General features: G+C 63.9%; 51 protein-coding genes and 1 pseudogene (2 of these 52 running past the window's edge). 16 read left to right on the top strand and 36 right to left on the bottom strand.

The features are described from left to right. Both uvrA and ABIB90_RS19960 read left to right on the top strand, forming a co-directional pair. Window positions 1–63, top strand: partial view of an excinuclease ABC subunit UvrA gene (uvrA, locus tag ABIB90_RS19955; RefSeq protein ID WP_354201256.1) — the final stretch only. It extends 2451 nt beyond the left edge of the window; only the last 63 of its 2514 coding nucleotides appear in the window; its start codon lies off the left edge, out of view; it ends in the stop codon at window positions 61–63. A 156-nt stretch (window positions 64–219) separates the two neighbouring features. Then, window positions 220–1530 (top strand): ABC transporter substrate-binding protein, encoded by a 1311-nt coding sequence (locus ABIB90_RS19960; RefSeq protein WP_354201257.1) that lies wholly within the window; start codon window positions 220–222, stop codon window positions 1528–1530. Window positions 1531–1743: 213 nt separating this feature from the next. Here the strand turns inward: ABIB90_RS19960 and ABIB90_RS19965 are convergent, their stop codons facing one another. From ABIB90_RS19965 to ABIB90_RS19975, 3 genes are all read right to left on the bottom strand, one after another. Further along, a complete protein-coding gene (locus ABIB90_RS19965; protein ID WP_354201258.1) occupies window positions 1744–2913 on the bottom strand; it encodes a Gfo/Idh/MocA family protein in 1170 nt (389 codons plus the stop codon). Window positions 2914–2962: 49 nt separating this feature from the next. Continuing rightward, on the bottom strand, window positions 2963–3274 hold the full coding sequence (locus ABIB90_RS19970) for a septal ring lytic transglycosylase RlpA family protein (protein ID WP_007601095.1): 312 nt from the start codon (window positions 3272–3274) through the stop codon (window positions 2963–2965). Between the two features lie 107 nt (window positions 3275–3381). Then, complete coding sequence (locus tag ABIB90_RS19975; protein WP_354201259.1) at window positions 3382–4224, bottom strand: CmcJ/NvfI family oxidoreductase; 843 nt, start codon at window positions 4222–4224, stop codon at window positions 3382–3384. A gap of 440 nt (window positions 4225–4664) precedes the next feature. Here ABIB90_RS19975 and ABIB90_RS19980 point away from each other — a divergent pair, with 440 nt between their 5' ends. Then, entirely contained in the window at window positions 4665–5759 is a 1095-nt protein-coding gene (locus ABIB90_RS19980; protein WP_354170686.1) for a catalase family protein, read from the top strand. Window positions 5760–5764: 5 nt separating this feature from the next. Here the strand turns inward: ABIB90_RS19980 and ABIB90_RS19985 are convergent, their stop codons facing one another. Then, window positions 5765–8839 carry an ATP-binding protein gene (locus ABIB90_RS19985; protein ID WP_354201260.1) on the bottom strand — a complete coding sequence of 1025 codons (3075 nt, stop codon included), beginning with the start codon at window positions 8837–8839 and terminating at the stop codon, window positions 5765–5767. Between the two features lie 202 nt (window positions 8840–9041). Between ABIB90_RS19985 and ABIB90_RS19990 the strand changes: the two genes are divergently transcribed. Together ABIB90_RS19990 and ABIB90_RS19995 are read left to right on the top strand one after the other, a co-directional pair. Next, window positions 9042–9221, top strand: a complete 180-nt coding sequence (locus ABIB90_RS19990; protein ID WP_007601079.1) for a hypothetical protein — start codon at window positions 9042–9044, stop codon at window positions 9219–9221. Then, complete coding sequence (locus ABIB90_RS19995) at window positions 9218–9421, top strand: hypothetical protein (protein WP_354201261.1); 204 nt, start codon at window positions 9218–9220, stop codon at window positions 9419–9421. The genes ABIB90_RS19990 and ABIB90_RS19995 overlap by 4 nt, the downstream gene beginning before the upstream one ends. Window positions 9422–9425: 4 nt before the next feature. On the opposite strand, the gene ABIB90_RS20000 is transcribed toward ABIB90_RS19995, so the two are convergent. After that, the gene (locus ABIB90_RS20000; protein ID WP_354170680.1) at window positions 9426–9872 is read right to left on the bottom strand and encodes a hypothetical protein; all 447 of its coding nucleotides are present in this window, start codon (window positions 9870–9872) and stop codon (window positions 9426–9428) included. Window positions 9873–10217: 345 nt separating this feature from the next. Between ABIB90_RS20000 and glgC the strand changes: the two genes are divergently transcribed. From glgC to ABIB90_RS20015, 3 genes are read left to right on the top strand one after another with little or no spacing between them, the layout of a single operon-like run. Further along, the gene (gene glgC, locus ABIB90_RS20005) at window positions 10218–11480 is read left to right on the top strand and encodes a glucose-1-phosphate adenylyltransferase (RefSeq protein WP_007601076.1); all 1263 of its coding nucleotides are present in this window, start codon (window positions 10218–10220) and stop codon (window positions 11478–11480) included. After that, entirely contained in the window at window positions 11477–12931 is a 1455-nt protein-coding gene (glgA, locus tag ABIB90_RS20010) for a glycogen synthase GlgA (RefSeq protein ID WP_354201262.1), read from the top strand. The genes glgC and glgA overlap by 4 nt, the downstream gene beginning before the upstream one ends. Window positions 12932–12967: 36 nt before the next feature. Beyond that, the gene (locus ABIB90_RS20015) at window positions 12968–13228 is read left to right on the top strand and encodes a SemiSWEET transporter (RefSeq protein WP_007601071.1); all 261 of its coding nucleotides are present in this window, start codon (window positions 12968–12970) and stop codon (window positions 13226–13228) included. A 96-nt stretch (window positions 13229–13324) separates the two neighbouring features. Here the strand turns inward: ABIB90_RS20015 and ABIB90_RS20020 are convergent, their stop codons facing one another. Next, the gene (locus ABIB90_RS20020) at window positions 13325–14119 is read right to left on the bottom strand and encodes a DODA-type extradiol aromatic ring-opening family dioxygenase (protein WP_007601070.1); all 795 of its coding nucleotides are present in this window, start codon (window positions 14117–14119) and stop codon (window positions 13325–13327) included. Between the two features lie 156 nt (window positions 14120–14275). On the opposite strand from ABIB90_RS20020, the gene ABIB90_RS20025 reads away from it, so the two are divergent. Further along, window positions 14276–14455 (top strand): hypothetical protein, encoded by a 180-nt coding sequence (locus ABIB90_RS20025; RefSeq protein WP_007601069.1) that lies wholly within the window; start codon window positions 14276–14278, stop codon window positions 14453–14455. A 17-nt stretch (window positions 14456–14472) separates the two neighbouring features. Here the strand turns inward: ABIB90_RS20025 and ABIB90_RS20030 are convergent, their stop codons facing one another. Both ABIB90_RS20030 and ABIB90_RS20035 read right to left on the bottom strand, forming a co-directional pair. Then, complete coding sequence (locus tag ABIB90_RS20030) at window positions 14473–15933, bottom strand: carboxylesterase/lipase family protein (protein ID WP_007601068.1); 1461 nt, start codon at window positions 15931–15933, stop codon at window positions 14473–14475. An 81-nt stretch (window positions 15934–16014) separates the two neighbouring features. Then, entirely contained in the window at window positions 16015–16191 is a 177-nt protein-coding gene (locus ABIB90_RS20035) for a hypothetical protein (RefSeq protein WP_245286002.1), read from the bottom strand. Between the two features lie 260 nt (window positions 16192–16451). Here ABIB90_RS20035 and ABIB90_RS20040 point away from each other — a divergent pair, with 260 nt between their 5' ends. From ABIB90_RS20040 to ABIB90_RS20050, 3 genes are all read left to right on the top strand, one after another. Next, window positions 16452–19142: a flavin-containing monooxygenase gene (locus ABIB90_RS20040; protein ID WP_354201263.1), complete on the top strand. Its 2691-nt coding sequence runs from the start codon at window positions 16452–16454 to the stop codon at window positions 19140–19142. Window positions 19143–19271: 129 nt separating this feature from the next. Beyond that, window positions 19272–19544, top strand: coding sequence for a hypothetical protein (locus tag ABIB90_RS20045; protein WP_354201264.1), 273 nt, complete (start codon window positions 19272–19274; stop codon window positions 19542–19544). Window positions 19545–19631: 87 nt separating this feature from the next. Next, complete coding sequence (locus tag ABIB90_RS20050) at window positions 19632–19937, top strand: hypothetical protein (protein ID WP_354170671.1); 306 nt, start codon at window positions 19632–19634, stop codon at window positions 19935–19937. A 20-nt stretch (window positions 19938–19957) separates the two neighbouring features. Here the strand turns inward: ABIB90_RS20050 and ABIB90_RS20055 are convergent, their stop codons facing one another. The 9 genes from ABIB90_RS20055 to ABIB90_RS20095 all read right to left on the bottom strand — a co-directional run bounded on the left by ABIB90_RS20055 (window position 19958) and on the right by ABIB90_RS20095 (window position 29456). Continuing rightward, on the bottom strand, window positions 19958–20113 hold the full coding sequence (locus ABIB90_RS20055) for a hypothetical protein (RefSeq protein ID WP_198288273.1): 156 nt from the start codon (window positions 20111–20113) through the stop codon (window positions 19958–19960). A 111-nt stretch (window positions 20114–20224) separates the two neighbouring features. Beyond that, window positions 20225–20740, bottom strand: a complete 516-nt coding sequence (locus ABIB90_RS20060) for a septal ring lytic transglycosylase RlpA family protein (protein ID WP_354170668.1) — start codon at window positions 20738–20740, stop codon at window positions 20225–20227. 94 nt (window positions 20741–20834) lie between these two features. Then, window positions 20835–21059: a hypothetical protein gene (locus ABIB90_RS20065; protein WP_354201265.1), complete on the bottom strand. Its 225-nt coding sequence runs from the start codon at window positions 21057–21059 to the stop codon at window positions 20835–20837. 30 nt (window positions 21060–21089) lie between these two features. After that, window positions 21090–22340 (bottom strand): DUF1501 domain-containing protein, encoded by a 1251-nt coding sequence (locus ABIB90_RS20070; protein ID WP_354201266.1) that lies wholly within the window; start codon window positions 22338–22340, stop codon window positions 21090–21092. Between the two features lie 2 nt (window positions 22341–22342). Then, the gene (locus ABIB90_RS20075) at window positions 22343–23794 is read right to left on the bottom strand and encodes a DUF1800 domain-containing protein (RefSeq protein WP_354170664.1); all 1452 of its coding nucleotides are present in this window, start codon (window positions 23792–23794) and stop codon (window positions 22343–22345) included. Window positions 23795–23961: 167 nt separating this feature from the next. Beyond that, the gene (locus tag ABIB90_RS20080; protein ID WP_354201267.1) at window positions 23962–26481 is read right to left on the bottom strand and encodes a M56 family metallopeptidase; all 2520 of its coding nucleotides are present in this window, start codon (window positions 26479–26481) and stop codon (window positions 23962–23964) included. Then, a complete protein-coding gene (locus ABIB90_RS20085; protein WP_007601043.1) occupies window positions 26478–26870 on the bottom strand; it encodes a BlaI/MecI/CopY family transcriptional regulator in 393 nt (130 codons plus the stop codon). The genes ABIB90_RS20080 and ABIB90_RS20085 overlap by 4 nt, the downstream gene beginning before the upstream one ends. 345 nt (window positions 26871–27215) lie before the next feature. Further along, window positions 27216–28868: an NAD-dependent malic enzyme gene (locus tag ABIB90_RS20090; protein WP_354201268.1), complete on the bottom strand. Its 1653-nt coding sequence runs from the start codon at window positions 28866–28868 to the stop codon at window positions 27216–27218. A gap of 270 nt (window positions 28869–29138) precedes the next feature. After that, a complete protein-coding gene (locus ABIB90_RS20095; RefSeq protein ID WP_354201269.1) occupies window positions 29139–29456 on the bottom strand; it encodes an SdpI family protein in 318 nt (105 codons plus the stop codon). A gap of 377 nt (window positions 29457–29833) precedes the next feature. On the opposite strand from ABIB90_RS20095, the pseudogene ABIB90_RS41645 reads away from it, so the two are divergent. Then, a pseudogene (locus ABIB90_RS41645) lies at window positions 29834–30454 on the top strand (Clp protease N-terminal domain-containing protein). Between the two features lie 132 nt (window positions 30455–30586). Here the strand turns inward: ABIB90_RS41645 and ABIB90_RS20105 are convergent. The 10 genes from ABIB90_RS20105 to ABIB90_RS20150 form a co-directional block, all read right to left on the bottom strand. Next, the gene (locus tag ABIB90_RS20105) at window positions 30587–31585 is read right to left on the bottom strand and encodes a tripartite tricarboxylate transporter substrate-binding protein (protein WP_354201271.1); all 999 of its coding nucleotides are present in this window, start codon (window positions 31583–31585) and stop codon (window positions 30587–30589) included. Window positions 31586–31683: 98 nt separating this feature from the next. Then, complete coding sequence (locus ABIB90_RS20110) at window positions 31684–34014, bottom strand: mechanosensitive ion channel domain-containing protein (protein ID WP_354201272.1); 2331 nt, start codon at window positions 34012–34014, stop codon at window positions 31684–31686. Between the two features lie 1050 nt (window positions 34015–35064). Beyond that, window positions 35065–36024 carry a polyphosphate kinase 2 family protein gene (locus tag ABIB90_RS20115; protein ID WP_354170649.1) on the bottom strand — a complete coding sequence of 320 codons (960 nt, stop codon included), beginning with the start codon at window positions 36022–36024 and terminating at the stop codon, window positions 35065–35067. After that, window positions 35984–37003: a branched-chain amino acid ABC transporter permease gene (locus ABIB90_RS20120; protein ID WP_354170647.1), complete on the bottom strand. Its 1020-nt coding sequence runs from the start codon at window positions 37001–37003 to the stop codon at window positions 35984–35986. Before ABIB90_RS20120 ends, ABIB90_RS20115 begins: the two co-directional genes overlap by 41 nt. Next, the gene (locus ABIB90_RS20125) at window positions 37000–37881 is read right to left on the bottom strand and encodes a branched-chain amino acid ABC transporter permease (RefSeq protein WP_354201273.1); all 882 of its coding nucleotides are present in this window, start codon (window positions 37879–37881) and stop codon (window positions 37000–37002) included. The genes ABIB90_RS20120 and ABIB90_RS20125 overlap by 4 nt, the downstream gene beginning before the upstream one ends. A 13-nt stretch (window positions 37882–37894) precedes the next feature. Further along, window positions 37895–38599 carry an ABC transporter ATP-binding protein gene (locus tag ABIB90_RS20130; RefSeq protein WP_354201274.1) on the bottom strand — a complete coding sequence of 235 codons (705 nt, stop codon included), beginning with the start codon at window positions 38597–38599 and terminating at the stop codon, window positions 37895–37897. Window positions 38600–38602: 3 nt separating this feature from the next. After that, window positions 38603–39370 (bottom strand): ABC transporter ATP-binding protein, encoded by a 768-nt coding sequence (locus ABIB90_RS20135; RefSeq protein WP_354170642.1) that lies wholly within the window; start codon window positions 39368–39370, stop codon window positions 38603–38605. A gap of 31 nt (window positions 39371–39401) precedes the next feature. After that, a complete protein-coding gene (locus ABIB90_RS20140; protein WP_354170640.1) occupies window positions 39402–40724 on the bottom strand; it encodes an ABC transporter substrate-binding protein in 1323 nt (440 codons plus the stop codon). Window positions 40725–40819: 95 nt separating this feature from the next. Further along, complete coding sequence (locus ABIB90_RS20145) at window positions 40820–41524, bottom strand: NUDIX hydrolase (protein WP_354170638.1); 705 nt, start codon at window positions 41522–41524, stop codon at window positions 40820–40822. A gap of 29 nt (window positions 41525–41553) precedes the next feature. Beyond that, complete coding sequence (locus ABIB90_RS20150) at window positions 41554–42579, bottom strand: ABC transporter substrate-binding protein (protein ID WP_354170636.1); 1026 nt, start codon at window positions 42577–42579, stop codon at window positions 41554–41556. Between the two features lie 137 nt (window positions 42580–42716). Here ABIB90_RS20150 and ABIB90_RS20155 point away from each other — a divergent pair, with 137 nt between their 5' ends. Then, entirely contained in the window at window positions 42717–43166 is a 450-nt protein-coding gene (locus tag ABIB90_RS20155) for a cupin domain-containing protein (protein WP_247288096.1), read from the top strand. A gap of 44 nt (window positions 43167–43210) precedes the next feature. Here the strand turns inward: ABIB90_RS20155 and ABIB90_RS20160 are convergent, their stop codons facing one another. Further along, window positions 43211–43996, bottom strand: coding sequence for an ABC transporter permease (locus ABIB90_RS20160; protein ID WP_007601005.1), 786 nt, complete (start codon window positions 43994–43996; stop codon window positions 43211–43213). Further along, window positions 43996–44814: an ABC transporter ATP-binding protein gene (locus tag ABIB90_RS20165; protein ID WP_354201275.1), complete on the bottom strand. Its 819-nt coding sequence runs from the start codon at window positions 44812–44814 to the stop codon at window positions 43996–43998. The genes ABIB90_RS20160 and ABIB90_RS20165 overlap by 1 nt, the downstream gene beginning before the upstream one ends. 142 nt (window positions 44815–44956) lie before the next feature. Between ABIB90_RS20165 and ABIB90_RS20170 the strand changes: the two genes are divergently transcribed. Further along, on the top strand, window positions 44957–45739 hold the full coding sequence (locus ABIB90_RS20170) for an ATP-binding cassette domain-containing protein (protein WP_354201276.1): 783 nt from the start codon (window positions 44957–44959) through the stop codon (window positions 45737–45739). Next, window positions 45736–47295 (top strand): glycine betaine ABC transporter substrate-binding protein, encoded by a 1560-nt coding sequence (locus ABIB90_RS20175; protein ID WP_354201277.1) that lies wholly within the window; start codon window positions 45736–45738, stop codon window positions 47293–47295. The genes ABIB90_RS20170 and ABIB90_RS20175 overlap by 4 nt, the downstream gene beginning before the upstream one ends. 33 nt (window positions 47296–47328) lie before the next feature. Here the strand turns inward: ABIB90_RS20175 and ABIB90_RS20180 are convergent, their stop codons facing one another. From ABIB90_RS20180 to ABIB90_RS20210, 7 genes are all read right to left on the bottom strand, one after another. After that, window positions 47329–49041, bottom strand: a complete 1713-nt coding sequence (locus ABIB90_RS20180; protein ID WP_219683477.1) for a sulfatase-like hydrolase/transferase — start codon at window positions 49039–49041, stop codon at window positions 47329–47331. A 437-nt stretch (window positions 49042–49478) separates the two neighbouring features. Continuing rightward, the gene (locus tag ABIB90_RS20185) at window positions 49479–50330 is read right to left on the bottom strand and encodes an SDR family oxidoreductase (protein WP_007600995.1); all 852 of its coding nucleotides are present in this window, start codon (window positions 50328–50330) and stop codon (window positions 49479–49481) included. Window positions 50331–50388: 58 nt separating this feature from the next. Further along, entirely contained in the window at window positions 50389–51489 is a 1101-nt protein-coding gene (locus ABIB90_RS20190; RefSeq protein ID WP_354170627.1) for a DUF2336 domain-containing protein, read from the bottom strand. Window positions 51490–51540: 51 nt separating this feature from the next. Next, a complete protein-coding gene (locus tag ABIB90_RS20195) occupies window positions 51541–54924 on the bottom strand; it encodes a bifunctional diguanylate cyclase/phosphodiesterase (RefSeq protein ID WP_354170625.1) in 3384 nt (1127 codons plus the stop codon). Window positions 54925–55275: 351 nt separating this feature from the next. Beyond that, complete coding sequence (ilvC, locus tag ABIB90_RS20200; protein ID WP_007600992.1) at window positions 55276–56295, bottom strand: ketol-acid reductoisomerase; 1020 nt, start codon at window positions 56293–56295, stop codon at window positions 55276–55278. 147 nt (window positions 56296–56442) lie between these two features. Then, window positions 56443–57045, bottom strand: coding sequence for a LysE family translocator (locus tag ABIB90_RS20205; protein ID WP_354170623.1), 603 nt, complete (start codon window positions 57043–57045; stop codon window positions 56443–56445). A gap of 7 nt (window positions 57046–57052) precedes the next feature. Continuing rightward, a protein-coding gene (locus ABIB90_RS20210) for an EamA family transporter (protein ID WP_354201278.1) crosses the window boundary here: on the bottom strand, window positions 57053–57671 show its 3' portion. It continues 272 nt past the right edge of the window; the window shows 619 of its 891 coding nt (coding positions 273–891); its start codon lies beyond the right edge, outside the window; the stop codon is at window positions 57053–57055.

Raw genomic sequence — 57671 nt, forward strand, 5'->3', positions numbered from 1 at the left:
CGAGAGGTCGCCAAGGCTGGCGGGAAGACCGCGGGCTATCTCGCCCGTCGCTTGAAACAGTAGCGCGCGATCTCGTCGCCGCCCATTTCGCAATTGCGTTCTGCGTCGCGGAGGCCAGACCCCGACTTTCGCCATGTTGACTTTCTGCCGCCCCGCTCCCCATACTTCGAAAAAAGATAACAAGACCAAATCATAGAACGGTTTTTGAGGGAGGATAGGATGCCGACTTCACGCAGGCAGCTGCTGAAGGGCTCGGCGGCTGCCGCCGCCGCACTCAGCCTCGATTGGACACGCGCCCAGGCGCAAGCCGAGAATTTGCGCATCGGCCTGATCTACGACCTCACCGGTCCGTTCGCCGCCGGCGGCTCGGTCGCCTCGTCGGTCGGGGCGCAGATCGCCATCGACCTCGTCAACGAAAAGGGCGGCATCGGCGGCAAGACCAAGATCGTGCCGGTCGCGGCGGACTCGCAGAGCAAGGCCGACGTGGCGATCAACGAGGCCGAGCGGCTGATCAGCCAGGAAAAGATCGACATCATCAACGGCGTCTATTCCAGCGCGCATGCGGTGCCGATGGCGGCGAAGGTCGAGCAGCAGAAGAAGATCCTCTGGATCACGACCGCGGTCTCGACCGCCGTGTTCAAGGACAAGAATCTGCAATACGTGTTTCGCGCGCAGATCCATTCCGATCAGTACGGCCAGGCCTTCGCGGGGTTCGTCGCCGAGCACGCGCAAGGCAAGCTCGGCATGGACCCGAAGGACGTCAAGGTTGCGCTGATTCACGAGGACGGCCCTTATGGCGTCGGCGTCGCGGCGGCGGACGAGGCCTATGCCAAGCAGGCGGGCATCCAGGTCGTGATGCGCGAGGGCTATTCGGCTTCCGCCCCTGATCTGTCGGTGCTTGTGACCAAGCTCAAGCGCGCCAAGGTCGATGTGATCTCGCATGCCGGCTACAACCCCGACATCACCCTGTTCCTGCGTCAGGCCCGCGAGAGCGGCCTGCGGTTCAAGATGCTGTTCGGCGCCGGCGCCGGCTACAGCCAGCTCGACAAACTGCGCGCGACCTTCGGCCCCGACATCGATAATTTCTGCAACATCGATCCGGTGCCCGCGCAACTGCTCGATCCAGCCAAGCTTGCGCCTGGAATCGGCGATCTGACCAAGACCATGGTCTCGCGCTACCAGGCCAAGACCGGCGCCACCGACGTGCCGCCGCATTGCTCGATGGGTTTCAACCAGACCTGGATCCTGCTCAACAACGTGCTGCCGGTCGCCAAGGAGAAGTACGGCAGCTTCGAGCCCGAGGCCATTCGCAAGGCCGCGCTCGACGTCGACATTCCCGCCGGCGGCACCATCCAGGGCTATGGCGTGAAATTCTTCCCGCCGGGCACGCCGCTCTCCGGCCAGAACGAGCGCTCGACCCCGGTCGTGATGCAAAATGCCGGCGAGCACATCTCGGTGGTGTGGCCAACGAACATCAGGACGCGGGACCCGGTGTTTCCGCTGCCGAAGGGATCGACCTACGGGACGTAGGATTCAAGCCGCGCAGACGGTGCGTCCCTCTCCCCTTGCGGGAGGGGTGGCTCGCCGCGAAGCGGCGAGACGGGTGAGGGGTTGTCTCCGCGAGCGATCCTCTTGCAGCTGCGTTTGCGGATAGAACCCCTCATCCGGCGCTTCGCGCCACCTTCTCCCGCAAGGGGAGAAGGAAAGGAAGCGAGCAGAACGACCATTCAATACGACAACTCCCTACAACATCACCCGCCGTCCCTCCTCCGCCGCCCAATAGCCGGCGTAGTTCACCTTGATCGTCTCATACGCCAGCGCCAGGTCCGACAGCGGCTGGCGTCCCGTCGCGGCGCATTCCATGAAGTCCTGGATCTCCTGGAGATAGCCGCGGGTCCACTCCTCCTCGAGGCAGACATATTGCCAGCCGGTTTTGCGGTCAACCTTCTCGGTGATGTAGACCGAGGCGAGTTTCTGCTCGGAGGTCTGGTAGCTCATCAGATGATTGTTCGGCGTGATGTTGGCGAACAGCGAGCCGCCTGACGTGTAGGTCTCGATCAGATTGCGCACGCCGCCCATGATCATGTCGCCGGAGAACACGGTGGCCTTGGTGCCGTCCGAAAACGTCGCGGTCAGCGTGCCCCAATCTTCGACGTCAACAGGATTGGCCTTGATGTAAGTACGCTCCTCCGGCTTGAGGACGGCCGTGACATTGCCGACATCGCCACTGACGCTGGCGACGCGGATGGTTTCACCGCGCGCCTTGGCCTCGACTTGCTTGAGATACAGCACGGCGGAGAGCGGATGGCAGCCCATTCGGATCAGCGAGCCGCCGCCGGTCATCGCCCATTGCGCGGCATGGACCGCATGCGAGCCGGAATGGCTCTCCTCGCCCTTCATGAACAGGATTTTGTCTTTCGTCGCCTTGATGATCTCCGCGGTCTTGGTCACGGCCGGCGCGTAGATCCAGTCCTCCGCATACATGAAGAGTTTTCCGGTGCGCTCGATCGCGGCACGCGTGGCGTCCATCTCTTCCAGCACACGCTCATACATCAGCGCCTTCGGCACATGCTTGCCGATCGGCTGCCGGTCGCCGTCACGGCCGAAATAGCCGGCGAACGGCTTTTCGCAGATGACATGCTTGCCGGCCTGCATGGCGGCGACGATCATCCCCGCATGAAGATTGGGCGGCGTGCAGATGTCGATGACATCGAGCTCGCCGTCCGCGATCAGCTCGGCGAAGCTGCGATGGACCCGTGGGATCTGGTGGCGGTGTGCAAATTCGACGACGTGGTCGCCGCGCGCAGCGACCGCCGCGACCTCGACATCCACGCCGTAGACGCGCCGGAACGCATACATATGCAGCTCCGACACGAACCCGCAGCCGACGAGTCCCACCCTGATCCTGGCCATAGCGCCCCCTGACCCATGCTTTGGGCAGCACTATAGCGCGCTGGCAGGTCTATTCCACCGAGACCCGCACCACGCCGGCACTCATCATGCCCAGCGCCTTGGCGGCCGGCACCGAGAGATCGACGATCCGGCCGCGGATGAAGGGGCCGCGATCGTTGACGCGGCATTGAATCGAGCGGCTGCCGTACGACACCCTCAGCACGCTTCCGAAGGGGCGCGTCCGGTGCGCGCAGGTCAACTCGCCTTTCCCGGCTTTTCCGTATCCGTAATAGGAGGCAAGCCCGCTTTCGGCCTGGGCAAAGGAAACTGCAGAAAGCGAAAAAGTGGCAAGGCAAGAAAATAGCGTGGTCTGCGCTCGCACGGCACCGCTCCCGGTTGGCCCTGCCCCGCGCAAGCAACGTTTGTTGGTTCCGGTGAGTTCCTGAGCCGCCGCCGGGCCACGCCCGGCGGTGCCATCACACATTGTTACTATTTGTGAAAGACCAGCGTGCGGACTTCGATGCTCTCACGCGGCGCCGCGTCGGCCGGCGTGGTCGGATCGACGAACGCGGTGTGCGGCCCGAAGCGGGTGCGGCCATCGGTTGCGGAGTCGTAGCACTTGAGCAGCAGTGCTTCGTCCGGTGTCATCTCGGGGAAATAGAACCAGCGATGGTTCGGGTTATATTTCACCGAATAAGTCTCGCCGCGGCGGTTAGGATAGATCAGATCGGAGGCGACGAGATCGTCAGGCGCGACCGTCGTGCCGTCAGCCATCGCCAGCGGCGAATCCCGCAAGGGACCGCGGATCGGCCGCCACAGATTGATCACCTGGACGCGGCCCTTTAGCAACTCCTCGGCCTCGTCGGGCAGATGCTCGCGCACACGGTTGGCGCCCGAGACCGCGGTCTGGTCGACGTGGACGCGCGTTGCCGGCTGACGTGGGCCACCGTCGCGAATATCCGCGGCACCCTCGACACGCCTGCGGACGGTATGGTCGAAGATGACGACGCGGTCTGCTTTCAGCGTTGCGCGCAGGAAGGCCTCGACGGCGGGATAGTAGACCGCCCTCACCTCTTCGTCGTTGCTGAAGTCCTTCACTCGGGTTGGATGCCGCACCAGCGCAAAGCCTTCGCGGTCGAGCGAGAAATTTTGTGCGATCAGTCGCGCATCGAAGATTGGGACCTGATGCGGCTCCGGCAACGACGTGCTCTTGGGCTCGCCAGGCGGCGGATCGAAGGCATAGGTGCGCGGCTTGCCGGAAACCGGCGCGAGATAGTTGAGTTCAGCGGTGACGAAGGGAAGCGATTCGATTTTTGTTTCTTGCAGGCCCATGGCCGGTCTCCCGATGTGGTCGTCGTTATGATTTTTGATGGGAGGGAGCGCGGCGCAAGGAAGGTCTTGCAAATAGCAATGCGGGTGTTGTCGTTAGCATGAAACGCAGAACGAACGTTTCGCGGAATCCTGTCGGATTGGAATGCGCTCTGTCCGCTTCACGGCTGCTTGAGAGCTTGTGAGATCTCGTGCCCCGGCCAGGCCTTAAGGAAAAGATCAGGACAACATAAGGAGCCGATAAGGACTTCCGAGACGCCGCTGGCCTAGCATCGAGCGTGTGATCGCGTCGGTAACAGGATGCCTCATGCCACGGCCTGTCCAGGCAATCACAACTCGCTCTCGGGTTGCCGATCCCGACCGGACGGGCTTACAGTGGCATTCACCCTGCGGCCGTCGACGCTTGCAATGGGAAGGCGACCTTCGGGCTGGAGATCAGCGCCATGTCAGCCGATCAGTATCTTCGTTACGATCCGTCCGTCGAACAAATCCGGCCGGAGGAAGCGGCGGCCGTCGAGGAGATCGTTGCCTCGATTTCGCGAACGAGCGATCGCACTTTTCACAAAGACAAGCACGGAACCCGACAGCAGCACGCCAAGGGCGCCGGCTATCTCCGGGGCGAGCTGATCGTCTACGAGGATTTGCCGGATCATCTGCGCCAGGGCCTGTTCAAGCAGGCTGGCCACTTCCCGATCATCGTCCGCCTCTCCACCGCATTCAACAGGAGCGATCGCGTACGCTCGCCGCGGGGGTTTGCCATCAAGGTCTTGGGCGTGACTGGGGCCAAGGCGCTCGGCGACGACGATTCGACGAACCAGGATCTTCTGCTCGTCAATCACCCCAGCTATTTCGCGGATGCGATGGCCTATATGCGCGCACAGCACAACGTCGAGCGCACCCTGTTCCTGCCTGATCTGGCGTACGTACCCATAGGCTTTCTCGCGCGCGTGCTGGTCGCCGCATCGGACAGAACAGGCATTCCGATCCCGATCGTCTTGAAAGCGCTCGGTGATGCCGGCAGCAACATCCTCGGAGAAACCTTTCACACGGAGGGAGCATTGCGGTTTGGCGATTATATCGCAAGGCTTCGCCTGGTGCCGATCTCGGCGTCGGTTCGACAACTCACCGGCCAACCCTGCCACGATGCCGATCATGCCGTGCTGAACAGCGTCGTCGCCTTCTTCAAGGACAATGCGGCCGAGTACGAACTGTTTGCCCAGCTCTGCACCGACCTGGAGCGAACACCGATCGAAGATGCCTCGATCGACTGGCCCGAAGACGTCGCGCCGCCGCAAGCACTCGGCAAGATCACGCTTCCGCGCCAGACCGCCGACAGCCCCGCGCGTCGCGTCTATTCCGACGAGGTGCTTTCGTTCGACCCATGGCGATGTCTCGCCGCGCATCAGCCGCTCGGCTCGATCATGCGGTTGCGCAGGGATGCCTACAGTGCCTCCCGCACGCTGCGGCAGCAGCAAAATCAATTCAAGGTCAAGCAACGGCCCGGCGAACCGCGAGAGATCGCGGACCTGCCGGATTGAGCCGATCACCGTCCCTCATGATGAGGCCCGGTGGTGTCCCGGCCTGCGTCGAAAAAGGACGCCGAGCGCAGCGGATCGCCGGGATCAAGCGTCTCTGCCAGCGATGCGATCACCTGGCTGGAGCGGTCCCGCCATTTGGCAGCCCTTTGCGCTTGTCCGAGGCTCTCATAGACCACCGCGGTCGTGCGATAAACCCGCCAGGCGGCGTGCGGTAGCCTGGCATGGCGGAGAATCGAAGTGGCCGCCGCCAAATGCCCGCCGGCGAGTTGCGTATCCTGCTTCACGATCGCAATTCTCGCCATGGCCTCGTAGCACAGCGCGAGAAACGGCCGGTCGGGTGCCGCGCTCGTCACCTCGTGAAATTGGTTGGCCGAGCTCTGGGCGCGGTCCAGATCGCCAATCGCGATCCAATAGTCGCAGCAAGTCAGCAGATAGTGGGGGATGACCAGCGACTCCATCGGCACCCGGTCGACCTCCATTCGCCGCTCCATCGCATCGAGATGCTGCCGCGCCCGAGCCAGGTCGCCCATCCTGACATAAGCTCGCGCCAGCAGGTTCCTGCCGACGAAGAAGGTGAACGGATTGGCCTCGATCATCGGGCCGAGCGCATCCTCCGCACGCCGTGACGCGCTGCCATATTCCTCCGCCTCGGAATACAGCCATCCGATCGTGAGATGACACAGCGCGACGGCCTGCGGATTTGCATTCCGCTCCGAGATGGCCAACGCGGAGACGACGTTTCGTTGCGCCCGTCCCCATTCACCGAGATAAATCTGGGCAAACGCCTCGACCGATTCATAGAGGACGAACAGATAGACGTCACCGACCAGGCGGGCGAGCTCCTTTCCCCGGGTCGTCGCATCGCAGCAGGCCGGGTAATTCGCGCGCAGGAACTCCAGCACCATCTCCATCGAGCAGCGTCGCAGCCGCATGCTCAGATCCTGCTCTCCGGTGATCAGTGCTGATGCATGCTCGGCAAGGTCCGCATTCTCGCGATCCCAGCCGCGGAGCATCAGCTTCAAATTGGCAACGTTCCCCTGGACCAGCGCGCTGAATGCGGCGTCGTCGATCGCCCTGCTCTTGACAAGGGCCTGTTCCGCAACAGGCAGGCTCTGGCGTCGATCGACGTAAAGACAAAATCTGCTGAGATCGACCAGCGCGTTCACCTCTTCGCGCACGTGCCCGTTCTCCGCCGCGTGCGCGACGACGGCGCTGAGATCCTGCAGGGAATTCAGGAAATCTCCACTGGCCCGCCAGGCCCAGGCGCGCTGAAGCAGCAACTTCAGACGTGTCGCCACCTGAAACTCCGGCGGCAGATGCGGCACCAGTTCCAAGGCGCGGGACAGGTAATTGGCGGCCTCGCGCGTGCTGAACCTTCGCGCCGAGCCCTCGGCCGCCGCGCCCAGATAATGCATCGCTTTCGGGAAATCGCGGCCCAATTCGAAGTGGCGCGCGACAATCGCGGCGATCTCTACAGCCTGCGGCCCGTATCCCTGCTCGAGCCCTGCCCCAAGCAGCGCATGGGTTTTCGTGCGGCGCGCCGGTGCGAGCCGCTGGTAGAGGATCTCCTGGTACAGCGCGTGCTGGAACGCATAGCGACCGGAGACACCTCCGTTCGGCCACTCGGTCATGCCGGCCACGACGATAATGCGATCGGTCCGTGCCAGGTCCTCGCACATCTGCTCGACATCCAGCACGGGACGGTCCAGCGCACCGGCGATATGAAGCGCGGAAAACTCCGCTCCCGCCGCACTGGCGACCTCGAGCAGGCAGCGCTCGTCCACGGTGAGGTGATCGATCTGCTGCTTGATCATTCCTTCCAGATCGCGCGGCATGCTGTCATGCGAGGCCGCGTCTTCGCTGACCAGCCGCCAGCCCAATTCGTGCTCGACCAGCGCGCCTTGCGCCACGAGATGATCGAGCAGAGACGACACGAACAGAGGATGCCCGCCGGTTCGCGCGAAGATGCCTTCGACCAGCTCTCTGGCGAAATCGGCCGAGTTGAAGCGCAGCGAAAGATAGCGTTCGACGTCGATGCCGGTCAGTCGATCGAGCGCGAGCTCGGTGGCGTGTCCATGAATCCGCAAGTCCTGGTGAACGGCACGGATAGGATGTCCGCCGACGGCGACTTCCATCGGCCGGTAGGTGGCCAGCACGAGGATAGAAGCCCTCCGATCCCGGCGCGCAAGCCGGGAGAGCACATCCACGGTGGCAAAGTCGCTCCAATGCAGATCTTCCAGGATGATCACCCATGGTCGCGTGACGGCGAGATGTTCCATGAGATCGGCAAATTCGCGCAGCATGCGCTCCCGGGTTGCGCCAAAGACCTCATGCTGGAATGCGGCCCGGTCTGCTTCTCCGAGGAATCCGGGCATTTGCGCGAGCCAGGTCGGCGCGTGCTCGCGGATCGACGTCAGCAGCGATGCTCCATCGGTTCGACGGCAGCACTCGTTCAGCGCTCCGATCAGCGGAAGAAAGGCCTCATGGGTGCCGAACAACTCGTTGCAGCTACAGTGCAGCACGCCCAGTCCCTGCTGGTTCATCCTGTCGAGCGTCATCTGCAAGAGGGTTGTCTTGCCGATCCCGGCCTCGCCGGTGATGAAGACGACCTGACGCTGTCCGGTACGAGCGAGTTGCAACGCCTTGTCCAGCGTGTCGAGTGCGCCCGTGCGCCCGACCCTCCAGTGCCGCCGTCGATCGGCAGCCTGCTCCGTGACGGACGCCGCCTCCTCTTCGGGCGCCCGCTCGATCGCAGGCAATTCGGCGGTCGCGACCGCCGCAATGAAGCGATAGCCGCGCCGCGTGACCGTCTCGATGTAATTGGGGGACTGCCTGTCGTCGCCGAGCACCGAGCGTAGCGCGTTCACGGCAACGGCGAGGCTCGACTCGCTGACGTGTAGATCGGACCAGACTGCGTCGAGCAACTCTTCCTTGGTGACGAGTTCACCGGGCCGACCGACGAGATAGCAAAGAACCTCGAACGGCTTCGGCGCCAGCGCGATCCGGTCCCCGCCTCGCCACAATAGCGCGTTGGCCCGGTCGAGGCGGAATTCACCAAAGGCAAGCGCGTCTGTACGCACGGCTCCGACCCCCGGATGATCCCTGATCTTAAGGCAAAGCTCAGCCAAATGTAAGGGCACGCTAAAGACCTGCGCCCTGCGCCGGTACTAGCGTCGGCCTGTCCATTTCAGAGACGCCGGTAAGTCGTCGGACGGCCTTTTCATCACGCTGTCATTTCAGTCGACAGGCAGTCGATGCCTGAATTTTGGCAAGGAGTTGGCCATGAGCATTTTAAAACATTTGGCGATCCCGCCTCTCGCTTTGGCCATTCGCCATTACGACGTCAGGGTCATATTGGGCGTCACCGTCCTCAGCCGCATCTTCCTCGTCGCCATCTACCTTGCGTGCGGCGGCCCGGGCCTGTCCGAGTTCGATCTCGCCAACACGATCGCGCTGCCATGAGCTCGGGACCGCTCGAATGGTGCATCGAGATCGCGATCATCGTCGCGATCTGCATCGGGATTGTCGCGGGCGGGCATGGCCGGCTCGTCGTGCCGCATCACCGGGCTCAACGCGCGCAAGCCGATCGGGCCGCTTGCGTCCAGCGGCCCTCAAACGTCTTCAGCATCATCGCGCTGCGGCGAGGCGCTCCGCCCGTTTGATCGATCACCAATATCCGCGGTGATAGGCCCGGTAGTAGCCGTAGCGCGGACCGTAATATGGACGATAGGCGCGATAGCCGTAATAGCGGGGACGCGCGTAGTAGCCGCCATAACCGTAACCTGGTCCATAGCCGCCATAATAGGCAGGAGCATAACCGTAAGCCGGCCCGGGATATCCGTAGCCGCCGTAATACGGACCGCCGCCATAGTAGCCATAGCCATAAGGCGCGCTGCTGGCGATGGCGCTGCCGATGATCGCGCCGGCGGCGAGGCCGCCAATACCCCAGCCGAAACCTCGGCCGCGCCAGTAGACCTGCGTGACATCATCGCCGGCCGCGGCCTTCATGGTCGCGACATTGGTGGGCATCGGGCCCGCTGCCGCCTGCTCGACTTGGCCGGCCATGACCGCGCCGGCCAGCGAGCATGCAATTGCCGTCTTCCAGATCGTCATCGTCTTACTCCCTGTCTGACATTTTGCTTGGACATGGATGCAGCCCATGATCGGCCATCCTGGCGCAAGGTCAAAGCCAGAAATTCGGCCCCGAATTTGCGTGCACCGCACAAGACGCATGCCTCCATTCTGATCAACCGGGTCCCGACGGGCTCGACAACCTCACCGCGTGTGACACCGGCAAGACGGTGCCTGGGGCCCGATCACCACGGCAAAGCATTAAGCTTCCGGCGCATTCGCAACCAACAACCACCTTCCCGATTTACTATTCGTGCCGTTACTATCGGTTCCAAATGAGCGCGGCCGGGAGGCTTCTCGCGAGCGCCAGAGTTGTGGGAGAATGACATGAGTGCCGCGAGACCCGAGCCGCTTGCCCGTCAGGCGCTGGCGTTCGTCCTGGCCGGCGGACGCGGCAGCCGGCTCCTGGAGCTGACCGACCGACGCGCCAAGCCCGCGGTCTATTTCGGCGGAAAATCCCGCATCATCGATTTCGCGCTGTCGAACGCGGTGAACTCGGGCATCCGTCGCATCGCAGTCGCGACCCAGTACAAGGCGCACAGCCTGATCCGGCACCTTCAGATGGGCTGGAACTTCTTCCGTCCCGAGCGCAACGAGAGCTTCGACATCCTCCCGGCGAGCCAGCGTGTCTCCGAAAACATGTGGTACGTCGGCACGGCCGATGCGGTCTACCAGAACATCGACATCATCGAATCCCACGCCTGCCGTTTCATCGTGGTTCTCGCCGGCGACCATATCTATAAAATGGATTACGAGGTGATGCTGCGCCAGCATGTCGACAGCGGCGCCGACGTCACCGTCGGGTGCCTGGAGATGCCGCGCCAGGAATCTTCCGGCTTCGGCATCATGCATATCGACGAGAACGGCTGGATCAAAGAGTTCCTGGAAAAGCCGAAAGATCCGCCGCCGATGCCGGGCAAGCCGGACGTCTCGCTCGCCAGCATGGGCATCTACGTGTTCGACGCGAAATTCCTGTTTGAGGAGCTGAAGCGCGACGCCGAGGATCCGAATTCCAACCACGATTTCGGCAGGGACATCATCCCCTACCTCGTCAAGAACGGCCGCGCCATGGCGCACCAGTACTCGACCTCCTGCGTCCGCTCCGGCAGCGACCCCCGCGCCTATTGGCGCGATGTCGGCACCGTCGACGCCTATTGGGCCGCCAATATCGACCTTACCGACGTAGTGCCCGAGCTCGATTTGTTCGACAGCGCCTGGCCGATCTGGTCCTATTCGGAGATCACACCACCGGCAAAATTCGTCCACGACGAGGAGAGCCGGCGCGGCCAGGCCGTGAGCTCGCTGGTCTCGGGAGGCTGCATCATTTCCGGCGCCTCGCTGCGGCGCTCACTGCTGTTCACCGGCGTGCGCGTCAACTCCTACGCCAACGTCGAGAACGCCGTGATCATGCCCTACGTCAATGTCGGCCGCGGCGCGCGCCTGAAGAACGTCGTGATCGATCGCGGCGTCGAGATCCCGGAAGGGCTCGTCGTCGGCGAAGATCCCGAATTGGACGCAAGACGCTTCCGCACCACCGAGCAGGGCATTTCGCTCATCACCCAGCCGATGCTCGACAGGCTCAATACATGACGCCTGTTCGCGTCCTCGCGGTCGCCTCTGAAGTTTATCCCATCGTCAAGACCGGCGGCCTCGCGGATGTCGCGGGAGCGCTGCCGATTGCGCTCAAGGCGCATGGCGTCGAGATGCGCACGCTGATGCCGGGCTATCCGGACGTGATGCGGGCGCTGGGGGGAGCCGACGAAATCCGGCGCTGGCCGGATTATTTCGGCGGACCCGGACGTCTGCTCGCCGGCTCGCATGACGGCCTCGATCTGTTCGTGCTCGACGTGCCGCATCTCTACGCACGGCCTGGCAACCCCTACGTGACACCCGAAGGCGTCGACTGGGCGGACAATGGCGTGCGGTTCGCCGCGCTGTCGCGCATCGCGGCCGATATCGGCCACGGCCTCGTTCCTGCCTTCGTGCCCGACGTGGTGCATGCCCACGATTGGCAGGCCGGGCTGGCGCCGGCCTATCTGCACTACGACAACCGGCCGCGGCCCGCCACCGTGATGACCATCCACAACATGGCCTATCAGGGCAAGTTCGCGCCCGAGCTGATCGGTTCGATTGGCCTGCCCTGGCGCGCCTATGGCGTCAACGACCTCGAATATTTCGGCGGCATTAGTTTTTTGAAGGCCGGCCTGCAATTCGCCGATCGCATCACCACGGTCTCGCCGACCTATGCGCAGGAGATCCAGACCGACGAGGGCGGCATGGGGTTCGGCGGCCTGCTTCGCGCCCGCGCCAACGTGCTGAGCGGAATCCTCAACGGCATCGATGTATCCGTTTGGAATCCGCAAGAAGATCCGCACATCGCCTACCGCTTCGGCGCGGAGGACCTCACGTTCCGGGCCGCCAACAAGGCGGTGCTTCAGCAACAGTTCAATCTGGATTCCTCGGACGAAGCGCCATTGCTCGGCGTCATCAGCCGCCTGTCCTGGCAGAAGGGGCTCGATCTCCTGCTCGAGGCCATCCCGACCATTTTGCGCGAAGGCATGCAGCTCGCGCTGCTCGGCAGCGGCGACCGCGATCTCCAGGATCGCTATCAGGCCGTTGCGCGCGCGCACCCTGGCCGGATCGGAGTCGTGATCGGCTACGACGAGATCATGGCGCATCTGATCCAGGCCGGCTCGGACGCGCTCATCGTGCCCTCGCGGTTCGAGCCGTGCGGCCTGACCCAACTCTGCGCGTTGCGCTACGGCGCCGTGCCCATCGTTTCGCGCGTCGGCGGCCTCGAGGATACCATCGTCGATATCGGCGAGGCCGATAAATCGGGCCACGATGCCACCGGCTTCAAGTTCGGTCCTGTGACTGCGGATGCTCTCGCCGGCACGCTGCGCAAGGCCAACATCGCCTTCCACGACAAGGTGACCTGGCGCCGCCTGCAACTGAGCGGCCTTGCGACCGACGTGTCCTGGCGCAACCGCGCCGGTGACTATGCCGCGCTCTATCGCGGCCTCATGACCGCGCGCGCCTGAGGCACGACATCGTCGAATCAATGCTATAGAGCCGTCATGGACCCGTTCTTGATCAAGCTGATCGGCTTTGCCGCCGCGACCTGCACCACCGTGGCCTACGCGCCGCAAGCCATCAAAGTGTGGAAGACCCGCTCCACCGGCGATATTTCGCTCGGCATGTTCCTGGTCATGGTGCTGGGGCTGGCGCTCTGGCTCGTCTACGGCCTGCTGTCGGGCGACGCGCCCCTCGTCGCCGCAAACGCCATCACCATCGTGCTCGCCGGCGGCATCCTGTTCATGAAGCTGAAATACGGGTGAGCTCGAAGCTGCGTAGGGCGGATTGGCCGAAGGCGTAATCCGCCGCCTTCATTGCGGCCCGATGGTGGATTACGCTTCGCTAATCCACCCTACGATTCATCCGAACACATACGACGCCATCGCGACATTCGCGACCTCGTCGACGAAGACGCGCTTGCCCGCGTCGCTGCCGGCGGCGCCGGCGGCTACCATCAGCGGCAGCAGATGATCTTCGCGCGGATGGGCCAGGCGCGCGCTCGGTGCATTCTCCCAGTCAACCAGCATCGCGTTGCGGCGCGCCGCGTCCTTGTGGCTGATCGCCTCGTTCAGATACGCCTCGAAATCATACGAGACCGGCTTCGACTCGGCACGGCCGAACCCGCGCATGTTGTGATAGGTCAGCCCGCTGCCGACGATCAGAATGCCTTCGTCCCGCAGCGAAGTGATGGCCTGGCCCACCCTGATGTGCTCGGCCGGATCGTAAGTCGATCTCAGCGACAGCAGCACGATCGGCATGTCGGCGTTCGGATACATCAGCCCGAGCGGCACGAAGGTGCCGTGATCGAAGCCCTGGTTGGGATCCTCCCGGCAATCGACGCCCGCGCGCATGAGCAGCGCCTTCACCTCGGCGGCGAGCTCGGGCCGCCCCGGCGCCGGATATTTGAGGTGGTAGGTGTGCTCGGGAAAACCGTGATAATCGTACACCATCGGCGGATGCGCCGAGGTGGACACGGTGAAGGCGTCAGCCTCCCAATGTCCTGATATGACGAGCACGGCCTTCGGCCTCTCCGGCAAGAGCTGCGGCAGCTGGCCGAACGCCCCGGCGGTTTTCGCATATTGCACCCGCCTGTCTTCCATGAACGGCCAGGGACCGCCGCCATGCGACAGGAAGAAGGTCGGAAATCGCACCATGAGCGAAGGCTCGTTTCATTGGCAACGCGCGTGCGAGCTGCCCGCGCGATCGGCCGCGAGCATAGGCAAACCCGTATGGTTAGCAAGACGTTAACGATTTTTCGCCCAGAATCCGGGGGGTAGCCGAAGGAGTCGGCCAGCAGCCAGGGACGTGAAATGAAGAAGTTTGCGTTGGGGGACGTGGTCAACAGCGACAAGGGCCGCCGCGGCGTCGTTCGCGCCGCCTACAAGTCGAAGGAAGGCCAGCAATTCTATGCCGTCGAGAAAGACGGCGCGATGGATTATCTGGAGGAAGACCGGCTGAGCCCGGCGCCGCGCGTCGAACTCGCGGCTTAAATCCAACTCAACCTGCCCTAACGCCCGAACCGGTCCAGGCGCTCCGACCAGGGGTCGTCTCCGCTCGCGATGCGATCGTTCGTGATCAGCAGCAGGCGATCGCTGCCTGCGGCCGCGTCCCAATGGGGCAGGTCCGCACCGTTGGGATCGCCGCTCTTGGCGAAATTGATCCAGTAGGCACGCATGCGATTTGCGACCTCGCGATCGGCTCGTGACAGGATGCCCGCACCCGGCATGCCTTCCACGCCGAAGATGAACTGCAATTCCCGCCCGTGACCGCCCTCGGGGTTGGCGCGCCGTGCCTCCGGCACATAGGCGAAGCGATAGCGAAAGGTGGGCGCACCGCTGGCGGCGTGCAGGCGCGCCAGCAGTCTCACCGGCTCGGAGAAGATCTTGTCGGTGTAGAACCTTGCCGCGCGGCTGGAAGATCTGGCGAGGTCGGAATAGAGCCTGCGCAGCTCATCGCTGGTGGTGCCTGACGATGCCAGCTCTTCCCGGATATCCAGCTCGTCGTCGAAACCGGTCTCGTCGTCGTTCGAGCCGATGATCAAGGGAATGCGGCTCTCATGTCCGGCCGCGAAGCCCGCGGCGACATCCTCGCTCACCAGACTTCCATCGATCGTCGGCCCAAAGCTGCGCGGTGATTTTTCCAGGAGATGTTTTTCGACGGCAAGCAGGCGTCGCGGCTCGGCTGCGCGCAAGTCGGCCTGTCGCCCCAGCGCCGCCATGAATTGCCGACCCACAATCTCGGCCTCTTGTGCCGAACGCAGGCGCGCACGGCCGGGGATCGATTGCAGAATGGCTCTCTGGAAGAGATCGCGCGATTGCTCAGACAGCATCAGCAGCGCGATCGAGGTCGCGCCTGCGCCACTGCCGAACAAGGTGACGTTGGCGGGATCGCCGCCGAAGGCCGCGATGTTGTCGTGCACCCAATGCAGCGCCGCGATCTGGTCCATCAGGCCGTAATTACCGGAGCCGCCTTCCGACAGCGCGGGATCGCTGAGCCAGCCGAACGCGCCGAGGCGAAAATTCACGGTCACCACGATGACGCCGGCTTGCGCGAGCCTGGCACCATCGAACAGCGGATCATTCGCGGTGCCGCTGACGAAAGCGCCGTCGTGGATGAACATCATCACCGGCAGCGGGCCGTCGACCCCAAACGGACGGAACACGTTCAGCGTCAGGCAATCCTCGCTCGAACCCGGCAGCGAGGGCTGAAGACACGGCGCGCCATAGGCATAGGCGGTGCGCATCTCCGAACTCTCGGGCGCGGCCTGCGGCGGACGCCAGCGCAGCGGCCCGATCGGCGCGGCCGCATAGGCCAGCCCCTTGAACGAGGCTATCTCGCCTTCGACGGCGCCAAGCATCTGTCCTTCGCGCGTCAGCGCAAATGGAAATTGGCCGACCGGCTGGGCCACGGCCGAGCCGGCGCAACAGAGGACGAGAGACGTCGCAAACAGCGCGAACACGGACCGCATCTTCGGAGCATCTCGATGCGCGGAAGGATTTTGGGCAGGTTATGTCCGTGGCCCGCTGCGAGGCAAGCGCCGCGGCTGCGCCTAGCTCCGCTTGGCCGCAAGCTCGGCCAGTGCGTGCCGTGCGATGATGCCGAGTTCACCGAGCGTGGTGTGACCGGACTGCGCTGCCTCGATCAGCCGCTGGGCGATGAACCTGCGGCTGTCGTGATCGCCGCCGTGCGGCAGTTGGCGGCACGTCTCCTCAAGGACGACGTCCATGTTCGCTTTGGTCCGTTCACTCAACTCTGTCATGACGCCCGTCGGCACGCGTGGCAAAAACAAGAGCATACACAGGTGGATCGACCCTGATTAGCCCGGGAAATCACGGCCATTGCGCATCGCGATGCGTGTGCTGCCGCAACATTCACGCGGCCATGATGACGCCGCAAATGGCTACCGAAGATTGCACATGCCGTGATGACAAGCCGAACCTGCAGCGATAGCCTGCCGGCAAAACAAAACAGACGGGAGGAAATGCCATGCCTGATGCAATGGTTGCTGCGCGTGCCTCTGACGCGGGGCGCGGAACCAGCCAGCAGGTCGATGTTGCCGTGGTCGGTGCCGGATTTGCCGGCCTCTATCTTCTCCATCGGCTGCGCAAGGCCGGCCTGACGGCGGTCGGCCTCGAAGAAGCCGGCGACGTCGGCGGCACCTGGTACTGGAACCGATATCCCGGCGCGCGCTGCGATATCCAGACCATCGATTACAGCTACACCTTCGATCCCGATCTCGAGACCGCCTGGACCTGGTCGGAGAAATACGCGACCCAGCCGGAGATCCTGCGCTATCTCGGCTTCGTCGCCGACCGCTATGATCTCAGGCGTGACATCCGCTTCAAGACCAAAGTCACGGAAGCGAAATGGGACGAGGCCACCGAACGCTGGCAGCTCACCACCGACAATGGCGCAGCGGTCTCCTGCCGCCATTACATCATGGCCACCGGCTGCCTCTCGGCGCCGAAGCCGCCGGAGATCGACGGCGTCAAGGACTTCAAGGGCGAGGTCTATTTCACCGGACGCTGGCCGCATGACGGCGTCAATCTCGCGGGAAAACGCGTCGCGGTGATCGGCACGGGATCGTCGGCCATCCAATCGATCCCGCTGATCGCCGAACAGGCCGCACACGTGACCGTGTTCCAGCGCACGCCGAATTTCGCATTACCGGCGCATAACGGCCCTGCGCCTTCCGATCGCATGAGCCTGCTGCAAGGCGATCGCGCGGCCTATCGCGAGCAGGCGCGCCAGTCGATGGCCGGCGTGCCCTATCCGCAGCAGACGGTCGTGAGCTGGCAATTAAGCGATGCCGAGCGTCGTGAGCGGTTCGAACGCGCCTGGGCGGCCGGCGACCTCGTCCACATCCTGACCCAGCTCTGGGCCGACCAGGCGGTCGACATCGACGGCAACAAGATCGTCCAGGACCTGATCCGCGAGAAGATCCGCGCCGCCGTCAAAGACCCCGAGACCGCCGCGGCGCTGATGCCGGACGATCATCCGTTCGGCGCCAAACGCCCCTGCCTCGATACCAATTATTACGCGACCTACAACCGGCCGAACGTCACGCTGGTCAATCTGCGTCAGGAACCGATCAAGGCGATCACCGCAAGCGGCATCACGACGTCGAGGCGCATCGTCGACGTTGACGTGATCGTGTTCGCGACCGGCTTCGACGCCATGACCGGCGCGATCCGCGCCGTGCACCCGATCAGCGGACGCGGCGGCAGATCGCTCACCGATGTCTGGGCGCAGGGGCCGCAGACCTATCTCGGGCTCACCGTCGCAGGCTTCCCGAACTTCTTCATGATCACCGGCCCCGGCAGCCCGTCGGTGCTGTCGAACATGGCAGTGTCGATCGAACAGCATGTCGACTGGGTGGTCGATCGTCTCGCAGCATTGCGCGACGCCGGCTTCACCACGATCGAGCCGACCGCGACGGCGCAGGCCGGCTGGAACAGGCACATGGCCGACTGCTCGATGGTGACGCTGCACCGGCTCGCCAACACCTGGTACACCGGCGCCAACGTGCCCGGCAAGGTGCAGGGCCTGATGCCCTATACCGGCGGCGTCGGTCCCTATCGCGGCATCTGCGACGAGGTCGTCAGCCGCGGCATGCTCGGCTTCAAGCTGACCGGCCCCGATGTCGCCGCGCAATGCAATGACGGCGAGGTGGTGCGCCTGCAGCCAGATGTGCGGCTGGTGCTGAACCTGCTGGCGTCGCTCAACCTGCCGCCGATCGAGTCGATGGGCGCGATCGGTGCCCGCGCCTTCGTCGACGAGTTCAACAAGGGCCGCCCCGCTGGACGGCCGATCGGCGAGATCGTCGACGGCACCCTGCCCGGCGCCGACGGCCCGCTGCCCTACCGGGTGTACCGGCCGGCAACACCGGGGCCGCATCCGGTCGTGGTCTATTTCCACGGCGGCGGCTGGGTGCTCGGCGACGAGCAATCGGACGAGCCGTTCTGCCGCGACATGGTGCGGCGGACCGGCATGATGCTCGTCAGCGTCGGCTATCGTCATGCGCCCGAGCATCGTTTCCCGGCCGCGGCCGAAGACGGCTACGCGGCGACGCGCTGGATCGCGGAGCACGCCGCCGAGCTCGGCGGCAGGCCAGGCCCGGTGCTGGTCGCGGGCTGGAGCGCCGGCGGCAACATCGCCGCCGTCACCTGCCAGCTTGCGCGCGATCGCGGCGGCCCTGAGATCGCCGGCCAGCTCCTGATCTGCCCGGTCACCGACTGCAGCTTCGACCGCCCCTCCTACAACGACAATGCGACCGGCTATTTCCTGACCCGGTCGCTAATGTACTGGTTCTGGGACCTCTATTGCTCGCCGGCCGACCGCACCGATCCGCGCGTCTCGCCGCTCCGCGGCAAGGTCTCAGGGTTGCCGCCGGCCTTCGTCGTCACCTGCGAATTCGACCCCCTGCGTGACGAAGGCATCGCCTATGCCGAGAAAATGGCTGCCGCCGGCGTCCCGGTCGAGCAACTTAGGGCGCGCGGCCATTTCCATTCGTCGTTCACCATGGTGGACGTGGTGATCACCGGGGTCTCCGGCCGGGTGCAGATGGCCGAGGCCTTGCGGCGCTTCGCCGGGCTTCCGCCCGAAGTTGGTCGCGGCGATGAGACCAGCCACAGTCACACCAGCCCAGGGCATAGAATCGCCGCGGCCGCGAGCTGAAAGCGAACATTGGCCGGGAACTATTTCCCCGTCATCGCGTTTGGTGCTGTGGCATTGAGATGCAGTAATGGGTGTAGGCCCCGGTACGCAGGATCGTGTGCCGGGGTTCTTTTTGCGTGAGGCGGGACGATGGGGGACGTAGTTGGGGATTCAAAGGTCGATTTTGGTGCCCTTGCGGTGCTGCATAAATGGCCATCGCTTGCGAACCAGCGACGGTCGGACCGAGCGTCGTACCAGGTGATCGAGGGCACGCTCGACGAATGCATCTCGGCGTTCATGGCGAAGCCGGCGGCGACCCGGCATCTCTATGAGATCCGCACGATCGCGCAGCCGCCGCTGGTCACGGACATCCTCTCGCCTGAGCACATCACCGAGCTGGCGCGCCTGAGAGAATTTCTCTGATCCCCGCAGAAGCACCTCTGAGCGCAGGAACCTTCTTCCGGTTTTTCCCGTTGATGGTGATCGGAAGCGAAGGCGTGAGTGCCTCACATGCTTGAAGCCGGCGTGACAGCCCCGGTCGTGCCCTATGGCGCAGACCAGACCCTGTTCGTGGTGATCGACCGCCTCGACAAGGCGACCGAAATCCGTGTCGAGCGAAGCGATCTCGACGCCACGATTGGCGAACTCGTCGCCGGCTGCTTCAACGACCCCGTCAAGGTTATCTCCTTCAACACGCTCGAGCACTGGATGAAGGACATCTCGACCGACGTCGCCGGCGAGATTCGGGCGCGCTGCGACATCGATGGCGTGACGCTGCCCGACTATCTCAGCGACTTCGTCGAGAGCCATAGCTGAGCGTGCATGGAGGATGAAAATCAGGCGCGCCGGTACTTGCCGGCGATGACCTCGATCTCGCGGCGGCGTTCGCCCGCGAAGGTCAGGAGCTTTTCGATCGTCAATGTATCCGTGATCCGTTTGGCCAGCCGCTCGGCGCGTGCGGCCTGATCTTCGAGATACTGGATCGTGGTCAAACGCCGCCCCCAATTGCTTCGGTGGATTCCCGAATTGCTCGGTATCCATGGTGCGCTGGAGGCGGCTAACAGTCGGTTAAGCACAGCATTTCGGATCGATGTCACTGCAAATTATCGCACCACGTCGAGCCGGACATTGGTGACACCCTTGTCGACCATGCCGAGCGCCTCGGCTGCGGAGGGAGAGATGTCGACCACGCGTCCGCGAACATACGGCCCGCGATCGTTGATCCTGACGGTCACGAACCGGCCGGACGAGACATCGGTGACGCGCAGCTTGGTGCCGAACGGCAGGCTGGGATGGGCCGCGGTCAATTCGTTCTTGTCAAACCGCTCGCCGCTTGCCGTCTCCGTGTCCGAATAGAAACTGGCGACGCCATGCGAGACGCTTTGCTTTGCATCACCGTCGGGGACGCGCGCCCGGCTGATCGGACGCGGATGCAGCGCCGCCACCCTGTGCGGGCGCTCGACAGCGGCTTGGCGGTGGGTGCCGAGATCGGCCTTCTGGCGGCCGACCGGCGATTGCGCACACGCCGCAAGCGACGCCGCGCCGATGATGGCGAGCAGGATCCGGCACAGGGTTGCCGGCGAAATCCGGGCAGTTTCGGCACGTGCAAATCGAGACATGATGCGCCCTCCGAACGGCCCCGAGTTTCGGTGGGCAATGAGGGCAGAACCTTGTCGGAACGAAAGCGCGCCTGAGGCCGCAGCCGTTTCGCGTTTAGCTGTGACGATTCCACCACACTGGCTTGTCCTGAATCGAGACAGACTCGTCGGAGAGGCCCGATACGACGCGCCAGATCATCGGGCGCATCTGCGGCTGAACCTCGCCAGGTTCGGCGTCGCTCCTCGAGAGCCGCGCGAGCTCGCGCCGATAGAGCAGCCTCCAGCCGGTTTTCAGGCTGGCGAGAAAGTCGAGCTCCCGTTGTGTCAGCGTGCACATCATGAACCCGATCCGGTTGCGAGAGCCGCGCCGTCAGCCGACGAGGCCTCCCATCGGCTTGACGTCGGCGCTGCCCGGGAAGACGGCTTCTGCGAGCACCTTCTCCTCGACACGCAGATGATCCCGCAGCAGGCCCTTCAACACCGCGCGCAAATCCGTGGTCGGCCTGAGATCGCGATCCTCGAAGAGTTGCGCCGGCTTCAGGCCCGGCCAGTCCGCGATCACGCGGCCACCGGTGAGCCCGCCGCCGATCAGGAAAGCGACCGTGCCCGTACCGTGGTCCGTACCCTGCGTCCCGTTGATACGCGCGGTTCGCCCGAACTCGGTGACAACGGCCACGACCGTTTCGCGCCACGCATCACCCATGTTGCTCTCGATCGCGGCAAAGGCGCCATCGAGCGCGCCGAGCAGATTGTAGAGCTGGCCCGAGGCCGCGCCCTCGGCGATGTGCGTATCCCAGCCGACAAAGCCCATGGCGCCGACGCGCGGACCGTCGGGCTTGGCGAGATAGCGCGCGGCCGTGCCGGCGGCTTCGGCGAAGTAGGCGCGGACGCGCGCGATGCCGGGCGGCGCCAAGGTCGGATCGTCAGACATCGGATCGCCCGTGCCCGATGCCCCGCCGAGCGAAGCGAGCTTCATGCGGGCCTGGAGCACGGTCGCAAGCTTCGGATCGGTGTGCTGGTAGAGATCGAGCAGGCGGTTCTGCGTGTCCTCGCTCGCCGGCAACAATCGCTGCGGCACCCATGTCATGACAGGCGCCGAACCGCGCACCACCAGCGGCGTCACGGAGCCGATGCCGAGCGCGCGGCTGCCGCGCGGGTCGACACGCCCGCCGGATTCCAGCGCGAGCAGCGCGCGGTTGAGCCATCCCGAGCTGGTCATGCCGGGCTTGACGAGCCCGCTTTCCAGCACGTCCTGGCCGTCGAAATGCGAACGCTCGCGATAGGGCGTCGCGGTGGCATGGACGATGGCAGCCTTGCCGCTCTTGTAGAGCCGATGCAGGTTCGGCATCGCCGGATTGAGCGCGAAGAAGGCATCGAGCGGCAGCGCTGGCGGCTTGCCGTCCAGCACCAGCGCACGATCGCCGCGCAAGGAAATCCAGTCGGGATCGCCGACCGGCGCAACCGCGCCGAGGCCGTCGAGCGCTCCGCGCAGCACGATGACCAGCAGTCGCGGATCGCGCCCTTCGGCGCGCGCGATCCCAGGCATCTGGCTCCACGCGAACAGCGCGCCGGACCCGACCAGAAGCTCGCGCCGCGTGGGCAAATGATTGACGACGCCCATGCTCACCTCCTCTGAAAATCCGCCGACATGAACAAGAGCGCCAACGCCTGCTGCCGGCTCTCGGCACGGCCGACCGCCTGCTTCACCTCGGGCGCGATCTCGGATCCGAAGACGTCCTCGATGATCGCCTGCGGATCGGCCATGCCAGTGATGCGCTCGGCGAAATTGTTGGCGACGTCGAGCCGCCGGCCGACGCCGTCGATCCAGCTGGGCTCGTCATCCGGATAGCCCTTCGGCGCCGACGGACGCCACAGCGCCTCGCCGAGCAGTTCCTGGCCGCCGGTGAAGCGGACGGGATCGACGACCGTGATGCCGGTCGCACGCACCATGCCGACGACCCATTCGCCGGGGCGCTTGAGCTTTGACGGCGGCCCGCGCCAGGCCTCGTCCGAGGACACCATCGCAATCGCGACCTGCTTGAGATCGCCCTCTGTGTCGCGAAAGATTTTTGCCATCTGCTCGACGAGCACCGGCGGCGGATCGTCGGCGACGAAATGGCGCGCGAGCTTGGTCGCGACATGGGTCGCGGTCGCGGGATGCGCGGCGAGATCGCGCAACACGGCGCGGCCCTGCTCGGCATCCTCCTGCTCGTAGCGCTTGCCGAGCACGGTCTGTCCGCCGGGCTCGTGCAGCCGCGGATTGAACGTAAAATCGCCGCCGTGCTGGGGATCGGCGCCCGGCGGCACCAGCGTCCAGCCCGTCAGCACATTGGCGAAGCTGATGACGTCGTCCTGGGTGTAGCCTGCGCGCACGCCGAGCGTATGCAGCTCCATGATCTCGCGCGCGAAGTTTTCGTTGAGGCCGCTGCTACGGTTGATGCCGGCCGTCGAGTTCGCGCCCATCGAACCAAGATTGTCGAGATAGACCAGCATCGCCGGATGGCCCTCGACGGCCAGCAGGAGATCGACGAAGCGGCCGAGCGCATTTGCGCGAACGGCTTCGCGCTCATAGGCGCCGGACATGCTCTGGATCCGGTTGGCCGAGACGCAGAAATGGTTGGACCAGAACCACACCAACCGCTCGGCGAAACCGATGTCGGCGGAAAGCGCAGCTTCCGTGCGCACCTTGGCTTCCTGCAAATAGATCGGACGTCCGGGATCGGGAATGGCGTCGGCTGCCTGCTTGGCCGCCATCTCGGCGGCGTCCTTGTCCGCTACCTGCCCTTGCGTCTGGTCTTCCGACATGGTCGGCGTCGCCGCCACCTGCTGCTTTTTAGCCTGCTGCTGGGCCTGCTTGGCGCGCGCCGTGCGCCGCGCATTGGCATCGGCCACGGTGCGATAGGCCTTTGCGCTGGAGGGGAGGCTAGCGGCAGCGTTCAAGACGAGCGGGCGGTCGAGTTCGGCGATCAGCGCGCCACGCGGGTCGGTCCCGACAGCCGCGATCGATCCCGGACGCGGCCCCATTCCGAAGCGATGAAGCGCCAGCACAGAATTGGCCTTTGCAGAACTGCTCATGGCGAATGCCTAATTCTTTCGAGCCTGCCGACAGTGTCGGCGCGAAGCTACGAACCGTAATGCTACGGATTGTAGCATTAACGACGTGAGTCTGCAAGCGTAGATTGAGCGACCGCCGCCACGAACTCGGGCGCCACCACTCCCGCAGAGCGGCAGCGGCGTTCGTCCTAAAAATTCGGCCCGAGCGCGATTTTCGTGATCGTGCCGTTTCTGACACCGATGCGCCATTCCGCCGAACCATTGGCGAACTGGGCGACATAGATGTCGCTGTCGAGCGCGGTGACGCCGCGGAAGGAGACCGCACGCAGCGCACCTAGCCGCGTCAGAATCGCCTGATCGAACGGAAGCTGCGCGCGTGTGATATCGGCGACTTCCGACGTCATGCGCTCGTAGTCCGGCTGTCCCCGGCCGACGCCCTCGATGTAACGGCGCAGCATCTCCTCGCCATTGGCGATCGGAACGGCGCGCCGCGCTGCGCGACCCGGACGCGCGCCGAGGTTTGAGGCCTCGACATTGTGGAAGCGCGTTTGCCGACCCGGCACCAGGATCTCCATGCACCGTCCCGACTTGTCGGCAATCACCCACGGATTGTTCACGGTGGTGGTGGAGGCCCAGGTCATGTTGGGCCTGACGACGCTCTGCGTCTTGCGATTGCCGTCGGCATCGAGATTGAAAACCTGGATGTCGTCGCGCATCTCGTTATAGACCATGATCCTGATCGGCGAGGTGCCGGCGCGGCCGCGCACGTTCGCCTCCTCCGAGCAAGGCACGATGCCACCGAGTTCGTCGTTGCCGTCGGCTCGGAAGATCACATCGCCGGCCTTGCCGTCGGGCTCGATCAGCAGGCGGAATTCGGCCGTGCCGTTTTCGAATTTCGCGCCATAGATGTCGTAGCCGCCAGGACCGACGCCGCGGAAGAAGATCGATTCCAATCCGCCGAGCGCAACGAACGTCGCGTGCATTTCATTGAGCTGGCGGTGGATCTTGGCCGCGAGCGGCGCGCTCATGCGATCGTAGTTCGGCGTGCCGGCGCGCAGATCCTCGATCCCCCGCAAGATCATCTCCTTGCCGCCGACCGCCGGGACCTGCTCCCTGAAGCGATCGGGGACTTCGGCAAGGCGGCGCGCGAAATCCGCTTGGACCGCCTGTGCCACCGCCGCATCGACGCGGGCTGCGAGGCGGCCGCCGAAAACCGCACTTTGTAGCAACACGCGCGAGACCCTCGACTGCTCGTCGCGCAGGAAGATCACGAGATGGTCGCCGCGGAAGGAGAAGGCATCAGTACCCTCGGCCAGGACTTGCGTCGCCCCCTGCCCGGTTTCCTGCAGCCAGAGACGGTCACCATCGCGGCGGACGGTGAGCACGCGGTTCGGCGCAATCCTATACCAGCCGACATATTGATCGAGCGAGGCAGGTTCGGTCGTCGGCGCCGGCATCTCGGCGACACGCACCGCGCGCACGTCGCGGCCGTTGATCCGCAGCATCAGTTCGGAGGAGCGGCGTTCCGCATCGAGCGGGAACGTGATCTCGCCCGACGAAGCCAGGTAGGACGCGGTGCCGTCGCTGCCGACGGTCAGGCGCAGCCGACGTTGCCCGGTGAGCTGGCCGTAGAGATTATCACCTTCGCGGAAGATGGCGAACACCGAGGCCGGGCCCATGGCGTAGAAATTGACGAAGGGGCGGTAATGCTGGGCCGGCACCTCTCCACTATCGGCGGCGAGCGGCGCAGGCTCCGGGGTGCGATAGGCGATCATGCCGGCGGACACGATCACGGCCGGGACGATCGCGGCCGCGATCCACAGCCGCTTGCGCCAGCCGACCGCGACCGGCATCGCGGCCGTCGCGATGATGCGCTCGACGCGCGCGCGCACGGTCGAGGCCCGCGCCATCGCGAGCTCGACCGGCCGCGGGTTTACCGTGCTTGCGAAATCAAGCAGGATTTCCGCATAGGACAGCCGGTCGTCGATCACCTCGATCGCCTCGGCATCACTGATGATCTCGGCAAGTTCGGCAAGACGCGCGAGCTGCCACCAGGCGAACGGGCTGAACCAGAACACCGCGCGATTGAGGGAAGCGAGCAGGAGGATATAGAAATCGCGGTTGGCGACATGCGCGCCCTCATGCGCGAGCACCGCGAGGCGCTTCTTGGCCTCCCAGCCGGAAAATTGCGGCGGCACCAGAATGGTCGAGCCAAACGTGACGGGACCGCCGACCTCGCGGCTGACGCGCACATCGGCGTCGACCATCTGCGGACCGTTGATTGGCCTTGCCGCGCGCGCGAGGCGCCAGGTCAGACAGAGCCCAATGGCCAGCCGCAGCAGCAACAGGCTGGCGACGCCGACATGGACGACGGTAGCGATCAGCCACCAATTGACGGAGAGGCCGCTCTGCGCCGGCGCAACTATCGCCGCGCCGGGCGCGATCGGCTGCATGGGCTGCGGCATCTCAAACATCGAGATATCAGCCGGCAGGACATCAGCCGGCACCGATACCGGCAATGGCAGCCGGGTGATCGTGACCGTCGGCCAATGCATCACCAAGGGCATCGCCACGGACGCCAGCAGCACGACGACCCACGCCGTCATGTGGACGTGCGGATTGCGCACGCGAAACAGGTTGAGACCGAACCAGACGACGCCTCCCAGCACAAGGGAGCGCAGCGCCGCCTCCGCCAGAGTTGCGATCATTCTTTCTTCACTCCCCTCGCCTTCTTCGCCTTGGCCACCTGGTCGGCCAGCGTGCGCAACTGCTGCTGGTCGAGCATTGCATTGTCGACCATGCCGACAAGGACCTCCTCCATCGAGCCGTTGCAGAACCAGTCGACGATGCGCTGCACCGCCTTGGCCGCAACCCGCGCGCGCGCTTCGGCTGCGTGGTAGACATAGGTGCGTCCGTCCACCGTGTGCCGAGCATAGCCCTTTTCTTCCAGCCGGCGCAGCACCGTGCGGACCGTCGATTCCTTCAGCCGACGCGACAGCTTCTCGCGCACAACCTCGGCCGTGACAGGACCATGGGCCCAAACCAGTTGCATGACCTCGTGCTCGAGGTCGCCCAGGTCGGGCAAACGATCGTCCATGGCGGCTTACCTTGGTTTCGCATTTTCGTGTAACGCTACAGAGCGTCGCATATACGACCGCGCCGCGCAACGGGGCTTCTACCTGAAATGGTATCGCGTGCTGACCTAACCGGGGAAATAACGTCTCGCGAGTCGGATCGACTTTCTATCGGGCTAGCAGACTGCCCTGCCCCTCACCCGGATTGCGCCGGACGATGCTTCGCATCGCCGGGGGCAATCCGACCTCTCCCCGCAGAAGAGCGGGGAGAGGTTATGGAGGCAACCTCTCTCACTCCCTCGCTCCGTCTTACGGGGAGAGGATGGGGTGAGGGGTTGCCTCCGCAAATCCAGATCGAATTGTAAGCGTCAGTACTTCGGCTCGTACATCTGGGACTGAACCAGTCCCTTCACGTCGTTGGGCGCGGGTCCGTCCGCGAGTCCGCGCTGAAAGGCGACATCGGCGACGGCGGCGGCGATACGCACCGAGACCTCGCGGATGCGCGGCAGCGCCGGGTAGAGGCTGCCTTGTGCGAGATCGTCCTTGCCGACGCAATCGGCGAGCGTATGGGCGGCCGCCATGAACATCTCGTCCGTGACGAGGCGCGAGCGGCTGGCGATGACGCCGAGGCCGACGCCCGGGAAGATGTAGGAGTTGTTGCCCTGGCGCGGCACGAAGGTGCGGCCGTTGAGCTTGACCGGGTCATACGGACTGCCGCAGGCAAACAGCGCGCGGCCGCCGGTGTAGCGGTAGGCGTCCTCTGCCGAGCATTCGGCCTTCGAAGTCGGATTGGAGAGCGCGAACACGATCGGCTGTTCGTTGAGTTCGGCCATCGCCTTGAGCACGTCGGGCGTGAAGGCACCCCCGGCGGCGGCAACACCGATGATCGCCGTCGGCTTCAGCGTCCTGATCGCCGTGAGGAAGTCGGCGATCGGCGCCTGGCCGGCATGGGCATAACGGAGCTTGTGGCCGGACAGGCCTTCACGGCCGCCGACGACGAGGCCGCGGGAATCCACCAGCCAGTTGCGGCGGAGCGCTTCCGCTTCGGAGGCGCCCTCCGCCATCATGGCGGACGTCACGAGATCGGCGATGCCGGTCGCGGCCTCGCCCGCGCCGAGGAACAGGATTCTCTGATCCCTCAGTCTGCCGCCGTTGACGCGCAGGGCCGAAAACAGGCCGGCGAGCGCCACTGCAGCCGTGCCCTGGATGTCGTCGTTGAAGACGCAGGCTTCATCGCGGTATTTGTGCAGCAGCTTGAACGCCGAATGGTTGGCGAAATCCTCGAACTGGATCAGCACTCCCGGAAAGGTCTTTCGCGCGGCGACCATGAACTCGTCGACGAAGCTGTCATAGGCCTCGCCCGTGAGCCGCCGCTCGCGCAAGCCGAGATAATACGGGTCTTTCAGCAGCTCTTCGTTGTTGGTGCCGACGTCGAGCACGATCGGCAGGCACGTTTCGGGATGCACGCCGGCGCAGGCGGAATACAGCGAGAGCTTTCCGACCGGAATGCCCATGCCGTTGGCGCCGAGATCGCCGAGGCCGAGGATGCGCTCGCCATCGGTGACGACGATCAGCTTGGCCGGATAGGGCCAGTTCTTCAGGATCTCGGCGATCTGGCCGCGATCGCGCGAGGAGATGAACATACCGCGCGGGCGCTGGAAGATCAGGCCGTATTTCTGGCAGGCGAGCCCGACCGTCGGCGTGTAGATGATCGGCTGGATCTCGTCGATATTGTCGACGACGACACGGAAGAACAGCGCCTCGTTGCGGTCATGCAACGCATTCAGCGCGACATATTTCTCGAGATCGGTCGGCAGCGTGCGCAGATTGACGAGCACGCGCTCGACCTGGGTCTCCATCGTCAGCACGCAAGGCGGAAGCAGGCCGCGCAGGCCGAGCGCATCACGCTCCTGCCCGGTGAAGGCGGTGCCCTTGTTGAGCAGGGGATCGCGCAGCAGCGCCATGCCGTGCACGGAATCGGACGATGTCGAATGGGCGCTGACCCGAGCAGGTCTATTCACGAATTCCCCCAGGGAGTTTCTTATTGAAGGGCAGGCATTGTCGGCCAGCGCTCACTGGAGATCAAGGAGGCAGAAGCCTGCGGCAAGGATCGTGATCCCGCACCGCAGCGAGGATTCGTGAGAGGCAAAGGTTAACGCCGCAATGCTGGCGCTCCTCGGCATGAGGAGGCCGCCTAGGACGTGTACTCACAAACTCCAAGGCAAAGCTAAGGTCCCACCTGGAGCGCGATCGGCGGCGTGTGACCCCTTAGCCGACTTGCGCAATCTCGTTCACCGTGCCGCTCTCGCCTTCATCAACACGAAGAGGTGGGAGCCTGCGGCAATTACCGAGAAAATGACTATGCCCAGCTCGACACCGTGCACACGTTGCGGCGCGTATGTGGAAGCCAGCCAAATAAACAGCCGAACAGCCGCCATGAAGGCGATCATTCCCCACATCACCATCCATTTTGGGGCGTACCACGTCGGCTCGCCGTTACGGCCCCACTGCATTGCAACCCGTTCGCGCTTGATACGAGGTCCAAAGTAAAGGTTGAACGTGAGGACTAGCGCGTTAGCCACGCCAAAAACGTAATCTGCGGGCAACATGGTTTGCGCTTCCCGGAAACATGGCAAACTTTGCGCGAGACGCATTGGCAATCTATGCTTGTCTTCATGGACGCGCTCGCGTCTCCTTTCGGTGTGGTTGCCAGCGGGTTGACCCGTCACCTGAGCCCGGTTGTGGCCCATCGCCGAAGCCAGCCCCGCCTTTCGTAATCGTGGAGATTGACGCCAGTTCGCCTTTAGTCCATTTTTTGCTCTTGGTTGATACGACCTGCTGCTTGCGCCCTCCGGGGATGGTAAACGTATCCAAGGCTTTCAGCCCTTTGCCCGAACGAGTCGGGCCAGTAACGCAAGCTCTGGCACTTCTTTCTCGTTCACGAGCAAAGGATGGAGACATGCGCGACTTCCGCAACGCTAAGGCCATGGCCCAAACGCTACGTGCGGGCCTTGCTGCCAAAGGTATCAAGATCACCGTTAGCCAAAGCCTTGAACTCATGGCTGTGATGTTCGGTCTAGCCGATTGGAATACGCTATCTGCCGCAATCAAGGCGGAGAAAGCTGTTCCTCGGGAGAGGGTCTCTTCGTTGCCGGCCCTGCAAAGCAATTCGTCCCCGCTGATTTCGGGAGAGCTTGCCACGACGCTACGTCGAGCCATCGGCTTCGCCGACCAGCGAAATCATGAATACGCCACGCTGGAACATCTTCTTCTTTCGCTACTAGAAGACGCTGATGCTTCGGCATCCATTAATACCTGCAATGCCGATCCTACTGGGCTAACGGAGAGACTTGTCGATTAAATCGACAGCGACCTGACGAAATTAATTATGGAGATCCGCGCCGAGCCCAAACCGACCGCTGCTTTTCAACGTGTTGTCCAGCGTGCGGAGGTTATGCGGAAAGCGGTGGGTCGCTCCATAGTAACCGGCGCAGACGTCCTTAGGGCAATTCTCTACGAAACGCAGAGCCCGGCTGCGCGCTTTCTCGCTGAACAGGGAATTACCTATCAGGAACTATTCGGAACGGATGGCGCAGGGCGCAGATGAAGCGCGTCGAGGCGGACGTCTAGAATTGGCTCATCTTACTACCTCGGAGGCCATCCGCCCTTCCCCCGATGTTGGCAGCAAACTAGGCATCAGGTGGCCAGTCTTGATGAGCACACGCCCTAGGTGACAGCGTCATTCCGCCTTGATGTCAGCGGCCTTCACGATCGGCCACCATTTCTCGGTCTCGGCCTTCTGGAAGGCTCCGAGTGCTGTGGGCGTTTGCTGATCGGGCGGAGGAATCTCCTGCCCCAATTCGCCAAACCGCTGCTTCACGGCAGGATCGGCAAGCACGGTGACGATGGCCGCGTTGAGCTTCGTAACGATCTCCTTCGGCGTGTTCTTCGGTGCCCAGATGCCGTGCCAGTAGGAGATGTAGAGACCGGGCAGCCCCGCCTCGTCGACCGTCGGGATATCGGGCGCGGAGGCGAGCCGCGTCGGTGACGTCACCGCGAACGCCTTGATCGCACCGTTCTTGTAGTGCGGCAGCGAGTTCGAGGCCTGATCGAACATGATGTCGATCTGCCCGGCCACGAGATCGATCATGGCGGGCCCGGCGCCGCGATAGGGCACGAACTGGAAGTCGGTGCCGGTTCTCTCCTTGAAGAAGACACCGGCGACGTGGGCCCCCGTGCCGGCGCCGGCCGTGCCGGCAGTCACCTTGCCGGGATTGGCCTTCAGCCACGCGATCATCTCCTTCAGAGTGTTGGCCTCGATCGACTTCCGGCCGACGATGAGCTGCGTGCCCATCGCGATCGTCGCGACCGGCTCGAAGTCGGCGATCACGTCATAGGGCAGCTTGAAGATCGCGCCGTTGAGCACATGCGTGCCCCAATGGCCGATCGTGATCGTGGTGCCGTCAGGCGTTGCGCGCGCGACGCGGGCGCCGGCGATGCTGCCGGAGGCGCCCGCCACGTTTTCGACCACGATCGTCGCGTGCAATTCGGCGGCGATGCGTTCGGACAGGATGCGCGCCAGCGTGTCGGTCGGACCGCCCGCCGCGAACGGCACCACGAGGGTGATCGGCCGCGTCGGAAACGGCTGGGCGTTTGCCGGTGTGGCCCACGCCGCACATCCAAACAACGCACAAATGACGATCACATGACCGCGCAGTCCAGCCCACCGCCCCCACATTCCATCCACCCTTTTTCACCGCCCGCATGTCGTCAGCGAACTGGGGCGAAGTGAACGCTGCCGGTTCAACCAAGGCAAGCGGTAAGTTTACCGAGCGACTATCCTGCCGCTCGACGCGGCGCCAGATGAGCGGCGCTGTCAGCCGGCGGCGCGATGTGCATCAGGATGGTCTGGGTGGCGGATGCGACCTCGATGCCGTTGTGCTGGAAACGCTGCTTCATGCGGCGGTTGAATTCGCGCTGCACCGGCCAGCGGCCAGCCTCGGTGCAGCGGATCTGGCCCACGATCGACACCATGGCGCCGTCGACCTTGTCGATGCCCCAGAGCTCGAGATCGCCGCGGATCAGGCTGCGGAATTCCACCTCGCGGCGCATCTCGTCGACGATGTCCTTGAGAATCTGGCCGGCGCGGTCGGTATCCTCCTTGTAGGCGACGTTGACGCTGACGGACGCATTGCCGGCGCCGCGGCTGGCGTTGGTGATGGTCGTGACCGCGCTGAACGGCACGATGTGCACGGCACCGTCGCCGGCCCGGAGCCTGATCGTGCGGATCGAGACGTTCTCCACCACGCCCGATAGCCCGGACACGCTGACGTTGTCGCCGACCTGGACGGTGTTCTCCAGCAGCAGGAACAGCCCGGTGATGAGGTCCTGCACCAGCTTCTGCGAACCGAAGCCGATGGCGATGCCGACGATGCCGGCACCCGCCAGCAGCGGTGCGACGTTGACGCCGATCTCGCTGAGCGCCGTGAGGCCGACGACGGTGGCGATCACGCACAGCAAGGCCGTCCGCAGCATCGGCTGAAAGGTCCGCAGCCGCGCTGCGCGCGCATAGTGCCCGTCCCGCGACAGCGAATTGATCTGGCGGTCCAGCAGCGCGTTGCTGGCTTCCCAGATCGCAGCTGCAATGAATACGGCAAGTCCGATCGTCACCACCGCCGAGATCAGCCGGCTGCCGATCTGGCCGCCATAGAACCAGACGATGGCGTCGACGCCCCAGACTTCGAGCACGGCCACCAGGCCGATGAAGGCGATGACGCCGGATACGATCTTGCGCAGCAGTGGCAGATAGCGGTTGGCGCGGATCTCGAGGCCTGGAAAGCGCTGGAGGATTTCCGGCTTGATGCGGAAGCCGCGGTCGATCAGGCCCAGCGTCAGCATGATGGCAACGCGCGTGATCAGCGCCACCGCGATGGTGCCGACGAAATATTGCAGCAGCAACGAATAGCCGTTGCGAATGTTCAGCGCCCACACGGCCCACAACGCCAGGTCGAGCGCGATGGCGAGATAATGCCAGCCGCCCGCAATGCGGTTGCGCAGTCCCGCCGCGATCCCCTGCCGGTCGGCCGGCGCGCGGATGGCTTCGGCGACCTGGCGGCGGCATTGCAGGATGATCACGACGATGAAGAGATGCACGACCAGCATCACCATGCGCAGGAGCGCGGCATAGCCGCCGCGATGCAGGCCGAGCAGCAGCGCCACATTCGCAAAGGCGATGCCGGAGACGCCGACACCGACGATACGGCGCGCCCAGATCTCGATATAGGCGGCGGTTTCGGCCTTGACCGGAAACAAGCCGAACGGTCCCGCCAGCACACGGACCACACAGATGAGCCCGCGCGAGAACGCATAGGCATTGACGACGGCGAGGATCACGAGGCGGACGGTGGTGGGCTCGCCGATCTCGGTGCCGAGCAGCGCCGTGGCGACACCGACAAAGACCAACACGGGTAGCAGCTCGAGCAGGAAGCGTCCCAGCACGAGCGGCAGCCGCAGCATGATTTGCCAGGCCCGCGCCAGGCTGTGGCGGCGCATGTGCAGTTCGGGCGCGGGGGTGACATCGGCCACCGATGACGGGGGATCGGCAATGGGCAATACCTGCACCGGCAGACGCGCCGTTTGCGGCATGCGCCCTTCCAGGAAGGCGACGGGGCGCCGGATCAGACGGAAGATCACCCATTCGGCGCAGAAGGCGCAGCCGAACACCAGCGCGAGCTTCCAACCAATCTCGATCAGGAGATTGTAGGCCGCGGGATCGTTCGCGGTCCGCACGATCCAGTAATAGAACGCCGGGAAGTGCGTGAGCGTCCTGGCCATATCGGCGACGTCTCGCGAAATTTCGCCGATCTCCTCAGACACGGTGAGCATGAGCTGCGCACCGAGGCCGTCGGCCGCGAGCGGGATCGGCGATTTTGGTTCGGGCGCGGGCTGCTGTGCACCAGACGCATTGGCGATCACGCGCAGCGTGTCGATCATCTGCGCGCGCTTCTTGTCATCCTGCAGCGTTTCCAGCGCGCGCTTGGCCTCATCGGGCGATAACGCGGCAGCGCTGTTTGCCGCAGGCGCAGGCGGCGCGGCGCGGACGCTGGAGAGAGACGAGATCGCGATCAAGAGCGCGGCGAGAAGCGCGAAGGCAAGCTTATGCGACACGAGGGATTCCCTGGGAAAAATGAATGCGACGGCGACGTCGGGACCGTCACCGCCGAAGCACATGCATCATGTCGGATCGACGCTATTCGCCCGGGCGCTGTGTCGGAAGTTGGCCAATGAGGCGACATTCTCTTGGCATTTGCCGCGGTGCAGGAAGCGGGAACCGCGGTCTCAAGGCCGGGCGTGCAGCGATTGGAATGCGGGCACGCGGCTGGAAGCTCGGCTGCGGCCATCCTTCGAGACGCCCGCCTGCGGCGGGCCCTCAGGATGAGGGGATGCGTATGCGGCAGCATTTCAACGCAAATGGATGCAGCTGAGCCTCATCCTGAGGAGGCCGCGAAGCGGTCGTCTCGAAGGACGAGGCGCTCGCTCAGGCGCCGCTGAGACGTCATGTGCGATCGCCCTGATATGCGATCGCCCTGCGTCATTCCGGGAGTCGCCCCGGAATGACGCGATGAGGAGGAGGAGAGAAGCAGGATGTCAAAAGCGCGGCGGCCTCGTCACGGCCATCCGACATGATCGCTGTGATGCAATCGATGTGATGCAGAATACAGCGCCGGGCAGGTAGGGGCCATGCCACACTGATGCAGCCCACTAGACCTTGGCCCGGCGTGCCGTTCGCGTTTCTGCCGCTATGCGATAGTCCGAACGAGCTCCATCGCACTTAACGCGGCTGGTTCTGCGGAGGTGGTGTCATAGACCTCCCCTTGCTCTTGATGTGGACGTTGCGCGTCGCTTGTTTGCGACCATTGGGATGGTCCTCCCGTGACGCAAGACTGTCAAGCAAGATCAATGGTGCGCAAATCACATTTGAGGGCGCGTTCCATCTCACCTGCGAGGGATTCGCTGCAGCGAAATACGAGAAGTCGGCGGATTGCAAGAACCGCCCTTCCCGCCAATGTGGAGCGCGTCTGCTACGGGATGGCGCGCGGGTACTGAGGGTTTGGGGATGATGACATCATGCTCCTGTTTTGCCCGACGTGTCAACGATTTCGTTAAATCCGCAGGCGCTCGCGCTGGCCTTCAAGTCATTGATTTCGCTGTCCCCCGCTACTGTGCATGGGGTTGTTTTCGCGTTTTTTGTTTCTTGCCCGCCTTCTCCTCGTTCTCCTCCTTCTCCAGCGCCTTGCGCACCTCCTCGAATTCGCCCAGCGAGGCCTTGTCGGCGCGGGGGAAGCGCAGATCGAGCTTTTCGAGCGCCGCGACGATGGCCGACCCGATCACGACGCGGGCGAACCATTTGTGATCGGCCGGCACGACATACCACGGCGCATGCGGCGTTGCCGTGTGCCGGACGATGTCCTGATAGACCGCCTGGTAGCGCGGCCACAGCGCGCGCTCCTTGATGTCGTCCATCGAGAACTTCCATTGCTTGGCCGGCTCCTCCAGCCGGTCGAGGAAGCGCTCGCGCTGCTCGTCCTTGGACAGGTTGAGGAAGAATTTCAGCACCACGGTGCCGTTGCGACAGAGATAGCGCTCCCACGCAGAGATGTCCTCGAACCGCTCCTTCCAGATGCTCTTGGTGACGAGCTTTGGCGGCAGCTTCTCCTTGGCGAGTATCTCCGGGTGCACCCGCGTCACCAGGCATTCCTCGTAATGGGAGCGGTTGAAGATGCCGATATGGCCGCGCTCCGGCAGCGCGACCGCGTGGCGCCAGAGGAAGTCGTGGTCGAGCTCTCTGCTGCTCGGCGCCTTGAAGGCACTGACTGCGCAGCCCTGCGGATTGATGCCCTCGAAGATCGCCTTGATCGCAGAATCCTTGCCGCCGGCGTCCATCGCCTGGAACACGATCAGCACCGACCAGCGGTCCTGGGCGTAGAGCTTCTCCTGAAACGCGATCAGCCGCTTCTTGTTGGCGTCGAGAAGCTCCTGCGCCTTCTCCTTGTCGAGATCGCCCTTCTCGTCGGTCTTGTGGTCCTTGAGATGAAACTTGCCCGAACCGTCGTAGCGGAATGGCGTGATGTAGCGGTCAAGTTCCTGGGCGAGCGATTTGGACGGCTTCTTGCTCATGAGCGCGGGGCACCTTGCGTTGCGGCTTCAATCGATCGAGCAAGCTACCAAGGATGCCCTTCGGAAGGAATATGATGAAAAGCACCAGCAGCACGCCGTAGACGAGATTGTCCCAGCCGACCGCCTTGGTGCCGAAGCCGATGCGCAGGGTCTCGGCCAGCATAATCGTGATGATAGCGCCGAAGGTCGGGCCGAGCGAGACGAACAGGCCGCCGACGATGGCCGCGAACACCATCTGGAGCGACACCGCGATGCCGCTGACGGTGTCTGGCGTGATGAACATCTGGTACTGGCAGTAGAGCGCGCCGGCCAAGGCCGTCATCAGCGCGCTGAGCAGCGTGATCTTCAGCTTCTCCGCGGTCACGTCGACGCCGGCGGCGGCCGCGGCGTCCTCGTCCTCCGAAATCGCCTCCAGCGCATAGCGGGCCATGCTGCGGTCGACCCAGTGCCAGACCACGATGCCGAACAGCCAGACCCCGAGCGCGATCAGGTACCAGGTGATCTTGTCGTCGAATTGCAGCGACCAGAGCTTGTTGCCGGCGGCCCGGTTCGGCGTGTAGCCGAGCGACCCGCCGGTGTAATCGCGCGTCGCCGTGATGACCTGGAGCACGATGCCGGAGAGCGCGAGCGTCACCAGCACGAAATAGTGCCCGGTGATGCGAAAGCGAAAACAGGGATAGCCGACGATCAGCGCCAGGGCGCCGGCCGCGGCCATGCTGACGGGAATGCCGATCCAGGGCGACCATCCCAGGTGATTCCAGAGCAGCGCCGTGACATAGGCGCCGATGCCCATGAACCCGCCATGGCCGAGCGAGACCAGGCCGAACCGCCCCATCATCGACCATGACGTATAGGCGAACGACCAGATCAGGATCAGCACCATGATGTGCAGATGATAGGGATCGCGATAGACGAAAGGCAGCGCGACCAGCGCCGCCAATCCGATACCCCAAGCCGCAAGCCGTCCCCGCCCCATCATCGGCGCCTCGCAAGCAGGCCCGCGGGCCGGATGAACATCATGACGATGAAGAAGGCGAAGGCGAGCACGTAGCCCCATTCGAGATCGGAGAACAGGCCGCCGAGCGAGATGATCTCGGCGAACACGAAGGCGGCGATGAAGCCGCCGATGAAATTGCCCAAGCCCCCGAGCACGCAGATCAGGAAGGTGATCGGCCCGAACGACAGGCCGACGAAGGGATGCACGTCATATTGCAGAACCAACAGGCAGGCGGCGAGCCCGGCCAGCCCCCCGCCGATTGCCGAGGTGATGAGATAGATGCGCTTGGTATCGACGCCCATCAGCGCCATGATCTGCCGGTCCTGCGAGATCGCCCGGATCGCGGTGCCGGTGAAAGTCCGCGTCATGAACAGATAGACCGCGACCATGCCGACCAGCGCAGCCAGGAAGGACAGAAGTCGTGCGTAGCTGAAATTCATGTCGCCGAAAGCGAGCACCGGCAGGCGGATGCCGAGGTTACGGAAGTCGATGCCGAAGGCGACGGTGGCAAAGCTCTGCAGCACGAACAGCACCCCGCCGGTCGCGAGCAACTGGTTGATCGGCGGCGCCATGAGCAGCGGCGCGATCACGAGGTAATGCAGCGCCGCGCCGAGCAACGCGACCAGCAGGATAGTGAGCGGCGCGGCGAGGAAATAGCTGATGCCGTAATACTGCACCAGGAAGTACATGGCGTACATGCCGATCATCACCAGCTCTGCGTAGCAGATCCAGGTCACGTCGATGACGCCGAAAATCAAATTGAGCCCGAGCGCAAGCAGCGCCAGCACGCCGCCGAGCAGGATGCCGTTGATCACGGCCTCCAGCAGGTAGATGTCGAAAATGTCCAGAAATGCTTGCATGCCCGCATGAACCTCACACCCCGAGATACGCTTCCTTGACCGTGTCGCTCGCCAGCATCTCGGCCGAGGTGCCCGAGGACCTGATCGTGCCCGCCTCGATCAGATAGGCACGATCGACCACCCGCAGCACCTGCTGCACATTCTGCTCGACGATCAGCACGGTCAGCCCGCTGGCGCGGATCCGCTTCACCAGCTCGAACACCTGCTGCACCACGACCGGCGCGAGCCCCGCCGACGGCTCGTCGAGCAGCAGCAGCTTTGGATTCGACATCAGCGCCCGGCCGATCGCGCACATCTGCTGCTCGCCGCCGGACATGGTGCCGGCCATCTGGTGGCGACGCTCCTTCAGGCGCGGAAACAGGTCGAACACCACGTCCAGCCGCTCGGCATAACGGCTGCGCGCCTCCTTCATGAACGCTCCCATCTTGAGATTGTCATCGACCGACAGCTGCGGAAACAGCCGCCGGTTCTCCGGCACATGCGCGATCCCGAGGCTGACGATCTTGTGTGGCGGCGTGGCCACGACGTCGACGGCTTCCATTCTGATCGACCCGCGCGAGGGGCGGATCAGCCCGGAGATGACACGCATCAGGGTGGTCTTGCCGGCCCCGTTGGGCCCGATAACGCCGACGGCCTCACCCGCCCTCACGTCGAGATCGACGTCGAACAGTGCCTGGAAGGTGCCGTAGCCGGCATTGACGCCGCGGAGCTCCAGCATCGGCTACCCTCCCGCGCGGCGGCGCGCTGCGGCGGCCGCGGCTTGCGTGGTCTCGGCATCGGTGCCGAGATAGACCTCGATCACACGGGGATCGCCGGCAACGGCACTCGGCAACCCTTCCGAGATCTTCTCGCCGTGATCGAGCACCATGACGCGATCGACGACGCGCATCAGCACGCCCATGATGTGCTCGACCCAGATGATGGTGATGCCGAGTTCGTCGCGGATGTTGCGCAGCATGTCGGCCGCCTGACCCATCTCGGCCTCGTCGAGGCCGCCGAGGCTCTCATCGGCCAGCAGAAGTTTTGGCGCGGTGGCGAGCGCTTTCGCCAGTTCGAGCTTTTTCAGACCGGCTGCGCCGAGGCCATCGACACTGGCATGGCGATCGGTCGGCAAGCCGACCATCGCCAGCGATCGCTCGGCCGCCTCCTCGGCCCTGGCACGGCTGTGGCGGCCCTGGCCGTAGAATCCGGCGAGCGCGACGTTCTCGAAGATCGTCAAGCGGCGGAATGGCCGCGGAATCTGGAAGGTGCGACCGATACCGGTGTTGATGATCCGGTGCGGCGGAAGGCCTGCGATCTCGGAGCCGCCGAACAGGATCGAACCGGACGTTGGCGCCAGCGTGCCCGAGAGCATATTGAAGATCGTGCTCTTGCCCGAGCCGTTGGGGCCGATCAGGCCGAGGATCTCGCCCTGATCGACCTTGAAGGACACATTGTTGACGGCGGTGAAGCCGCCAAACCGCTTCACCAGCCCGCTGACTTCCAGCACCGTCCCTCTCTCCTTGCTTCGCTTATTTGCTCTACTGGTTGCTGTAGGTGGTGCCCTTCGGCAACGGCAGCACGGCCTCGCGCTGCGCCTGGCTCTTGGGCCACACCACGGAGGACTTGTCGTCAATGTACTGGATCACGACCGGGAACGAGCGCTCGTTCTGCCCGGCCATCGGCGTGCCCTCGCCGTAAAACTTGACGCCGAAGCCGAGCATGGTGCCGCCCTCGGGGATATCGGTATCGAGCGCAGCCTTGCGCAGCGCATCCGGATCAACCCCGCCATATTTCTTGATTGCGCGCGGCAGCACGTCATTCATGAACACATACGTGTTGGACGCACCGATGCCTACATGCGCCGAGCGGATGGCGACGCCGGGCCGGATCTTGTCGAACTCCTCGCCGACCATCTTGATCACGGGCGGGAGCTTGGGATCCATGGTCTTCTGGTTGGCAAGCCAGATCGAGATCGGGTCGGTGTTGAAGATGTAGGTGGCATCCGTGCCCATGCCTTCCTTCAGCTTCTCGTAGACGCCGTAACCCGCACCGTGTCCCATCAGCGCGCCGAACTTCAGCCCCTGCTCGCGCGCCTGACGCAGCAACAGCGTGATATCAGGGTTGTAGCCGGTGTGGAAAATGACGTCGGGCTTGGCGCGCTTCAGCTTGGTCACCAGCGCGGAGAGGTCAGGCGCGGTGGCCGAATAACCCTCCTTCATCACGACGTTGAAGCCCGCCTTCTTCGCGCCGGCCTCGTTGCCCCTGGACACGTCGACGCCATAAGCGCCGTCTTCGTGAATGATGGCGACGCGCAGATCCTTCGGCTCCTTGTCGAACTTCGCCTTGGCGTTCTGCGCGATGAAATCCATCGTCATCATGCCGAATTGATCGCCGCTCGCCTGCGGGCGGAAGACGTATTTATAACCCTTCTCGTTGAACACGGCCGACGAGATGCAGGTCGTCATCCACATGAACTTCTTGAGCTGCTCGACGCGAGCGGCGACCGGCACGCATTGAGCCGAGGAGAAGAAGCCGAGCACCATGTCGACCTTTTCCTGCTCGAGCAGGCGGACGGATTCGTTGATCGCGATGTCGGGCTTGCTCTGCGCATCGGCATAGACTGCTTCGATCTTGTAACCCTCGACGCCGGTCTTGGCGAAATGGTCGAGAACGATCTTTGCCCCGATATAGCCGAGTTCGGAGCCGCCGCCGGCGAGAGGCCCGGTCAGATCGAAAACGACGCCGATCTTGATCTTCTTCTCTTTGCCTTGATCCTGGGCCTGGGCGGACAGCGCCAAGCCCGTCGCTGATATCGCGACCAACAGCCCACGCACCAAACGGGCAGCCATGCGCACGCGCATCAGAACCTCCCTGGACGATTGTGCATTGCATTCTTTTTGGTTTTGTATTTTTACCCATCACATGGGCTGGGCGCAGCGATGTCAAGCCTCGCGCATCAGCGCGACGCGAACTGCTGCTCGACAAAAGCCGTGACAAATCGCGGCATGGACGGCGTGAGATCACTCATCCCGCGCACGAGATGGATAGCCGACAGCTCTGGCTCGGCCTCGGCCGCAAGATTGGCTTCGATCCGCGCACGCGCCACATCACCCGGCATGTCCAGGTTGATAATTTGCAGCATCGCAATCGTTGGGCCAGTGACGACGCAATGCCAGTCGGGCTCGATCCGATAGTCGGCCGCGGTCAGGCCGGTCTCTTCCTCGAGTTCGCGGATCACACTGCCGGGAATGTCCAGCGTGTCACCCCTGACGTCGCCGAGATCGGGCGTGCCCGACGGGAAATAGATCCGGCCTGCATTGGCGGTGTGCTGCGCCATCTCGCCCATGACGAAGGCGCCGTCGGAGGTGAGCAGCGCGCCCATGCCAAAGCCGTTGAACACGGCCTTGTCGGGAAAGCCCCAGTCGCGCCAGGCGAGGAAGCTCGCGAAATCCGTCTCGAAATAGGTCGTAGAGAGATGGCCGTCGGCGAACATTGCATCGCGCCCGAGCAGGACGCCACCGTTCCAGAGTTTTGGTCGCTCGCGCTGCTTCTCGGCGAAATGCGCCGCGATCTCGTCACGCCGCTCCTCCGCGAACGGCCAGACGATCGGCCGCACGGCAAGATCAAGCGTCGTGACGCGATGGATGATCGGTGACGTCATGACGCCTGGTTACCGAGACTTCGCGTCAGTTATTTGGCGCTCCCCGTGGTCTTCTTGGCCTGCTCGACATACTTGTTGGTGAAGGTCTTGCTGACGTCGATCTTGGCGCTCGCGACCTCGGGCGATCCGACGCTGAACACCGCGAGCACGGCGTCAGCGCCCTTCGGATCCATCTTGCCGGTCTCGGAGTACATCGGAATCGTGTTCTTGAGTGCCGCGAGATAGAGGTCCTTGTTCTTGCCCACCGTCTCCTCCGGCATCTTCGCCATGATCTCCTCGGGCGAGTGCGAGTGGATCCAGGCGAGCGTGCCCAGGATCGCGTTGGTGAGCGCCTGCGTCTCCTTCTCGTGGCCGGCGACCCAGGCCGCGGTCGAGTACAGCGCGCCGCCCGGATATTCGCCGCCGAACGTCTCGAGCGTATCCTTTTGCGTGCGGGTGTCCGAGAGGATGCGCAGATCCTTGTGGCTGCCCTGGAGCACGGTCACGGACGGATCGAGCATCACGGCCGCGTCGATCTGGCCCTGCTCCATGGCGACGACCGCTGTGGCACCGAGGCCGACGCCGATCACGGCGGTGCTGGCGGGATCGACCCCGTTCTTCTTCAGCATATACTTCAGGAAGAAGTCAGTGGAGGAGCCGGGCGCGCTGACGCCGACCTTCTTGCCGGCAAGATCCTTAATCGACTTGATCTCGTTCGTGTGCGACGGCGAAACCACCAGCACAAGACCGGGATAGCGGTCATAGACGACGAACGCCTGAAGCTCCTGCTTCTTGGCCGCGAGGTTGACGCAATGGTCGAAATAGCCGGAGACCACGTCGGCGCTGCCGCCGAGCACGGCCTTGAGCGCGTCCGAGCCGCCCTTGAGGTCCACGAGCTCGACATTGAGACCGGCCTTGTCGTATTCGCCGAGCTGTCTTGCCAGCACCGTCGGCAAATAGCACAGGCACGAGCCGCCGCCGATCGCGATGGTGACCTTGCTTTGCGCCGCGGCAAGACCGGTGGTGAGCGTCAGCGCGAGCAGCGCGCCCGCGAGCCTGGCTATCGTGTTCTTCATTGGTTTCCTCCGTTCGGCTGGCGGCACCATAGAGCAGCGGGGCTGGCTTGAGAAGCAGGACCGAAGGCGCTGGCCATCGGCCTTTCGGCGCAATAGCATGAGCCCACAAGAACAATTCTTGATGGGGAGGATCATCCATGAATCGCCTTGCAATCGGACTGTCGATCGCCACCGCTTTTGCCGCCGGGTGCGGCGCAACCCACCTGCTGCGGCCGGCGCTGGCTGCGGAAAACATCACTCCGCAGATCATCCACACCGGCGAGATGGAGGGCGACGCGCTCGGAAACGCCAACGCCGTCGGCTTCCGTTCCAAGATGTTCGCGAGTGCCGACGGCGCCACCATCTCGATCCAGGTCGGCAATGTGCCCAAGCACATGCATCCCAACACCAACGAGATCCAGTACATTCTGGAGGGCACCGGCACGATCTGGTTCGGCGACAAGGAAGTCACGGTGAAGCCGGGCGACCTCGTCATCATCCCGAAGGGGACGCCGCATGGCGGCACCAAACCGATCAGCGGACAGGTCAAGGCGATCGCGATCAAGACGCCGCCGCAGGCGCCCGACGACACCAAGTTGCTGGATTGAACTTTCGCGATCCGGGCTCGCGCGACGCGCGGGCCCCTTTCGGCCTAGCCGCGCCCGTCCACGGTCGGCCGCCAGACCAGCAGCCTCCGCTCCACCAATGTCACCCCAAAGTCGATCAGGATGACGAAGGCCGACAGCACGAACATGCCGGCGAACACCCCGGCGACGTCGAAGATGCCTTCAGCCTGCTGGATGAGATAGCCGAGCCCCGCCGCCGATCCAAGATATTCGCCGACGACCGCACCGACCACGGCAAAGCCCACCGACGTGTGCAGCGAGGAGAACATCCACGACAGCGCCGAGGGCCAATAGACGTGCTGCATCAGCTGCCGCTCGCTCATGCCGAGCATGCGGCCGTTATCGAGCACGGTACGGCTGACCTCCTTGACGCCCTGATAGACGTTGAAGAACACGATGAAGAACACCAACGTCACGCCGAGCGCGACCTTGGACCAGATGCCCAGCCCAAGCCACAGCGCGAAGATCGGCGCCAGCACCACCCGCGGCAGAGCGTTGACCATCTTGACGTAGGGATCGAACACCGCGGCGACCAGCGGCTGGCGCGCGAACCAGAAGCCGATCAGCACGCCGCCGGCCGATCCGATCACGAAGGCCAGGATCGATTCCGTCAGCGTGATGCCGAGATGCTTCCAGATCACACCGGACGAGAACCATTTGACGATCTGGGCGAAGACATCGACCGGGTTGGAAAAGAAGAACGGCGGCAGCAGGATCTTGCCGAACACGGGCACGGTCGACAGCAATTGCCACAGCGCGAGGCAGACCACCGCGACCAGGACTTGCAGCGCAAGGAGAGTGACGCGCGACATCACACCGCCTCCGCCGCTTGCGTCGACTGCGCATAGCCCTTCATGACCTCGTCCTTGAGCACGCTCCAGATCTCGCTATGAAGCGCATGGAACTCCTTATCCAGCCGCACTTCAAAAATGTCGCGCGGGCGCGGCAGGCTCACGCGCCAGTCGCCGATGATGCGGGAGGATGGCCCCGCCGACATGATCACGACGCGGTCGGCGAGCGCGATCGCCTCTTCCAGATCATGGGTGACGAACAGCACGGCCTTGCGGTCCGCATTCCAGAGGTCGAGCAGCAGGTTGCCCATCACCTGCCGGGTCTGTGCATCCAGCGGCCCGAACGGCTCGTCCATCAGCAGGATCTTTGGATCGCGGATCAGCACCTGCGCCAGCGCCACGCGCTTGCGCTGGCCGCCCGAGAGCATATGCGGATAGCGGTTGGCGAAGGCGCCCAAACCGACCGAGGTCAGCCACTTTTGCGCCCGCGGCAGCGCCTCGCTGCGCGGCGTGCCGCTGACTTCGAGCCCGATCGCGACATTGTCGAGCGCGGTCTTCCAGGGGAACAGCGCATCGGCCTGGAACAGATAGCCGGCATCCCGGTTCAGCCCGGCGAGCGGCTGGTCGAATATTTTGACGCTCCCGGCAGCCGGCTTGAGCAGCCCGGCCGCGACGTTGAGCAGGGTCGATTTCCCGCAGCCGGTCGGCCCGACGATGGCGACGAACTCGCCCTCTCCGACGGTCAGATGCGCCTTCTCCACCGCCGTATAGACCCGCCCGTCCCCTAGCTGGAACGCGACCTTGGCGTCGTCCAGCGCCACTGCCGTAGGCGTTATCATGTGTTCCCTCCGAACTTGGCCCGATGCCTTAGCCGCTCGCGCGGCCAAGTTCAATCAAGCCGCCAAGCGTGCTACGCATGGGCGTTGTCATCCCCTCCCTCCTCCAATCCTTGGGGCGGGTCAGCGCAGTGAGGCCCGCCCGATGCCGTCCAGGCCGATGATCGGCTATGCCCATGTCACCAAGAGCTTCGGCGCGCTCAAGGCCGTGGACGATGTGTCACTCGACGTTGCCGAAGGCGAGTTTGTGGCCGTCGTGGGCGGCTCGGGGTCGGGCAAGACGACGCTGCTGCGGCTGGCCAACCGCCTGATCGAGGCGGATGACGGCACGATCACGGTCGAGGGCGACGACGTGCAATCGGTCGATCCGGTCGCGCTGCGGCGTCGCATCGGCTATGTCTTCCAGAGCGGCGGGCTATTCCCGCATCTGAGCGTCGCCGACAATATCGGGATCACGCCAAAACTGCTCGGCGTCCCGGCGGCGGATATCGCGACGCGGGTTGATGAGTTGCTCGAGCTCGTGCAACTCGACCGGGCCGCGCATCGCGAGCGGCTGCCGGATGCGCTCTCGGGCGGCCAGCGCCAGCGTGTCGGTGTGGCGCGCGCGCTTGCGGCACGGCCCCGCATCGTGCTGATGGACGAGCCCTTCGGCGCGCTCGATCCTCTCACCCGCGATGCGCTCGGCGACGATTTTCGCGGGCTGCACCGCAAGCTCGGCCTGACCACCGTGATGATCACCCACGACATGACGGAAGCGATTCTCCTCGCCGACCGCATCGCGGTGATGCGCAGCGGGAAGCTGCTGGCGCAGGGCACGCCAGTGGAGCTCTCGAAAAGCAGCGACGCCTACGTGCTGGAGCTGCTGCGGACGCCACGACGCCAGGTCGAGCGATTGAACGCGCTGCTGCTACAGAGCGGGGCGGCATGAGCCTTTTCACCGATCCGCGCTGGGGCGAGGCGCTGGGGCATTTGCCCGACTATCTCGGCAACCACGTCCGGGTGAGTCTCGCTGCACTTGCGCTCGGCCTGATCGTCAGCCTGCCGCTGGCGATCCTGACGCGCAACCGCCCCACCCCGCGCGCCGTCCTGCTCGCGCTCGCCAGTATCGTGCAGACGGTGCCCGGGCTGGCGCTGCTCGCGCTGTTCTATCCGCTGCTGCTGCTCGCGGCCTCCGTGGCGCTGGCCTGGTTCGGCGTCTCCTTCTCCGCTTTCGGCTTCCTGCCGGCGATGCTGGCGCTGGCGCTCTATTCGATGCTGCCAGTGCTGCGCAATGGCATCACCGGCCTCAACGGCATCGATCCCGCGCTGATCGAGGCTGCCAAAGGCGTCGGAATGACCGCACGGCAGTCGCTCGTGATGGTCGAACTGCCGCTGGCCCTCCCCGTGATGATGGCTGGCATCCGTACCGCCGCAGTGTGGGTGATCGGCACCGCGACGCTGTCGACCCCGATCGGGCAGACCAGCCTCGGCAATTATATCTTTGCCGGGCTCCAGACCCAGAACTGGGTGTTCGTGCTGTTCGGCTGCTTTGCCTCGGCCCTGCTGGCGCTCGCCGTCGATCAACTGCTCGGCCTGATCGAGAGCGGCCTGCGCCGGCGCAGCCGCGTGCGTACCGCGCTTGGCGCGGCCGGGATCGCGGCACTGGTCGCCGCAACATTGGTGCCGACGATGGGGCGCTCGTCGCAAAGCTATGTCGTGGGCGCCAAGACGTTCGCCGAGCAGTACGTGCTGTCGGCGTTGATGCGGGACCGGCTGCAGGCGGTCGGTCTTTCCGCCGTCGCACGATCCGGTCTCGGCTCGAGCGTGATCTTCGAGGCATTGAAGGCCGGTGATATCGATCTCTATGTCGATTATTCCGGCACGCTCTGGGCCAATCAGCTTCACCGCACGGACATCAAGCCGCGCGCGGAGCTGTTGGTTGAGCTGCAGACGACACTTGCGAAGGAGAACATCACCCTGCTCGGTGAGCTCGGTTTCGAGAATGCCTATGCGCTGGTGATCCCGAAGAAGCGGGCGGAGGCGCTTGGCATCCGCACCATCGCCGACCTCGCCGCGCATGCTTCGACGCTGTCGATCGCCGGCGACTATGAGTTCTTCTCGCGACCCGAATGGGCGGCGCTGCAGAAGGCCTATGGCCTCTCGTTCCGCGCCCAGCGCCAGATGCAGCCAGACTTCATGTATGCGGCGGTCGCCAGCGGCGAAGTCGATGTCATCGCGGGCTACACCAGCGACGGGCTGATCGCAAAATACGATCTCGTTGCTCTCGACGATCCCAGGCACGCGATCCCGCCCTACGATGCCATCCTGCTGCTGGCCCCGAAGCGCGCCGGGGACGAGCGGCTGCAGGCTGCGCTGAAGCCGCTGCTCGGCAAGATCGACATCGCGACCATGCGCGAAGCCAACTTACGCGCCGCCGGAAATGACGCGAATTCGTCTCCGGATGCGGTGGCCAAATGGCTGTGGGAGAAGGTGGGTGGGCGGTAAGCCGCGCCATTCATTCGACGACGTTGGAGGACGCTACAACCCGCGGATCATCCCCGCATCGATCAGCAGCCGGTTCAGCCGGCTCGCTTCGGCACCGTCTTTGCAGCCGTAGAAGATGCCCTTGCAGCGGAGCATGATCTCCTTCTGCTCGGCGAAGGACGGATCGAGCGGGATGCCGGCGGCTTCCTGGATGACCAGCGGCAGATACGGACCATCGACCGTGTCCATCACGGCCTCGCTCTTCACCGGGTCGAAATTGACGGCGTCGATCGCGTAGTAGGTCGCGTAGAGGCGGGGGTCGTAGGCGTCGAGCTTTTTGCCGATTGCACCCTCGTCGAGCCCGGGCTCGAGGATAGCAGGCGCAAACTCGGGCTGATGATCGCCATAGCGCACGATCAGGAAAGGCTCGCCGGGAAAATTCTTCTTCAAGCCCGCGAGGAAGGCCTTGTACTGCTCGGCGCTCATCGCCTGCCGGCGCAGATATTCGTCGATGGACGGCACATTGCCCGGTGCGCGCCAGTTCGGCAGCAGATCCGGGCGGAAGCGCGTCTCCCAGGGGAAATGATTGGCGCCGAGGTAAATGAAGGTAAACAGCGGCTTGTTCGGCGTCCGCTCGCCCATCAGCCGGAGCGCCTTGTCGTAGAAGAAGCTATCCGGCTCGACATCCTTGGCGCCGAGATCCTTGGAGTCGAGGAAGCGTTCGACGCCGGTCGTCATCTGAAAACTGCGCGCGGCCATGAAGCCGCCATAGGCGGGGTAGAGCGACATCGTATCGTAGCCGCAGCGGCGCAGCGCCAGCGGCAGGCCGCGCTCGACACGGCCTGTCGCGATGCGCGTCACGAAATAGGCGAAGCGGCCGAACGAACGCGACGACAACCCCGCGAGCACATTGTATTCGGTGAACCAGCTCGGCCCGCCATTGCTCTCGGCCAGAAAGGTGCGCTCCTTGCCGTCCCAGGATTTGAAATGGCTGCCGTAGCCAGCCGGCACCTTGATGCCCTGCGCGGCGCGGATGTCGAAGCTCGATTCATCATGGACCATGATGATGTTCGGCCGCCGGCCGGCGGGATGGCAGGCATCGACCAGCGGCATGTTGAGCCGTTCGTTGGTCGAAGCGGCCGACTCCATAAAGCCGTATTGCGCGAAGTCGGAGACCGCGCTGACGCCGGAGCGGAAGAACTTCGAGAGATAGCCGTCGTCGTAATAGCCGCGCCAGGCCTCGTCCGGATGATAGAGCGAATAGCCGACCAGCGCGGCGAGGCAGGCGAGCTTGCAGGCGAGCGCCGGCAGCCTGCGGATGCGGAATGGGTCGAGCCACCACAGCGCATACATCAGCGGCAGCGTGACGAGGCCGGCCCCGATCACCGACCAGCGCAAATTCGGGAAGATCGTGAACAGGAACGCGACCGTGTCGCGGTCGATCATCATCAGGTCGATGAAGTTGACCGTCATCTGCACGACGTCGTGCTTCAGCCGTGACAGCAGCACCAGCACCACGACCATGGTCAGCGACAGCGCACCCGAGAGCGCCGGACGCCGCAGCAGCATGATCCAGAAGAAGTTGAGGATGCCCCAGGCCAGCACGAAGGAGAGCCGTGCACCGAAATCCGTCTCGGTCTCGTACATCAGGACGAGCGCGGCGAGATGCGGCGCCGCAACCGCGAGCAGCCGCCAGATGCCGAGCGCGGCGACGCTCGCCAATACGGCGGTCGTGGCAGAAGGACCTGGATTGGGCGCGGACGCCATTGACGACACGCAACTGCTGGTCCGGCACGGTGATGCCGAGCCGGCTGACCGGGCCTGCGGCGTTCGGCGCAGCCGGAAGGCCTGCACCGTGTCATAAAACTGTAATTGAACGGTCACGGACAAGCAACGCGTGTCGCGGTCCGACCTTCGCTTAATGTTAGCGATGGGCGAATGGGCCGCATGGGCCAGCCACGCTTAAGCTTTGGCGATGCCCGCGATGAAGAGGTCGATGACCCTCTCCGCCATCCGCTCGATCTCGCCTCCTCCGGGTCGGCGGCGGGTGCCTGTTCCAGCGCCACCTCGATCTCGGCCCGAAAGCGCGGCTGCGCCTCCTCGGCCGCCGCTGACATGGACGCGTCGCGGTTGGGGAAGTGCCGGAATGGTGCCCCCCGGCGAAACCGCGGCCCGACGTGCGGCACAGGCGGGCTGAACGTCGGTCAGCCCTGCGGCAGCAGCCCGAGCCGCTTGGCGATGATGCGGTCGACCACACGTTTGGGCAGCGTGGCCGTCATCAAATGTCGCATCCGGTCCGGCGTGATCTGGTAGCGAACCTTGGGCCTCTCGGCGGTGAGCGCCTCGAAAACGACCTCGGCGATCCGCTCGGCCGGCAGCCCGGTCTCGCCGAGCTTCATCATGAACGCCCTGACCTTGTTCAGCGCCGGCAGATAAGGCGAGTTCTGGTAGACTGAGAGATCGATCTGCTCGGCCTTACTCCAGATCGGCGTCTTCACCGCGCCGGGGGCGACGATGATGACGTCGATGCCGAACAGCATCAACTCGCGGCGCAAGCTCTCCGACAGGCCTTCGATGGCGTGCTTGGAGGTACTGTAAGGCGCCGACAACGGATTGCCGTTCTTGCCCGCGACCGAGCTGATCATCACGATCCGTCCTTTCGGCCCCTTCAGCGACGGATCGGCGCCGAGCAGCGGCCCAAAGGCCTGCGTCGCGATGACCGGGCCAATGACGTTGATCTCCATCTGCCGGCGGAAGTCGTCGACCGACAATTCGAGCACTGGCCCCGCCACCGCGACGCCGGCGTTGTTGACGAGACCGGCCAGCGTCTCACCGCCCAGAGCCTCGCGGACTTTTCGCGCAGCGGCGAGGACCGCCGCCTCGTCGGTGACGTCGAACAGCAGCGGCGTGAAGTTAGCACCGAATTCACCCATGAGCCGATCCGCATCGGCCTGCTTGCGGACACTACCGAAAACACGATAGCCGCGCCCGACCAGAAATTTCGCAATGGCCCAGCCGATGCCGGTGGACGCGCCGGTGATGACGACGGATCGCATGGTCTTCCCCCAAGAGCTCCCGCATCATGCAGGGGAAAGGTGCTGGGGCGCAATGCCGTTAGTGGACAGGACCCGGGCCGGCACGCTCACGGAGCCTGTAGAACTGGAGTGCAGCCTTCGCCGTATTTGGACTCAACCGAAGGAAGCTCGCGAAGCACTGCTCCAATCGCTCTCGGCTCTCGTGAGCCTCACCGGGGTAAAGCGTCAGGATTGCCTTCGTCGTGTCCCAGGACAGACCGATCGCCTTCGCGAGGATGAGAATCTGCTCGGGCTGCGAACGGACCACCGCACGCTCAATCGCTCCGATCGGCAGGTCGCTCATGAGCGATAGCGCGACGGCCGTCTTGTCCAAGCTTCGCTCGCCGATGAAGCCGAGTACGCGTGCCTCGTCCAGTTGCCCACTCGAATACAGGGACGTCACCTCGGCCAACGCCCGGGCGTGCTCGCTGGAGCCTGCCCGCGCCATCGCTTGCAGCTCATCGGAGCCCTCCGCAATTGCACGCCGGGTCAGAGCTGCCTGGCGGGGATCGGCTGCCTCCAGCTTGGATCTCACCATCTCAGATGCATGGACGAACAACTTCAACATGGTCTCACGAGGAATATCGGGCCGAGCCCAGATGCACATCGCGAGCGCGCCGTTGTCCCGCGCCCGGCTGAGGAGCTTGGACATTCCGTTAGTCGAGAAGCTGGCGCCGTCGTTGCCGGCGGTCCGCATGGCGACATCGTTGTTGCCGCGCTCGAGGAGGGCATCGGTGACGGGTTCCGTCAACAGGCTGCGGCCGGCGATAGCCAGCAGATGATCCTGGCTCTTGGTCCGCGCATTCTCCGCCAAGCTCGCCTCGTCGAGCTGTGGTGAGTGCTCCAGGACCGGCGCCGCCACCTCGGGCGCGTCGTCAAAGGCCAGCAAGCGGATCGTCCGACGCGGCGCATCGGGCAATCCTGAAAGCCGGCTCCCGAACGCCGCTCGCGCGGCGCATTCGATATTCTTGAGGAGCGCGCTCATCACCTCGTCGAACAGGTCGATCTGCTCGTCGGTGAACTTGCCTGAGCCGACCACGAAGAGATCGGCGACCTGGCGCAGGAGTTCGGCGCGCTTCGACAGCTCCCGGCTCGCCAGTGCGATCTCGAGCCGGTCGATCAGACCGTTCTCCAGAGTCATCTCTCGTGTCCTGGCGGTTGAGTTGCATGTATTTCGACGGAGGTCATGGGATCACGCGACGTTTCGCGCCTGTAACGGTGAATCGAAACAGATTTCGGAATTCGGCACGGGCCGTCCGATCAGATAGCCCTGTACGTAGTCCACTCCTGCCGCAAGGAGGGCGTCCAACTGCGCTGGGGTCTCGACGCCCTTGGCCACCGTCGTGACATCAAGTCCGCGCCCCAATGCCACAGCGGAGGCGACGACCGCGGCGCAATCCCTTCGCGTCGTGCAGCCCTGCACGATCGCCCGGTCGATCTTGAACTTGTCGAATGGGAAACTCTGGAGGTAGCTGGCCGCGGAATAGCCTAGCCCGGAATTGTCGAGGACGACGCCGACACCGAGGTTCTTCAGTTGTCGGACCGCAAGCAAGTGAGCCGCAGGATTCCCGCCCAAGAGCGCAGCGTCGGGAATTTCGAGTTCGAGGCGTTCGGGCGATAATCCCGATTCAACCAGCGCGCACAGCACGACGTCGAGCACATTACTCCTGTGGAACTGGGCGGCACCCATGTTGACGGCGACTCTGATGTGCGCCGGCCAAGCGGCCGCGTCCAGGCAGGCCTGTTGCAAGATCCATTCACCGAGCGGCAGCATCAATCCAGCCTGCTCGGCGACATCGAGGAACTGCGAAGGCGCCAGCACGCCCCTCGATGGATGGTGCCATCGCACGAAGCATTCCAGCCCGGTCAGCGCGCGCGTTCCGGCCTCGATCACCGGCTGGTAGTGCAGCTCGAACTCGTCGCGGGCCATCGCCTCCCGCAACTCGCCCTCCATCGACTTCTGTGTGTCGGCAGCCACGGTCATTTCCGGCTGGAAGATTCGGAAATCATTCCGGCCTGAGGATTTCGTCGCGTAGAGCGCGACGTCCGCCTTCTGTAGTAATATCTCCGCGTCGATGCCGTGCTCGGGCGCGAACGCGATGCCAATGCTGGTACCGACGCTGACACGGTTGCTGCCAAGATCGAACGGTTGCTCGACCAGACGAATGATCTTCAGCGCCAGCGCGATGGCACCTTCTCTCTGATCGCTTTCGTTCTCCTGGATGATCGCAAATTCGTCGCCACCGAGGCGGGCCAGCACATCGGTATCTCGCAGTGATGAGCTCAGTCGCTGCGCGACCTCGATCAGCAGCTGATCGCCTGCGGCGTGACCGAGCGTATCGTTGACGAGCTTGAACCTGTCGAGATCGAGCATCAGCACGGTAAACGTCGTGCCACGACGCTGCGACCGCCTTGCCGCTTCATCGAGCTTTTCCGCAAACACGGCGCGGTTCGCCAAGCCGGTGAGCAGATCGTGCTGGGCCAGATATGCGATCCGCTTCTCGTTTCTCGCCCGATCGGTGATGTCCTCGTGGGTCGTGAGCCAACCGCCGTACTGCATCATGTGGCGAGCAATCGCGATCACCCGTCCGTCCGCAAGCTCCCGCGTCTCACTGAGCTGCTTGACGTTCTGATCGAGATAGACCTCCGGCGCGACATCGACGAAATGCGTGCCTTGCTCGCGGCGATATTCGAGAATTTGCGCCAGTGTGGTTCCGCGCCTTATCCGATCGGGGTCAATATGGTAAATGTCGCAATAGCGCGCGTTCGACACCACGATCCTCTGCTCCGCATCGAACATGCAAAGCCCCTGAGCCATGTTGTTGAGGGCGGCATCAAAGCGCATGTTGATCGCCTCGAGTTCAGCGGCCTTCTGCGCCAACATTCTCTCGGCGCTCTTTTGCTCGGTGACGTCTTCGTGCGTCGCGACCCAGCCGCCATCCGGCAACGGCTTGCGCTGGATCAGTATCTGCCGGTGGTCTCTCAGCTCGTAGTCCTGCTGGCGCTGGGTCGGCATCAGCCGGACATGCTGGTCGACGCTGAGCGGACTGGATTCGCCGCGATCCACGTAGTGCTGCAATATGAGTTGCAGGGGCGTACCGGGCCTGACGAGTTCGTCGGGCAGACCGTACATCTGCTGATAGCGACTATTCGATACCACGAGGTTTTTGTCTGCATCGAACAGGCAGAGCCCTTGGGACATGTTGCTGATGGCGACGTCGAAACGCGTGTTGATGCGTTTTAGCTCGGCAGCATTTTCCGCCAGCAAGGTCTCGTCGCGCCGCTTCTCGGTGATGTCCTCATGGGTCGCGACCCAGCCACCATCCTGCATCGGCGTACGCACGATCGAGATGATCCGGCCATCGGCGAGCATGACGATCTTCGGAGTCCGGTGTCTTGCGCCGTCGAGGAATTCCTTGACGTCGAGATCACCCCCGGCGCTCTTGTAGTGGCCGACGATGCTGCCGAGCGGCGTTCCAGGTTCGACCTGCGCCTCAGTGAGATCATACATCTCACGATAGCGGCTGTTGGCGATCAGCAGCTTCTCATCGGCGTCGAACATGCTGAGCCCATGCGGCATGTTGCTCAACGCCGCGTCGAAACGGGAACTCGCGGCCGCGAGTGCGTTTGTTTGCCGTCGCAGCAGCAAGGTTCCGATCAGGATGATGGTGACGATCGCGGCAGCCGGCGGGCCGAAGGTGTAGAGATGCCGATACCACGGCTGCAGCACGTAATCACGCGAATAGGTCACGACCAGAACCAGCGGCAGCCCGGATACGGCCTTGTAGGCCGCAATGCGGTTGATGCCGTCGACGGGACTCGTCAGTTCGTATGAGCCCGCTTCCGAGACTGGCAGATACTGGGTAAACATCGGGCCGCCAGCAACAGACATGCCCAGCACATCTTTCTGTTCCGGCACGCGCGCCAGGATCCGTCCGTTGCGATGGATCAACACGACGGAGCCGCCCGGGCCCAGATTGATCTTGCGATAGATCTTCAACAGATAGGATTGATCCAATGGCGCGGTCACGACGCCCGCAAAGCTCCCATCCGAATTGTTCAACCGGCGCGACGCCGCACTGAACCATTTATCACCGCCTGCCGACCGATAGGGCGGCGCAACGAACAACTCGGTGCCAGCGCCATCGCGTTGCGCGATGAAGTGCGGCATTTCGGAGATGTTGCCGCGCGGCGGCGCACGGTCGTAGGAGTGCGCAACGACGGCTCCGGATGCGTCGGTCCAACCAACCGCGACCAAGATCGACGAGCTCTTGACCAGTTGACGGAGCGCGGTGTTGGCCGCGCCGGCGTCGGCGTATTTTCCGGACAAGGAATCGTTGCGGATTGCCTGCGCCTCGAGCAGGACACGATCGATGTCTTCGAACATCACTGCGGCATGCTCGGCCAGGATGGCCGAAAGATTGAGAGCATCGGTTTTCGCAGAGGCGACCGCTTCTCGATAGCGAGCAGCCAGATCAACCAGAAACAGGGTGACGACAACGAAAGAAAACAGCAGCCCCAGGATCGTGACGGACGATCCCGGCGACCCGGCCAGCCTTCGCCAAGCTCTCAGCATTACATTTCTGTGGTTCGAGCGATCAGCTTCCACCATCGCCCGGTCGCACTAAGATTTGGTTGAGTTGGCTATCGCTAATTCACTCCGTAATCGTACGGAACTACGGCAGTAACTGTGTCGCAATGTTCGAAAAAGCTTAGAAAAACGCACCATACTACCGTGTAAAACCGGTTTCAGCAGGGCGCCTCGCGTGCGCGGTGAGCTAAGATCATTAGCGAGATCGCGCGGAGGCGGGACGGCGTCTCGCCACGTCATTCCAAGGCCGGCGTCCGCGCAAGCGCGGGAAACCGGCGAAGATGGACGGAGGCCCGGGGGCGCTCCGTCGCGCCCCCGGTAACCACGTCGTTGCCGTTAGTTCTTGCTCTTGTCGACCAGAGCGCCCTTCTTGATCCAGGGCATCATGTCGCGCAGCTTGGCGCCGACTTCCTCGATCGGGTGTTCGGCGAGCTTGGCGCGGGTCGCCTTGAACGAGGTCTGGTTGACCTTGTTCTCGAGCATCCAGTCGCGGGCGAACTTGCCGGACTGGATGTCGTTCAGAACCCGCTTCATCTCCTTCTTGGTCTCGTCGGTGACAATGCGCGGACCGGTGACGTACTCGCCGTACTCCGCGGTGTTGGAGATCGAGTAGTTCATGTTGGCGATGCCGCCTTCATAGATCAGGTCGACGATCAGCTTCACTTCGTGCAGGCACTCGAAATAGGCCATCTCCGGGGCGTAGCCGGCTTCGACCAGCGTCTCGTAACCGCCCTTGATCAGCTCGACCAGGCCGCCGCAGAGCACAACCTGTTCGCCGAACAGGTCGGTCTCGCACTCTTCCTTGAAGGTGGTCTCGATGATTCCGGCACGGCCGCCGCCGACGGCAGAGGCGTAGGACAGGCCGAGGTCGTGGGCGTTACCCGAGACGTCCTTGGCGATCGCGATCAGGCAGGGCACGCCGCCGCCGCGCTGATACTCCGAGCGCACGGTGTGGCCGGGGCCCTTCGGCGCGATCATGAGAACGTCGAGATCGGCGCGCGGGTCGAGCAGGTTGAAGTGGACGTTGAGACCGTGCGCGAAGACGAGGGCGGCGCCCTTCTTCATGTTGTCATGCAGGTGCTCGCGGTAAATGTCGCCCTGAAGCTCGTCCGGGGTCAGCATCATGACGAGGTCGGCCCATTTGGCGGCCTCGGCGACTTCCATCACCTTGAAGCCGGCAGCTTCCGCCTTCTTGGCCGAGGCCGAACCCTTGCGGAGCGCGATCGCCACGTCCTTGACGCCGGAATCCTTCAGGTTCAGCGCATGGGCGTGGCCCTGGCTGCCATAGCCGACGATGACGACCTTCTTGCCCTTGATCAGGTTCAGGTCGGCGTCGCGATCGTAATAAACACGCATGGTCGTTTCCTCGTTCAGGGGCCGAAATCGGCCGTTGGTCGGGTCTTGTCAGTCAGGTCTCGGACGGTGAAATTTGCGGATTTCGGGGGCTGTCTAGAGCATTTTCGGCCCCCTGGGAAACCCGTTTCTGCATGGAAAGTCGGGGCATCATGCATCCATGACCACGGGATAGAGGGACGCCAGTAGCAGGATGGCCATCAGGATGTTGAAGGCGCGGACCAGCCGCACGGAGGTCAGGACCGGCCGCAATGCGGTGCCGAAGAAGACCCAGGCTACCGTCGAGACCGTGCCCACGAGCAGGCTGATCAAGGTCTGGATCGCGATGTTGAGCGGGAATTGGGCGATAGCCGCATAGGCGGTGATGGTGCCGATCACGATCACCCAGCCTTTTGCGTTGATCCATTGGAACATGGCGGCGCCCAGGAAGGTCATCGGACCCCGGCCGTCTCCCTCGCCCGGCTTCGCCGGACCCGATAAAGCGATCACGGCGGAGAGGTAGACCAGGTAGGCGGCACCGGCATATTTTAGAATGGTCTGCAGGATCGGATAAGCCAGGAACACTGTGCCGAGCCCGAAGCCGACCGCTGCAATCATGAAGGCGAAGCCGATGACGACGCCGGCGATGTGGGGAATCGTGCGACGGAAGCCATAAGTCAGCCCCGAGGACAGCAACATGATGTTGTTCGGCCCAGGCGTGAAATACATCACGGCCATGAAGGCGAGGAAGGCATACAGCAGCGACTGGGACATGCTCACCTCACGCGGCCTTCGGCTGTGGTTCTTTGGAGACCGCCTCGGGGCGCTTCGCCAGCACCATCACCGCGATACCGCTGATCACGGTGAGCATGCCGGCGAGGCGCAGCGGACCGAACCGTTCGCCGAACACGATGCTGGACGCAGCCGAGCCGACGAACGGCACCAGCAGCGCGAACGGCACCACCTGCGCAGGGGGATAGTCACGCAGCAGCCGGCCCCATAGCCAATAGGCGATGCTGGTGGAGATGCCGCCGATCAACAGCATGCAAATGAGGCCGGTGAGCGACATGTGGATCAGTGACTGCCAGGTCGGCGACGGTCCATTGACGACCAGCGTGAGCGCGAACAGCGGCACCGCGGTGGCGAGGCACAACCAGGCGAACAGATCGAACATCGGCACGCCGCGAGCGCCCCTCAGCAGGATATTACCGAGCGCAAAGCTGACCGGAGCGATCATCAGCACGGCGAAGGCACCGACGCTGAAATCATAGCCGACCGTGCCGCAGATCATCAAAAGCCCGACGGCTGCGATGACGATGCCCAGCGTCTGAACCGGCGTCGGCCGCTCGCCGAATGCGATCGCGGCAAAGCCGACCGTGAACAGCGCCTGGCTCTGCACG

Source organism: Bradyrhizobium sp. JR4.1, assembly GCF_040548605.1.
Lineage (GTDB): Bacteria > Pseudomonadota > Alphaproteobacteria > Rhizobiales > Xanthobacteraceae > Bradyrhizobium > Bradyrhizobium canariense.

Excerpts from the sequence above, each read along its gene's own strand:
- ABIB90_RS19960 (WP_354201257.1), top strand. The coding sequence starts at position 220 with ATGCCGACTTCACGCAGGCAGCTGCTGAAGGGCTCGGCGGCTGCCGCC.
- ABIB90_RS19965 (WP_354201258.1), bottom strand. The coding sequence starts at position 2,913 with ATGGCCAGGATCAGGGTGGGACTCGTCGGCTGCGGGTTCGTGTCGGAG.
- ABIB90_RS19975 (WP_354201259.1), bottom strand. The coding sequence starts at position 4,224 with ATGGGCCTGCAAGAAACAAAAATCGAATCGCTTCCCTTCGTCACCGCT.
- ABIB90_RS19980 (WP_354170686.1), top strand. The coding sequence starts at position 4,665 with ATGTCAGCCGATCAGTATCTTCGTTACGATCCGTCCGTCGAACAAATC.
- ABIB90_RS19990 (WP_007601079.1), top strand. The coding sequence starts at position 9,042 with ATGAGCATTTTAAAACATTTGGCGATCCCGCCTCTCGCTTTGGCCATT.
- ABIB90_RS19995 (WP_354201261.1), top strand. The coding sequence starts at position 9,218 with ATGAGCTCGGGACCGCTCGAATGGTGCATCGAGATCGCGATCATCGTC.
- ABIB90_RS20000 (WP_354170680.1), bottom strand. The coding sequence starts at position 9,872 with ATGACGATCTGGAAGACGGCAATTGCATGCTCGCTGGCCGGCGCGGTC.
- glgC (WP_007601076.1), top strand. The coding sequence starts at position 10,218 with ATGAGTGCCGCGAGACCCGAGCCGCTTGCCCGTCAGGCGCTGGCGTTC.
- glgA (WP_354201262.1), top strand. The coding sequence starts at position 11,477 with ATGACGCCTGTTCGCGTCCTCGCGGTCGCCTCTGAAGTTTATCCCATC.
- ABIB90_RS20015 (WP_007601071.1), top strand. The coding sequence starts at position 12,968 with ATGGACCCGTTCTTGATCAAGCTGATCGGCTTTGCCGCCGCGACCTGC.
- ABIB90_RS20020 (WP_007601070.1), bottom strand. The coding sequence starts at position 14,119 with ATGGTGCGATTTCCGACCTTCTTCCTGTCGCATGGCGGCGGTCCCTGG.
- ABIB90_RS20025 (WP_007601069.1), top strand. The coding sequence starts at position 14,276 with ATGAAGAAGTTTGCGTTGGGGGACGTGGTCAACAGCGACAAGGGCCGC.
- ABIB90_RS20030 (WP_007601068.1), bottom strand. The coding sequence starts at position 15,933 with ATGCGGTCCGTGTTCGCGCTGTTTGCGACGTCTCTCGTCCTCTGTTGC.
- ABIB90_RS20035 (WP_245286002.1), bottom strand. The coding sequence starts at position 16,191 with ATGGACGTCGTCCTTGAGGAGACGTGCCGCCAACTGCCGCACGGCGGC.
- ABIB90_RS20040 (WP_354201263.1), top strand. The coding sequence starts at position 16,452 with ATGCCTGATGCAATGGTTGCTGCGCGTGCCTCTGACGCGGGGCGCGGA.
- ABIB90_RS20045 (WP_354201264.1), top strand. The coding sequence starts at position 19,272 with ATGGGGGACGTAGTTGGGGATTCAAAGGTCGATTTTGGTGCCCTTGCG.
- ABIB90_RS20050 (WP_354170671.1), top strand. The coding sequence starts at position 19,632 with ATGCTTGAAGCCGGCGTGACAGCCCCGGTCGTGCCCTATGGCGCAGAC.
- ABIB90_RS20060 (WP_354170668.1), bottom strand. The coding sequence starts at position 20,740 with ATGTCTCGATTTGCACGTGCCGAAACTGCCCGGATTTCGCCGGCAACC.
- ABIB90_RS20065 (WP_354201265.1), bottom strand. The coding sequence starts at position 21,059 with ATGATGTGCACGCTGACACAACGGGAGCTCGACTTTCTCGCCAGCCTG.
- ABIB90_RS20070 (WP_354201266.1), bottom strand. The coding sequence starts at position 22,340 with ATGGGCGTCGTCAATCATTTGCCCACGCGGCGCGAGCTTCTGGTCGGG.
- ABIB90_RS20075 (WP_354170664.1), bottom strand. The coding sequence starts at position 23,794 with ATGAGCAGTTCTGCAAAGGCCAATTCTGTGCTGGCGCTTCATCGCTTC.
- ABIB90_RS20080 (WP_354201267.1), bottom strand. The coding sequence starts at position 26,481 with ATGATCGCAACTCTGGCGGAGGCGGCGCTGCGCTCCCTTGTGCTGGGA.
- ABIB90_RS20085 (WP_007601043.1), bottom strand. The coding sequence starts at position 26,870 with ATGGACGATCGTTTGCCCGACCTGGGCGACCTCGAGCACGAGGTCATG.
- ABIB90_RS20095 (WP_354201269.1), bottom strand. The coding sequence starts at position 29,456 with ATGTTGCCCGCAGATTACGTTTTTGGCGTGGCTAACGCGCTAGTCCTC.
- ABIB90_RS20105 (WP_354201271.1), bottom strand. The coding sequence starts at position 31,585 with ATGTGGGGGCGGTGGGCTGGACTGCGCGGTCATGTGATCGTCATTTGT.
- ABIB90_RS20115 (WP_354170649.1), bottom strand. The coding sequence starts at position 36,024 with ATGAGCAAGAAGCCGTCCAAATCGCTCGCCCAGGAACTTGACCGCTAC.
- ABIB90_RS20120 (WP_354170647.1), bottom strand. The coding sequence starts at position 37,003 with ATGATGGGGCGGGGACGGCTTGCGGCTTGGGGTATCGGATTGGCGGCG.
- ABIB90_RS20125 (WP_354201273.1), bottom strand. The coding sequence starts at position 37,881 with ATGCAAGCATTTCTGGACATTTTCGACATCTACCTGCTGGAGGCCGTG.
- ABIB90_RS20130 (WP_354201274.1), bottom strand. The coding sequence starts at position 38,599 with ATGCTGGAGCTCCGCGGCGTCAATGCCGGCTACGGCACCTTCCAGGCA.
- ABIB90_RS20140 (WP_354170640.1), bottom strand. The coding sequence starts at position 40,724 with ATGCGCGTGCGCATGGCTGCCCGTTTGGTGCGTGGGCTGTTGGTCGCG.
- ABIB90_RS20145 (WP_354170638.1), bottom strand. The coding sequence starts at position 41,524 with ATGACGTCACCGATCATCCATCGCGTCACGACGCTTGATCTTGCCGTG.
- ABIB90_RS20150 (WP_354170636.1), bottom strand. The coding sequence starts at position 42,579 with ATGAAGAACACGATAGCCAGGCTCGCGGGCGCGCTGCTCGCGCTGACG.
- ABIB90_RS20155 (WP_247288096.1), top strand. The coding sequence starts at position 42,717 with ATGAATCGCCTTGCAATCGGACTGTCGATCGCCACCGCTTTTGCCGCC.
- ABIB90_RS20160 (WP_007601005.1), bottom strand. The coding sequence starts at position 43,996 with ATGTCGCGCGTCACTCTCCTTGCGCTGCAAGTCCTGGTCGCGGTGGTC.
- ABIB90_RS20165 (WP_354201275.1), bottom strand. The coding sequence starts at position 44,814 with ATGATAACGCCTACGGCAGTGGCGCTGGACGACGCCAAGGTCGCGTTC.
- ABIB90_RS20170 (WP_354201276.1), top strand. The coding sequence starts at position 44,957 with ATGCCGTCCAGGCCGATGATCGGCTATGCCCATGTCACCAAGAGCTTC.
- ABIB90_RS20175 (WP_354201277.1), top strand. The coding sequence starts at position 45,736 with ATGAGCCTTTTCACCGATCCGCGCTGGGGCGAGGCGCTGGGGCATTTG.
- ABIB90_RS20180 (WP_219683477.1), bottom strand. The coding sequence starts at position 49,041 with ATGGCGTCCGCGCCCAATCCAGGTCCTTCTGCCACGACCGCCGTATTG.
- ABIB90_RS20185 (WP_007600995.1), bottom strand. The coding sequence starts at position 50,330 with ATGCGATCCGTCGTCATCACCGGCGCGTCCACCGGCATCGGCTGGGCC.
- ABIB90_RS20190 (WP_354170627.1), bottom strand. The coding sequence starts at position 51,489 with ATGACTCTGGAGAACGGTCTGATCGACCGGCTCGAGATCGCACTGGCG.
- ABIB90_RS20195 (WP_354170625.1), bottom strand. The coding sequence starts at position 54,924 with ATGCTGAGAGCTTGGCGAAGGCTGGCCGGGTCGCCGGGATCGTCCGTC.
- ilvC (WP_007600992.1), bottom strand. The coding sequence starts at position 56,295 with ATGCGTGTTTATTACGATCGCGACGCCGACCTGAACCTGATCAAGGGC.
- ABIB90_RS20205 (WP_354170623.1), bottom strand. The coding sequence starts at position 57,045 with ATGTCCCAGTCGCTGCTGTATGCCTTCCTCGCCTTCATGGCCGTGATG.